This is a genomic window from Phocaeicola sp. HCN-40430 (assembly GCF_037890285.1).
GTDB classification, from domain to species: domain Bacteria; phylum Bacteroidota; class Bacteroidia; order Bacteroidales; family Bacteroidaceae; genus Phocaeicola; species Phocaeicola acetigenes.
Map to the genome: position 1 here is coordinate 1 of NZ_JBBKBS010000017.1, position 57,671 is coordinate 57,671.

Below are 57,671 nucleotides of genomic sequence, written 5' to 3' on the forward strand. Positions count from 1 at the left end.
GCAGCCACCGTGCATTCTCATGTTCTTTTATGATAGGATCTTGAAAGTCTATGGAGCAAAGAAAACAATGCATTGTCAGATGGAAGCTGGTGTAATCGTACTCAACTGTCGTCAAAAATGAATCTATGCAAATGCTCAAATCGAGTTTTTCTCTGATTTCCCGTTTTAAGGCTTCTTCCCGACTTTCGCCAGCCTCTATTTTCCCACCAGGAAACTCCCAAAAGTCTTTAAACTCCCCATAACCACGCTGGCAGGCAAAATACTTATTATTGCGGCAGATAATAGCTGCCACTACTTCTATTCTCTTCATCTATTTTATAAGATTTATAAAACTGTAAATACCCTTGTAGCTGTTTGATGCCGTTTCTTTTTCTTTATAAAGACAGAACGATATCAGCTAATAAGACGGCTGTTTCTGCTTCTTCCTTTGAGGCATCTTTGGGTTTCCAGGCCACAATAAAACGTGTAGAAGCCTCTTTCACCTTATATCCCTTTTCCAGCCACTCCTTTAAAATTGTTTGCATATTAGCTGATAATTTTGCAACAGGTTTATGCGTTTGGGGATTGTACAGCATGAAATTATTGTACAGCAGAGGATCTCCTCCTTTCAAGGCCAGAACTTCTCGCTTTAAGTCTTTGAAAAAGCCTAAGAATACATCTCTGTGCGAGAGCTGTAACACGATTTCTTCCGGCATCTCGTACAATCTCTGGTCTGTGGTATATCGGTCCGCTTCCAGTCTGTTAAAACAATTGTTGTTTGTGTGAATAAACAATCGGTTCTTGGCTCTGGTAATTCCTACATAATACCGGCGCATCAAACCGATGTCCTTCGGATAGTTACCGGCTATCAGCATATATACGTCGTCAAACTCCCTTCCTTTAGCTTTGTGAATAGTAGATACTACGACATCCGTACCAGACAAATCGCAGAAATCTTCTACCGATGATTCGAAAACAAACTCCTTAAAATCACTGATATACTTATGCTTATTGGTCTGCTCGAATAATTCTATACATCGTTTCACATAGGTCAGACTCTGACTTTTTTCATAAGTCGTAAATGTATTTCTCTTGGCATTTTCCCAAACCTCTTCAGGTATCAGAGGAGTTTGAATCTGCTTGTCTATATATTTCAGGAAATATCTCATTTCTGCCAAATTACAGAAGTGGAATCCATCCATAGACTGTATCAGTTTGCTGTTTATCCCTCTTTTTCTTAAGAGTGCCACCAGAATGACAGCTTCTTCATTTGTTTGAGTCAGCACACATGAAGTCCCTTCTCCTCTGTGTCGGATTAAATTTTCCACAAGAGGCTGATACATATATGGGGATTGGTGCCGTATTATTTCCACCCAACCGTCTTCTCTTTTCATAGAAACAATTGGGCTGCTTTTCATCCTGTCACTAATGTTTTTCAAGAATCCATTAGCAAAATTTACCGTATGCCGTGAACTGCGGTAGTTCTCTGTCATTTCAATAAACCTGCTTTCCGGTCCTTGCGATAATTGGAACATATATTGGGAATCCGATCCACGGAAAGAGTAGATATTCTGGTCATCGTCTCCTACAACAATTACTCTCATTTCTTCATTATTGTTTATAAGAGCTTTTACCAGCGCATACTCTTCTGCTCCCATATCTTGAGCTTCGTCTATTACCAATACTGTTTTACCTATTTTGTTAGGCTCTACTTCTCCCTGGCTAATCATTTCGGCAGCTTGCGCCACTACATTTCCGGCATCTTCCAGATTGCCTATTCTACCCAAGAGGTCGAAACAGTAAGAATGAAACGTTTTAATTTCTACAAAATGTGCCGCATTGCCAATCAGATCCATCAGTCGCTGTTTGAATTCAGTAGCGGCCGCCCTTGAGAAAGTCAGCATCAGCAATTGCTCATGTTTTACATCCTCAAGTAGAAGAAGAGAAGCCAGTTTATGGACCAGCACACGTGTTTTTCCACTACCTGGTCCTGCCGCTACAACGATACAGCGTGATTCCTTATCCGAAATTATTTCCATCTGGCGCTTGGACAATTGTCCAAACAGTTGTCTGTATTTCTCGGGAGTTAAGTTTCGCTGTATCTCATTCACCCGCTCTCCTTTAAAATATTTGGCAATAAACTTTTTATAATCCATCTGGAAATAGTCCTGTACATACTGCAAGGCAGAATTATAATCTTTTACCATCAGATTGGCATATTCTCCTACAATATGAACCTGCTGAATTTTCTGCTTATAGAATTCGTTAAGCATCCGGTAATCGTCTTGCTTGTACCTGGATTTATTGTCCTTTATTCTTTTAATTTGCATAGCATTATAAAGAACAAGGAAACCACCTTCCAGTTTAAGGGCCCCGATTTTCGACAGGTAGAGTAGAGCCTCTTCTACATCCTCCAGTTGCAGATTGTCAATCTCTCCGAACAGTGACTGAGAACTTGCTTTTATCTGATTCAGAAGTTCCACAACAGAGAATTGTACAGCATTATTGGCCACCACTCTCTTTTCCGCATCTGCGGCCAGTTTATATAACCATTCTATCGCAAACCGGCTTATTTCCACTCGTTTTATAAAGCGTTTAAGTGTACACTCCAAAGTTGCCTGTCTGCTGATTTCCAGATTGTGAGCAGCATCCTCTTTCTTGCGGGTATATCCCTTTACAGTGAGAAAATAAAGCAATGTACGGATATCCTTCTCCTTGGATGTAGGAATACCGTTGTTCATTGCATTCTCGTTTAACTGCTTACACGATACCCGGAGCGACTCATCGGGAATCAGGTTAAGAATATACTGTTCAAGTTTTGCAAAACGTTCGAGAAGGTTTTTCGACTTCCGTTCCGATTCACCGCTATCCAGCAGGTAGGCCGAAATATCCTTACTATCAGCCAGTATACCCTCCTGGCGCATACGTTCCACCACAGATACCACTTCGCTTTTTGTCAATCCCAGAATGTCGGCCAGATAGTCCACACGCGATTCAGCCTCAGTATCCTGTGCCTTGGTAATATGTTTCTGCGAGATAAGCGATTTGATGATTCTTACCGCATTCTCCGTTTCATCACTACCAAAAAGAAGAGAAGCCGACAAGCGTTTTCGGGCTTCATCTACATTTTTCACCGTAATTCCTGTGGCATATACATGAGGCACATTGGTTCCTCTTTCCAGATACCCACCCTGCTCCAGAGTAGCCAAAGCCGTTCTCACCCGTGTTTCAATATCAGATACAGAATCATCCCATCCGGCTTTTCTGGCAATTTCCAATGCAGAGCAACATACGCTCATACGCTGTCGGGTAAGATCCTTAACCGCTTTCCATATCTGTTGTATCTCGCTGATACTTAGTTTTGTCTGATTCAGAAGAATGAAATGCTTATCCAGGTCATTGTCACTATACAGCACATAGCATCGTGCACTGAGGTTCGGGTCACGACCCGCTCTTCCGGCCTCCTGTACATAGTTCTCCAGAGAATCCGAAATGTCGTAATGCACTACAAGTCCCACATCCTTTTTGTCCACTCCCATGCCAAAGGCAGAAGTTGCCACAATAATACGTACCTGATCCGTCATGAAAGCTTCCTGATTGGTCACCTTTTCGTCAGAGTCCATTTTCCCGTTGAACGGCAATGCCTTGTATCCGTCGCGGGTCAATTTCTCAGACAGCTCCTTAGTACGTCTTGTCCGTGACACATATACAATCGTCGGGCAATCGAATTCCGCTACCAGTGCCCTAAGTTTCATATATTTATCATCATCCGTCTCCGTATGTATGACAGAATAGCGCAAATTCGTTCTTGAAGCCTTCGATGCAAACAGCTCCAGATCCAAGTCCAATGTTCTTTTAAAATAATCACATATATCCTGAATCACCTTCTGTTTTGCCGTAGCTGTAAAGCAGGAAACAGGTATTGGGTTTTTGCATTGCTTTTTTTCCTGATATTGCCGGATAAACTTACCTATATAAAGATAATCCACCCTAAAGTCCTGCCCCCACGAAGAAAAGCAGTGAGCTTCATCGATGACAAACCTCACCACGTGACGAGCCATCAGGATTTTCTCAATAGTTTTGGAACGGAGCATTTCGGGAGCAATGTACAAAAGAGACGCTTCTCCGTCCTGTATCCTCTGTATGGAAAGTGCCCTGGTAAGAGGATCCAGCAAACCATTGATTGTGACTGCATCAGTAATTCCTCTTTCAGCCAAATTGTCTACCTGGTCTTTCATGAGCGATTGCAATGGCGAGATAACCACCGTCAGTCCGTGTACCGAACGTCCCTCCATGAGAGCCGGTAACTGGAACGTCAGCGATTTTCCTCCTCCGGTAGGGAATATGGCCAACAATGATTTTCCTTCAATGGCAGCCCGGGCTGCTTTCTCCTGTAGTGGTTCTCCCTCATAAGAACGGAATTGGTCATATCCGAAAAATGCTTTCAGGTTATAAACCACATTCAGCTGAGTATTACAGTAGTCACAACCTTTCTTACATGCAGTCTCTCTCAGAAGCTTTATCACATATTCTACATTCGGATAGTTACGGAGAACCCATCCCGGAGTAATGGAACGATAGTCTGTCGTTTCAATCAGCGCCAATGCATAAGCCAGTTCGCAAGGATATTGTTTTATCAGCAAGTCAAGGTTTGCATGTTGGCAGATTTTTCCGGCATAAAGTTTTTTAATCTGTTCCGATAAGTCCCTTTCTATGTATTCCGCATCCACCATGCACAGGAACCCCTTAAATTCCTCTTTGTCTTTCAGCAATGAAGTGAATACGTATTGCTTTTCCTTTGGCCACGAATTCCACCGTTCAATCTCATCCAGCAGTAAGTCCTTTGCCTTTTCGCAATCATTTACCGGATTATTCATCTGCTCACTTATCAGCTTGTCATCTTTTACAAGTCTGTGATAAGGCCGTTCCGGAAACAAAAGAGGAGAAACATACAATGTATCTACAAGAACCCACCGACATTCTTTATCGGAAAACAAATATTTGGCATCGTGGTGAATAATGTTATGTCCGCACAAATAGTCTATACCATGTAGAAAATCAAACAATTCATATTTCGATGCTTTATGAAATGCGGCATCATCATAACGCAAAGCTCCGATGTCGTGAATCTTATGGTCCTGTAGACCTACCTCTATGTCTACAAGAGCATAATGGGATGCATCATATACAGCAGATGCAATTTTTTTACGGTCGACATTGTTTTTGTCTTCCACATATTTACTCCCTATGATTCTGCTCCATATAGACATAAGTTCAAATTAAAAAAGTTTGTTTGCTCCGATTTAAGGGTTTTTCATATACATTAAACAGTCTACAAATGTATAGAAAAAATACAAGTAAAACGTTTTTTTATAAATTTAGTTTACTATTCCTCTCTTGAAGATATTTGAGGTGTCATATTTCTCGGGTAGCAACTATTAACTTATAAATCAGAATATTAGTGTCCACTAAAAAATTATAGAAGTTCTTTGAAATAATTGAAATTCAATTTGTTATAGGAGATTTGGGGAGAACGGATTTGAATTTACTTTTGTGGTAATTTTCAGACCGTTATGCATAAAGACCCATATATTTTGCCCAATTAGTTAAGTTTCTTGACCGAAGTAAATTCAATCGTATCGTTACAAAGTATGAAGGCGACAAATATATCAAGAGCTATACCTGTTGGAATCAACTACTTACGATGATGTTCGGTCAGCTATCCAATCGGGAGAGTCTCAGAGATTTGATTGTGGCTATGGAAGCTCATGCTGGAAAACTTTACCATCTCGGAATCGGGAAGTCTGTAACTCGGAGCAATCTTAGTAAGGCTAATGCGCAACGTAACTACCGCATCTTCGAAGAGTATGCAACATTCATGATTGCCGAGGCCCGCAAGCGTAGAATCAATAAAAAATTCGAACTTGACGCTCATGTTTATGTATTTGACTCTACAACGATTGACCTGTGTCTGACGGTTTTTTGAATAGGCTAAATTTCGCAAACATAAAGGCGGAATAAAGTTGCATACGCTCTACGATATTGAAGCGTAAGTAACTGCATTTATGCATATTACACCTGCCAATATTCACGATTCAAAGACTATGCCTGAGATTCCATACGAATCTGGAGCACATTACATATTCGACCGAGGGTATAACGATTTCAGCAACCTTAATACAATAAATCGTATAGGCGCTTTCTTCGTTGTACGAGCCAAAACTTTATATCATCGCTTTATCGAAGCAGATGGAGTGTTGAACTCTTCTTCTAAAGGATAAAACAATGCTTCAGGGTTAAGACATTTTGGGGAATATCAGAGAATGTAGTACGCATACAAATCTATTGTGTGATAATTACTTATCGTTTGGTCGCAATATCCAACACGGTATGGAATTAGGACGTTGCGTTTATGAAGTTCTCCAAATTCTCGGAATCTCTCTGAACGACGAAACACATTTCAGTGCTTTGTTTGACAAATCGAAATTCGAAAATGTCAAAGATCAATATGATTCAAGTGAACCGAATTTATTTAGTTTTTATCCTTATCATTTGTAGTGGGCAGTAGTGAGTTATATATAGTTAAATTTTATAATAAGGGAAAGACTGACGCTGGAGGTAAAGGATAAGACACTGATGCTGATTACACATCGTGAAACCATCGGACAACTCTGCACGTCAGTCATCCGGATGCAGAAAAAGGATTGTTGATTGTTGAGTTATTCAAGTAAGGCTTTCATTTGCTGGAATGAAAAACCGGTAAAGTCGGGAATTACCAGACGGCATTTGTTGCGGATGGCTTCTTCCGGATTGGTAGTACTGAGACCTACCACAGCCATACCTGCTGCATTGCCTGCCTCGAGTCCGTGGAAAGAGTCTTCGAATACCACACAGTTTTCTTTTACGGTATCAAAGACTTCTGCACCGAGAAGGAAGCAGTCGGGAGCGGGTTTGGAACGGGTAAACATTTCTGCCGTGAGGATACGGTCGGTGATTTCTTTCAGTTCCGGATGGGCTGCATAGACATGAGCCATCTTTTGTTCGTTGGAACTGGTAACGATGGCTATCTTGGCTCCGTGGGCGCGAAGGTCTTGCATGAAGCGGACAACTCCCGGTACATATTCGAAAGCCATTTCACGCTCGAAACGGTTGAGGGCTTCGGTAATTTCCTGCTGTAGCTTTTCCATGCCGGCAAAGTGTTTGGCATAGATTTGTGTCAGTGTCTGTCCTTTGATGCGGAGTCCGAAGTCTTTTTCATCGGGGAAATACTGGGCACTGATACGGTCCCAGAACAGAGTGTATTGTGTTTCGGTGTCCATCACTACCCCGTCGAAATCGAATAGTGCTGCAATGCATTTTGTCTGATTCATTTTGTTTTTGAGATTTAGTTGATTTAACATTGCAAAGTTCAGAAATATTGCGTCATATTCCTATTGTTTGCAGAAGTATTTTTCTTAAATTTGAGGAAATCGAAATTGTGACTATAAAACGAAAACAGATGATGGAAATAATGCATGATAAAGACCGGAATCAGTTCCGGCTGGAGGCTGAGGGCCTGGTGGCTCATGTAGCTTATGAGATAACAGACGGAGGGTTGGACATCCGTCATACGATTGTGCCGAAACCGCTGGAAGGAAGAGGGATTGCTTCTGCGCTGGTGAAAGCTGCTTACGGTTATGCGAAAGAGCATGGATTGAAACCGGTTGCTACTTGTGCGTATGCCGTAGCATGGTTGCAAAGACATCCTGAGTATAATGGGGAGATAGGAAAGGACTATTGCGAAGGAGGTTCGTGTGCGCTGTAGTTGATTTGTGATTTTTGTATAGAATAGAAAAAGCGTTTTAGCCTTACAGAAGTGGACTAAAACGCTTTTATTATTATAAGGATTCGGAAGAAGATTCCCGGTTGTCATTATTGCTTTTCCTGGATACAGGCCGGTCGAAATGCTTTCCGCACTTTTTGCAGATATATTCCCAATGTTCGGTTCCGGGAGGTGCTCCGGAGAGCAGGCCTAAAATAACTGCAAAGATGGCACGGGTGCGGTGGGCCTGATTCAGTACAAACTTGATTTGGTCGGAATGACAGTATGGACAGTACTTTAATTGCTCTCCTATCATCTGGTTTCTCTCGAGAAGGGCAAAGGCTTCTTCATACTGCTCTTCGGCTACAAAAATGTCTACTCCGGATATGGGGCTGATGTATCCTCTCAATACTCCGGAAGTATTGTCGTTTTGCAGGATGCTGTCAATTCCTTCGTTTTTCAAGGCACCTTGTATAAGATGGGCCTGAAAAGAATCGTTGCAGGTGATTAGACGGACTGTTTTCATTGCTTCTCTTTTGATGTTTTTAATAAATGCCGTAAGACTGTACCAGTCGTGGTATTCTGGAATCGGTTCAGTTTGTCAGCACGTTCATCGATGCTTTCGAACAGAGGTTCTGCATCTTTTTCAGACAAAATACCATTGGATATCAGTTGGCGTATCTGGCGGCGTTCGTTGCTCAGGAGCATACGGATGGATTTCTGGGTGAGGGCATGGCGATAGGCTCTCGGGAAACTTTCTGCCAGTTCATTGATCAGGCTTTCCATCTCTTGTATGTTGTGGCTGACTTCCTGTCGCAATGTATCCAGTACGTGTTTCTGCTCTTTGGACAAGAGATCGGAGGTCTGCAGTTCTTCGAGCAGTTTTAAATCTTCTTTTTGTATGATGATAAATCCTCGGCCTAGGTCGTAGATGGAAGCAATCCGTTCGCGGAAATAGAAACTCATGGTGTCTTGCAGGAACGAACGCTTGCGCAACTTGTTCAATATAGCTGTGCGATGACAGTATCTGAAGATAGAGTTCCGGTAGTTGAGCGGATAGGTTCCGTCGTGGTCGTACAATTCGTCCAATGAGTTCATCAGACGGCGGAAACTCATGGGCTTGATGATACCTTCGTCGTAGATGGTACGGCAGGTTGCTTTCTCTCTGTCGAGCACGCGCAGACGTATTTCGGTCAGTACGGCATGAGTTCCGGGAGTGTGGGGAGGGTCTTGGGGCACTTCAGTCAGGTATTTGCTGACTTTCTTCCAGTTGGAACCGGCCAATGCTTCCCGTTTTTCCAGTCGTTCCAGATATTTTTCCGAGTTTTCACGGATGGAGCTTTTTATTCCGTAATCCATCATCAGTCTTGCCGAAGGTACTTGAATGAGGCCCAGCTTGTTGAGCAGCCAGCGGGTAGTAGTAGCGTTGACGCAGAGGGTCAGGGTCACAATTCCGGCAGTAAAGAACAAAATCTGGCTGCGTATGTCTTCGGGAATAGCCGGTGTATACGATACCATCAGCGCCAGTGTCATACCCAATGCACCGCGTAGTCCGCCCCAGGTAAGAATGACTGATTCACGCTTGCTGAGTCCGTAACCCATCCGTTTCATGAGCGGATAGAGCAGCATAATCATAGCGAACCGGAAGAGGTTGAGGCAGACATAGATAAGCAGCAGGATGGCAAACGAGCTCCAGGAGAAGTCTACTTTTTCTGCGATGACAATACCTACGAGGATAAATATCAGTGTATTGGCAATGTAGGTAAGCAGTTCCCAGAAGCTTTCCATGAATGTGTTGACCTGTGGCTTGAGTCGTGGTTTTCCTACATAGGTAATGGTAAGGCCGAATACCAGCAGGGCAATGACTCCCGACACGCCTAAATAGTACTGGGAAAGGATAAAGGTAAGGTAGGCCGAAAGGATGATGACGCTGTTTTGTATCATCTCTTCGGAATTGATACGGGTAATGAACCAGAGTACAATGCGTGCCAAGAGGAAGCCTAACACGGTACTGATGCTGACTACTTGGATAAATTCGAGGACGGGAGAAGTGGAAGCGCTGTCACCTGTTCCGGCATATGCACCAAAGAACAACATGAAGCATACGATACCGGTACCGTCGTTGAGAAGAGATTCGGCATCAACCAGGGTAGAGAAACGCTTGCTGGTTTTCAGTTCATGTAGCAGGGCAACTACGGCTACAGGGTCGGTGGCACTGATCAGGGCACCGAACATCAGGGCAAAGGGCCAGGTCCAGGAACCGAATCCGGGAACAACATGGCCGACTGTCACCAGCAGTGCTCCGGTGAGCAGCATACAGATGATGAGTCCGGGTACGGCCAGTAAGGTGGCATTGGCCAGTGTCTTTTTGAAGATATGCAGATTGAGCTCGTAGGCTGCATCGAAAATCAGGATGGGTAGAAACAAGTATAAAATAAGGTCCGGATGGATGTTGGCTACAGAATCGACGGCTTCCGTCAGATTGGGCCAGAAATCGAACACACCTGTACGGTTGAGAAGACCTAAAGCCAGACCAATGGCAAACAGGCCTACTGTATAAGGGATACGACTGTGTTTAAGCAGAGACTTGAGTAAGGCTCCGATTACTAACCCGCCAATGGTGAGCAGGAGTGGGATAAGGAAAGAAATGTCTTCCATAGTTGTTCTGTTTGGAATTTATACTAACTAATTTAATTTCACTTTCGTAAGCACCCTTTACAGATAACATGTGAACAGTGTGTGAAACCTTGTCAAGCAGAGCACTGGGTTGGTGAAAACTTCAATAGTTTAAAATTAACAAAAAAAATTGAATTATGTTTGAATTTGTGCCTAAAATTAATGGAAGAGCTTTGTCTTATACGAATCATTGCCAGTCCTTTTAAGTAAGGATTACAGTTTTTCCTTGAAAGTACTCTACTTTTTTCGGGGAAAAACTGTACTCCTTATCAGAAAGGACTGGTAGAGGAGCAGATTGTATTTAACCCGGAATTTGGATTGATGAGGCTATTTTGCGGGCTGTAGCCCGGTCTGGTTTTCCGCTTCCTGTCAAAGGGAGTTGGGGCAGGCAGATAATCTGCTTGGGTCTCCAGTAGGGAGGTAATTGCCGGAAGGCTTCGTGCAGGTTTTCTTCTGTCACCGGATTTTCCAATTGTATCAGAAGAACGATGCGCTCGCCAAACTTGCTGTCGGGGGCAGCCGTGATTTGAAATGCGAAAGGCAGCAGAGGCTTCAGCCGGGCTTCTACCTGCTCAATCTGGACTTTTACTCCACCTGTATTGATGGTATTGTCTTTTCGGCCTAAAATACGGAACTGTCCCTGCGGGTTGAACTCCACAATGTCGTTGGTCACGAGCCGGATGGGGCTGACCAGAGGAGCATCGATAATCAGTGTCTGGTCTGCAGACAGTGTGAGAGATACATTCGAAAAGGGAGTGTACCATTCGGATGCTTCCGGACCATTGAGACGACGCAGGGCTATGTGCGACAAGGTTTCGGTCATGCCGTATGTGCTCCATACTGCGTGCGGAAAGGAGTGCAGTTGTTTTCCTAATTCCTCGTCGACAGCTCCACCACCGATGATAAGATGCCGGATACGAGACAGTTTCTCTGCTTCTTTGGGCACTTGTAGCGAGTTGAATACCTGCATGGGAATCATGGCCGAGAAGACCGGAGTCTGCGAGAGCGACTGCATAGGATGTCCGCAGGGAGCAACGGGGATAAGATTCAGTCCTCCTACCAAAGCACGGACGACAACCATCTTTCCTGCAATGTACTGCAGAGGCATGCAGAGCATGGCAGTATCTTCTTCCCTGAGGTGAAGAAACGAAAGCGTAAGCATGGCACTGTTCATCATGCGCTGCTTTTCTACCCGGAGTTGTTTGGGAGTTCCGGTAGAGCCGGAAGTATGTACCTGAAGGGTGTCGGAACCGTCGAACCATTCGGCAAGGAAGTCGGCTATCTGGACATGAAAGCTGTCTGCTCCGTATTCCTGGCGAAAATGGTTTTGCAAGCGGCTTGGCATCCCGTCGGACGGAGTGGCATCGGTACAAGTGTATCGCACTCCGTCGATGGTTATGCTTTGCCGGGAAATATCTGTGTGGAAATTCATTGTTGTAACCATTGTTTTAAGTCGGGTTCTGCTTCTTCCGGATGATACCACAGGCAGTCTCCCTGGATGTGCAGCGGATAGTCTACATTATCTGTAAAGAGAAGTCCGGTACCCAATCCTTGCGGCAGTGAGGGTTGTAAGGTAGCACACCATTGGGCAATGGCATTGAGTCCGATGTTCGACTCCAGTGCCGAAGTCACCCACGAACCGATGCCGCGTTCGGCAGCCAGTGTAATCCATTCCTGAGAACCTTGAATACCTCCGTGAAGCGAGGGTTTCAGAATGATGTATTGCGGGCGGATGGTATCCAGCAATTCTATCTTGCGTTCTCTTTCGTTTATACCAATCAGTTCCTCGTCGAGCGCAATGGAGAATGGAGTGGTGGCACAAAGCTGTTTCATGGCTTGCCATTGTCCGGCACGGATAGGCTGTTCGATAGAATGCAACTGGAATTCATTCAGCTGCTCCAGCTTTCGGGGAGCATCTTCCGGAGAAAAAGCTCCGTTGGCATCTACGCGCAGCTCAATCTGTTCGGGAGAAAAATGCTTGCGGATGTGTGAAAGAAGTTCCAGCTCCCGTTCAAAGTCGATGGCTCCGATTTTAAGTTTGATGCATCGGAATCCGGCTTTCATCTTTTCTTCAATCCGCTGGTACATCTCGTCGAAGTTGCCCATCCAAATCAGTCCGTTGATGGGGATTCCCTGTCGGCCTTCGGAGAAAGGAGTGGCCCATAACTGCAGACTTCCTGCATGAAGATGTTGCAAGGCTGTTTCCAAACCAAAAAGCATGGACGGATAAGGGCGCAGCGCTTCGTAGTCGATGCATCCGTTACGCTCTACCTCACGGCAGTGGGCCTGCAGGATTTCTTCGTATTCCGGAAGGTCATCGCAACTGAGAGCAGGGAGAGGAGCACATTCGCCTACTCCATATCGTCCGCTGACAGTGTCTGTCAGCAACAGATACCATACACGGCGGGTTGTATAGATACCGCGCGAAGTGCCTGCCGGCTGTTTGAAATGCAGGGTGCGCGGAATGATTTGCAATTGATACATGGGCGTAATTATATTTTCGGCACTTGAACGGACTGATAAAAATCGGTCTGCTCAAGTGCCGGATCAGTAAATTAGGGGAATTTAGGATATTTGCTCCAGTCGGGCTTGCGTTTTTCGAGGAACGCTTTTCCACCTTCCTGAGCTTCTTCTGTCATGTAATACAGCATGGTGGCATCGCCGGCCAGTTCCTGTATTCCGGCCTGTCCGTCCAGTTCGGCATTCAGACCGGCTTTAATCATACGCAGTGCGAGCGGACTGTGCTGCATCATGGTTTCTGCCCATTCTACCACTTCGTCTTCCAGCTGGTCGAAAGGAACTACCTTGTTTACCAGTCCCATGTCGAGTGCTTCCTGTGCAGAATACTGACGGCAGAGGAACCAAATTTCGCGTGCTTTTTTCTGTCCTACGATACGAGCCAGATAAGAAGAACCGAAACCTGCATCGAAACTACCTACACGCGGTCCGGTCTGACCGAAGATGGCATTTTCGGAAGCAATAGTCAGGTCGCACACTACATGCAATACGTGTCCGCCACCAATGGCGTATCCGTTTACCATGGCAATAACCGGCTTCGGGATAGAGCGGATTTGTTTCTGTACATCCAGCACATTCAGGCGAGGTACACCGTCGGTTCCTACATAACCTCCGTGTCCTTTTACGTGCATGTCGCCACCGGAACAGAAGGCTTTGTCGCCGGCTCCGGTCAGTACCACTACGTTGATGTCCTGACACTCGCGGCAGTAGTACAGCGCATCGCTGATTTCAGTCGTAGTGGTTGGAGTGAACGCGTTGCGGTAGCGGGGACGATTGATGGTAATCTTGGCTATGCCATTATAAAACTCGAAAAGAATATCCTGGTATTCTTTGATGGTTTTCCATTCTCTTTGTTGTGACATATGTATCGGGTTTTTATGATTCTTTTTTCAGATTATGATAATATTCCTTCAGCATCTCAATGTCCAGATTCTTGTCTGTAAATACTTCCAGAAGCATCGGACGGTTGGTGACAGAGGCTTGGGTAAAGACGGTTACAGCTGTATTCAGTTCTTCGCTGTTGCGAGCGGAAAGGTATTCGAATCCCCGGTCTTCTGCCCAGGCTTTTGCTGTGGCACAGTGAGTGGCTGTTACGAAGCGGCGGGCATTCTCGTGCAGTTCCAGTCCCGGAAGTGCATGGAAGATTTCCCCTCCCTCGTTGTTGAGCAAGAGGATGCGTATGTTGGCTCCGTAGTTGGAATTCCACAGCGCATTCATGTCGTAGAAGAAACTCAGGTCGCCGATGAACAGATAGTTCAGTTTGTCGGAAGCCGTGGCATATCCCAATGCAGTAGAAAGCGAACCTTCTATACCGTTGGTACCTCGGTTGGACAGAATTTCCACGTTGGCTGGAATATCGAACAGTTGTGCATAGCGCACTACAGAGCTGTTGGCAAGGTGCAGGCTACAGGGAGCCGGCAGGTTTTTGATGACTGCACCGATGGCGCTCATTTCCGAATAATCGAACTGTGCCTGTGGAATGGCCTTGGAAAGTGCTTCCCACTGGCGCGGATATTCCGGTGTGCGGTTTTCCATCATGGGAGCAATCTTTTCGAGGAACTCGAACGGATCCATTTCGATGACGGTTGTCAGTGAACCATAGAGGTCGACCACTTCGCCGTCGGGAGCAATGTGCCAATGTTCTACCGGCGGATGACGGCGCAGGAACTTCTTCAACCGTTTGGAGATGATGTGTCCTCCGTAGGTGATAAGCAATTCCGGACGCATTTTCTGCTGTGTCTCAAAGTTCATGGAGCAAAGCAGCGGTTCGATGTTGCGGATAGGTACTCCCGGCACAGTCTGGTTGCTGATGTTTTCCGTAAACCAGGCAAAATGCTTGTACAACATCTTGGTATATCGTTTGTCGAACAGATAAATCAGATTCATTTGTCCTACTACTGCCATGCGTCGCTGATAGCGGTTCAGACGGTCTATCAGTGGCTGGTAGTCTTTATCGTATACACTCAGTCCCTGATAGCGGGTAATGACTCTTACCTCCGGCAGTTCCGTAACCGGAAGCTTGAAGAACGGTTCGCTGATGGGCACATTGATGTGTACCGGTCCTTTCCCGTGATGATTCAGTTCCAGCAGTGCTTCATTAATCAGACGGTTGCAGTACCATTCGCTCTCTTCGCTATCCACTTCAGGCAGGTCGACCGACTTTTTGACCAACGAACCGAATATTCCGGGTTGAGGCAAGGTCTGTCCGTCCATTTGTCCGATCCATGCCGCAGGACGGTCGGCTGAGATAACGACCAAAGGTACTTGCTGATAAAAAGCTTCTGCTACCGCAGGGTGAAGATTGAGCAATGCAGTTCCCGAAGTACAGCATACGGCAGCCGGAGTTCCCCCGTGCAAAGCCAGTCCCAGTGCAAAGAATCCGGCACTTCTCTCGTCGGTCATCGGATAGCAGGTAAAGTCCGGTATATTGGCCAGTGTCTGTACGATAGGAATATTTCGGCTACCCGGGCAAAGCACAACTTTGCGAATACCGTGTGCTTTCAGCAAGGCAACCAGTTGAAGGATACTTTTCTTGTCTGTATACATAAGTACAGTAATTACAGGGTTATAAAATATGACGCATGGTATTCATCTTCTGTTGTGTTTCCTCCCATTCGGAGTCGGCAACAGATGAGGGGAGGATACCTCCTCCGGCATAGAATGTAATCTGTTTGTCTTCTATCTTCATGCAACGCAGATTGACATACAGGGTTGTATGGCCTTCAGGCTCGAGCCATCCGATGATGCCGGAATAATAGCTGCGGTCGTAATGTTCGTTTTCCAAAATAAAGTCGTAGGCGGGTTGTTTGGGAAGTCCGCATACAGCCGGAGTGGGATGTAAGGTCTTAAGCAAATCACCCAGATGACCGGTTTCTTTCAGGCTGAAATGGAAATCGGTCTTCAGGTGTACTACATGTCCTGCACGTGCTGTATAAGGCCCTTTTTCGGTAACCTGGGAGCCGAACTGCTTGACGCACTTCCGGATATATTCACTTACAAAAGCCTGTTCTTCCTGATTTTTCGTACTCCATTCAGTCGGAATACTTTCTCCCTGCATAGGCATAGTACCGGCTAATGATACCGTATGCCACAGTTTCTCCTGTCCGCTAAGGATGATTTCGGGAGTACTTCCAATCCATGTACCTGTCTGTGGGGTATGGCAGAGTGAAATCATCATACGCGGATAACTGTTGCAGGCACGTACAAAAGCAGCAAGAGGAGAGAATCCCTCGGGGACAGGCTGTGTACAATGGCGTGACAGCACCAGTTTTTTGAAAGTCTTTTGCTGCAACGGAGCAATGAACCGTGCAAAGGCTTCTTCGTAATGCTGTTTGTTTTCTTCCGGTGTATCCATGCAAATGTCGGAATCCGTTCCGTTTTGTATCGCTACATCAGAAGCTTGTGGAAATATATGGCACACCTCCTGGATAATCTGTTCCCATTCGTGTGCCACGATATCCGGTCGGATCAGGACAATCGGATGGCTCTCTGTCCGATGAAAAGGAGCCAGCACGAATCCTTTCTTTCCGTTGAGTTCGCTTAAGTCATCAAACGCTTCTGCTTCTCCCTCTTTCTGGAGTATAAGAATCGGTTCATCTGTCCAGGGAAGACGGTATAGTGCAAAACTTGTCGCACTTTGTGCAAGCCGGTCGAACAGTTTCTGAATATGAGATTCGGGTAAAATCATAATCGCTTCTTTACAATTTGATTGACAATACGGGCAGTGGATACCAATCTTCCTTCAGGGTCGGTTATATCCACATTCCAGATATGCGAGGTACGTCCCCGGTAAATCAGGCGTCCTGTGGCCTCAACATAACTGCCTGTACGGACCATTCTTACATGATTGGCACTGACCTGTATACCGCATGGCATCTGGTCGGGACTACAGAGAGGTACCGAACCATGTCCGGCTACAATCTCGGCAAGTGCCAGTGAGGCGCCGCCATTCAGAATACCGAAAGGCTGGCAGGTACGTGCATCAACCGGCATGGTTGCTTTTACATATCCTTCTTGTACAGTCTGAAATTTAATTCCCAGATGAGCACCCATTGAGTCCGACAGATCAGGAAGTTTGTAAGTGGTTTCTAAGTCTGTTGGCATAGTTGTCTATTCTTTAGTTTATTTATGCAAAGGTACACAATTCGCGGAAGAAAGAAAATATATAAATTACCAAATGTTAATCTTTAAGTCTTCCCTTTGCCGTATCTTCGCAGCCGCAAAACAGAAAATAAAGAGCTATGAAAATGAAAGATGAAATTGATTTTGGAACAATGGAAGTATCGACACTTTTCCGGAAACTGCTGATACCTACAGTACTGGGGATGATATTTTCGGCTATCTTCATTATCACAGATGGAATTTTTGTGGGAAAAGGAATTGGCAGTGATGCACTGGCAGCAGTCAACATAACGGCTCCTTTGTTTCTTGTCAATACCGGTATTGGTCTGATGTTTGGTATCGGTGCATCGGTAGTGGCCTCCATTCATTTGTCGCACGGTAAAGTAAAGGTTGCACGCATCAATGTGACGCAGGCTGTAGTTGTTTCTTCTTTGCTGGTGATAGCCTATACTCTTTTTATATTGCTCAACGCAGAGAAAGTAGCTCTTTGGTTAGGAAGTTCGCCGCGTCTTCTCCCTCTGGCCATAGAATATATGCATTGGTTTGTACCCTTTCTGGCATTCAGTACCTTGCTGAGTTCCGGAATGTTCTTTCTGCGTCTGGACGGTTCACCCAACTATGCCATGGTGTGTAATGTGATTCCTGCGCTGATTAATATCGGGCTGGACTATTATTTTATCTTTGAATTGGGATGGGGGATGTTTGGAGCAGCTCTGGCAACCAGCTTGGGATACATTGTTGGTGCGTTGATGATTCTGGTTTATTTGTTTCAGCCCCGTCATGAACTTCATTTCTGCAAGATAAAATGGAGTATGAAAAGCCTCAGACTCACCATTCGAAACGTAGGGTATATGTGTCGTCTGGGCGCTTCCAGTTTTTTATGCGAAGCAGCCATTGCTACGATGATGTTTGCCGGAAACTATGTATTCATCCGTTATTTGGGCGAAGATGGAGTCGCTGCATACAGCATAGCATGTTACTTTTTCCCTATCGTATTTATGGTATACAATGCTGTCGCACAATCGGCACAGCCCATTCTCAGTTATAATTACGGAGTAGGCCATCGTGACAGAGTACGGGCTGCTTTCCGTCTGGCACTGATTACGGTCGTCTCCTGCGGACTGCTGGTCTTTATACTGACTCTTTTGTTCGCACACCCTATTACGGAAATGTTTATTTCCTCCGAATATCCCGCTCATCATATAGCAGCCGAAGGTCTCCCTCTGTTTGCTTCCGGTTTTGTATTCTTTGGAATCAACATTGTGTCCATCGGTTATTTTCAGAGTGTGGAGCGCGACCGTCCGGCAATGGCTGTTACCTTGCTGAGAGGGTTTGTGCTGGTGCTGATTTGCTTTGCAGTTCTTCCTTTATGTTGGGGAGTACCCGGTATCTGGCTGGCTGTTCCGGTATCGGAGTTGCTGACTTTTCTGTTTGTCCTGACAATTTATTGCCGGGGTATACAGAAAACTCACTGAATAAGGCTATTTTTGTTCCGAATAAAGTAGGAAAGCAATGGAAGATTTCGTAGTACTGTTTTGTCGCAAATATCAGTGGCCTGTACAGACGGTAATGATGCTGATGGAAAAAATGGAAAGAGTGGTATACACCCGTGGTGAGTGCCTGGTAAGAGAAGGGGAGTTGAATACCGATTTCCATTTGATAGCCGAAGGTATCTGGCGGGGGCATTATCTGCGCGATGGAGTCGACCTTTCCGTATGGTTTGCTTCTCGGGGGGAAGCGTTGTTTTCTACATGGGGATACGTAGCAGGGCGTCCTGCCAGAGTGACGATTGAAGCCATGAGCACAAGTACCATTTACCGGATTCCAAAGGCTAAGTTGGAAACTTTCTTCTCTTCGTCTGTAGAGTGTGCCAATTTGGGCAGACGACTCTTTGAACACGATTTTATGACTTTTGAGGAGGAATTGATAAATGGTGGTGCTACACAGGCCAAGGAACGCTATCTGGCTCTGCTTGAGAGAAATCCCCAGCTTCTTCAGCATGTACCGTTGAAGCACATTGCTTCCTATCTGTATATCACACCTCAGTCGTTAAGCCGCATCCGGTCGGAGTTGGTGAAAAACAAAAAGTAAAACTTGTGGCTTTGATTGTTGGAAGATTTTGTATGAATCTTTACATTTGTGTCCGATATTCTAAAATATACAATTTTTTATTCTATGGAAACTATGAAAACACGTACATCTCGTTGTTTGTGGGGAATGTGTCTTGGTACTTTCTTGGGCGTTTCTTCCCTGTTTGCACAAAACGAAAGCGCTGTATATCAGCCTGCACCGGAGAATCTGCAGGCGCGCGAAGTCTTTAAGGACAATAAATTCGGTATTTTCCTGCATTGGGGTATCTACAGCATGTTCGGTCAGGGCGAATGGTATATGCAGAACGAAAATATCGACTGCCATGAATATGCCAAGGCTGCTTCCGGATTTTATCCTGCAAAGTTTAATGCACACGACTGGGTAGCTGCAATTAAGGATGCCGGTGCCAAATATATCTGTATTACTACCCGTCATCATGATGGATTTTCGATGTTCGATACCCGTTATTCCGATTATGATATTGTAGATGCTACTCCTTTCAAACGCGATATTCTGAAAGAGTTGGCAGACGAGTGCCACAAGCAGGGTATCAAACTGCATCTGTATTATTCGCATCTGGACTGGACCAGAGAAGATTATTATCCGCTGGGAAGAACCGGACATGGTACCGGACGTACCGGACATGGAGAGTGGAAAACATATTATCAGTTCATGAATAATCAGCTCACCGAATTGCTGACAAATTACGGTGAGATTGGGGCTATCTGGTTCGATGGTTGGTGGGATCACGATATACACCCGGATTTTGATTGGGGACTGGACGAGCAGTATGCATTGATTCACCGTCTGCAACCGGCTTGTCTGATAGGTAACAATCATCATCAGACTCCGTTTGAAGGCGAAGATTTTCAGATGTTCGAGCGCGATTTGCCAGGTGAAAACAAGGCGGGGCTTTCCGGTCAGGCAATTGGCTCTTTACCATTGGAAACATGCGAAACCATGAATGGTATGTGGGGATACCGTGTAAAAGACCAGAATTATAAGTCTGTTCCTACGTTGATTCGTTTGCTGGTACGTGCGGCTGGTAAGGGAGCTAACCTTTTGATGAATATCGGCCCGCAGCCGAACGGGGAATTACCGGCAGTAGCTGTAGAGCGTCTGAAAGGAATGGGAGAATGGATGAAGAAATATGGAGAGACTGTGTATGGAACAGAAGCAGGTGATGTGATGACTGCCGATTGGGGTACGACTACCCGAAAGGGAAATACTCTTTATGTACATATTCTTTCTGACAAGATGCCCAAGTTGATTACGCTCCCCTTAAATGACAAGGTAACTGATGCCTATCTGTTCGATTCCGGTGAAAAAGTAAGCCGTGAAACCGTCAAGGGAGGTATCGTATTGCATACAGCTTCGCTTACTCCGGATACAGACCGTATCGTGGTGCTGAAATTGAAGTAAAACGGAGGCGCTGCTTCCTTGTAATAAGATGAAGTAAAAATGCTTGAAAGCCATTTCCAGAGGAAGTCTTCTTTTGGAGATGGCTTTTTCTGAAATTATGAGATAAAACTGAAGAATATAAGCCGCCTATTGTTTTAATGCCATAAAAAATACAATTATGAATAAATTTTTTTCGCTTTGGTCAATCGTATTATTTTATTGCAGTACAATTGCTGCACAATCAATAAGCATTGATTATAATAACCCTTTATGGTCGTTTGATTATATGCGCGAAGCATGGAAAAACAATATGGATTTTTGGGAAACGGAACATAAAATACAATTGGATAGTACTCATGTAAAAACAGAGTTTCGTGACTATTACGGACAGGCATTAATGACGGTTCAAACTTTCAATGGCAGAATATTAGAAAAAGACAGAACAAATTTTCTTTTTCGTAGTCCTACACAAAAACTCAAGCAAAGTGAAATGTTGAGTGATGCAATTCATCCGGAAAATGCTAACGGCTTTATTTTAAAGAATGTTTTGGACGAGAAGATAATCATGTTCAATGAAGCGCATCTATATCCGCAACATCGCACTTTTATCAACTCTTTGTTGAAGGATTTATATGACAATGGTTACAGACATCTTTTTATGGAAGCTTTATCTCCTGAATATACAGATATCACTTATCCGGAAAGAGAAATGGGTATCTATACCAATGAACCATGTATGGCAAATCTTGTAAGAAATGCTGTTCAGACAGGTTTCAAATTACATGCTTATGACGGTTATGCATATAAAAACAGAGATTCTGTATCGGCAGAAAATATATACAAAGTTATCCAAGATAATCCTCAGGATAAATTCTTGATCATATGCGGATTTGATCACAATAATGAAAACCGCTCTCAATCACTTGCTTCCTATCTCGACAAAATAGCTCAGATAAATCCTTTTACCATTGATCTGACCGTTTATTCAGAACCTGAATCAAGTAACTATTATAATGAACTTATAGATTATTATCACATCAAAGTTCCTACTGTACTGACAGATACAAACAACAAGCCATTGAACATGAAAAATTCATCCGGAAGAGACCTTTATGTGGTTTTTCCGCATACTGGGTATGTCCACGGCTATCCACAATGGATGATAAATCAAAGAGAGAATAAATTTGACTCATTGAAATTCTCTGATTATGATGTTGCAAAAGTATATATAAAAGAAGAACTTGTGCATGTCAAATCTCCAATTCCATATTCTTTTAAATATGGAAATAGTGATAACACTATACTTGTTCCTTTAAAGGATTATATCATCAGGTTTTATAAACTAAAAGATGGAAGGTTGGATTTTGTTGGAAGTTATGATAGGAATACTATTATCTCACACTAGAAATGTTCAAATGAATATAGTACTTTGAAAAAAAACTGCTTTAAGAATGATTAGTTTATTGATTGTCATTGTTACGAATTACTGAAATTATTCACTATATAGGAGACATTAAAATATGAAAAGTTTTATTTTACTTCTATTTATAACTATATTCAGCAAGTTAAGAAATAGTATTAACCTGATAAATGACAGAATGAATAGAAGATATATAATATATTGTTTACTTTTTTTGCTTTTATGTAATGCCTCTTTTGGGCAAAAATTAAGTTCTGCCCAGCAAATAGCTGATTTTGATACTTTATGTGCAAACCTGGAATGTGTACACCCGGATCTTTATCTCTATCAGTCAAGAAAAGAATATGAAAACAATAAAGCACAGATTAAGGCTTCACTGACTGATTCTATCAGCATATCCGACTTTTATCTGAAAATAGCTCCTTTTATGGCAAAGATAAAGGATGGACATAGCATGATGCTGCCACCTATTACCAAGACCCTTATTGCTTACGCAAAGAAAGATGGTAATACCATGCCATTGAGAATAAAAGTATCTGGAGATTTCTTTATTGTAGAATATCCAGTGATTGATAATTCCGGAGTTTGTGAAGGTGATACGATTCTCGGTATAAACGGTATCCGTTCAAAAGATATACTTGAACGGATGTATAGCCTTTGGGGCTCGGAGAAAGGTAATGGCATAAAAGAAGGCAGTGTAAATGCCTATTGGTCTCCGTTGTTATGGTACATGTACAGATGGGGCGAGTCGTATGATTTTACGGTAAAACGTGGAGATAAAATGGAAGAGATACGTATGGAAGGAGTTCCGCAAAGTGTGGCCTTAAAGGTCATTAAGGAAAGACAATCTAAGAAAAAACTTGAAAGTTTCAGTTGCAGTTTCTCCTCCGATTTTACAAAGGCAACTCTCACTATTCGCAATGTATTTCAAGATGCTGAATTAAAGGCATTTTGTGATTCAGTTTTTAAGGAAATACATCGTAGAAAAATAAAGGATATAACCATTGATTTACGAAATAATACAGGCGGTTCAAGTAAGTGTGTGGAAAGGCTTATTTCCTATTTCCCACATCCAGACTATTCGTTATATTCGGAAAGCCAGTTAAAGGTTAGTTCATATTCTAAAATCTATAATAGAGGCAGACATCCGGAGATTTACAGTCAAATCTGCAATTTGCCGGACAGAGAACTTTTTGTGATAAAAGATATTCCCGTCAAGAGTAATTTGAAAGAAGTTAATCTGTATCATGGTAAAACAACTATTCTGGTAAATAACAAAACTTATTCCGGGGCTTCTACTTTGGCTCATACGATGAAGAAGTTAGGCATTGCAAGTGTGGAAGGAGAAACAGGATGCCCTGATGTATATTTCGGTAACTCTCTACATTTTACATTGCCAAATTCCAAGATAGATTATTATATTAGTCTTTCTAAATTTTACGAATCAACACAGTTGACAAAATGAAAAAAAGTCTTTTAATTTTTGCCTTGTTTATTGCATGTTTTTGTGTAAAGGCACAGTCTGTAATTCCACAGGTAAATGAAAATGTGGAACTGATGAGTATCTTGTCCCGTATAGCCGGATTTCCTGAATATAAGATGGATATGGCAGGTCAATATATAAAAGACATAGATTGTTATTTTAAGGATAATACAGAACATCCAGCTGTGCAGTATATGCAAGAGCTTCGGAATAAGTATAGAATTTCTTTTGATGCAGTCATGTCGATGGCTATACATTTAGATAACCGTAATGGCATACTTTCATTAATAGAGGAAGATATCCCTACATTAGAGAAAAGATGGAAAGATGTGGATAAGAGTGAATTTCTGTCTTATCTCAATAATTTTTATAAAGACTCTAAATTCAATGAGTTTTTCAATGCCCATAAAGACTTTTATACAAAAGGTATTGAGTCTTATCAGGATAATGTTATTAATCATTTTGATATAAACTGGTATGCCGATTTTTATGGCAATGAACCTCAAGAAAGTTTTTCTGTGATAATCGGATTCTGTAATGGTGGCGGAAACTATGGTGTAAATAGACAACTGACAGGCAAAATGAAGGAAGTTTTTGCCATTGTTGGTTATTATGTAGATAAAAAAGATATGCCAATGTATAGCAAGGAATATCTGCCTACACTAATTCATGAATTTAACCATTCTTTTATCAATCATTATTTGGATGAAAACAAATATCCAGAATATGTAAGGCAAATGGAAGTTGCAGCAACAGATTTGTTTAGGTCGTCACAATGGAGTATGTCAAGACAGGCTTACAATAACTGGAAAACAATGGTAAATGAATCACTTGTCCGTGCTGCAGTTATCTGTTATATGTTGGATAAGAAATACAAACCGGAAGAAATAAAAAACGAATTGCTAGAACAAGTGCAACGAAATTTCAGATGGATGCCGGAATTGGTCAGCCTGCTAAGAAAATACGAAAAGGAGCAATCAAAATATGGTAACTTTGAAAATTTCTATCCGAATGTGATAGACTTCTTCAAAGTATATGCTAAGAAGGAAAATGAAAGATGTGATGTGATTGGATGAAAGAATGAGTCCTCTATAAAATGAGTTCTTATCAGAGAAATATAAAAGATAAGACGCATCGGAAAGTTGAATTTATCTTTTTGTCTTGAACGAGAGCAGATAGCAGGTGACACCGATGGCGATGAGCCCCAACAGGAGTTTCATCCAGCAGGCGGGAAGCAGGAAGAAGATGCAATGCAGACAAGTAATCCACAATAATGAAATAGACAGGATTTTAGCTCGCAAAGGAATGGAACGCTCTTCTCTGAAATTGCGGATATAGGGTCCCAATTGTTTATGGTTGAGCAGCCATCGGTACAAACGTGGAGAACCTTGGAAAAATAAGGCGGCTGAAAGAAGCAGGAAAGGGGTAGTAGGCAGCAGAGGGATAAATATTCCGATAATCCCTAAAGCTAGAAAAACGATGCCTGATGTAATGCAGAGGTATCTTTTAATCATGATTTCCTGTGTTGCTTCTTTCCTGTTTTGTTCTGAATAATTGTAAGAGTGCAAAAATAGAGATTTATTCGGGATAATGGATGCAGTTGCGGGTTAAATAAGAATTCCGATACAAATAAAAGTAAGAACCTGCTGTATATAGAAGGGCTGAACTATACAGGTGAATAGCTTTATCCGGCGACGTCGTTTCTATAATCGACGTCGTTGATTGTAAAAACGGCGGTGCCGGTTGTGTAGCCGACGTCGCCGATTGCAGTTCAGTTCTAATTTTTTCGGACTTTCCGACTATATGGGTAAAGAATATACTTTATTGCAAGTCCAATCCCATGATGTAGTCGTTCATGTAGTATCCGTTTCCTATCGGGAAGTCTCCTTCGCTGACTTTTTTCATCCCCATGTGCTCATAAAATCCAAGAGCCGGATTGTGCCGGTTTACATTCAGTTCCATGCGACAAGGGGCGGGGTGTAGTGCTTTGATGCCGGCAATGGCTTGTTCGAACAGCTTTTTCCCTATCCGGTCTTTCTGGAAGCGGGGGAGGACATAGATTTTCTGAAGATGGAAAAGGGATTCTCCTTCCTGCTGGATGGAAACATATCCGGCCGCTTCGCCGTCTTTGAAAGCAAGATAATAGATGTGTCCTTCTTCTTCCATCTGCTTTCGGAGGTTTTCAAGGGAGTACATCCATTCCATCATATACTCGATTTGTTCCGGAGTAAGAATGTTTTTGTAGGTTTCCGGAAATACATTTGCAGCCATCTCGTGTATCAGAGGTATATCGGCATAAGTAGCTTGACGTATACTGTACATAGTTTTTGTTTTAAAGGTTTCTGTTGGCTGCAAATGTACGGTTTATCTGTATTGCTTCTTTGGTTTGCGACTTGTTTAACATGTTAATTTATATAAAATAAAAGTACCTTGCAATACAAGGTATTGATATAATACATATATTTGTGCCATACAAATAAGCAAACTCAGAAACTATGAATGTAGATAATGTAAAATCGCAAATGCGCAAAGGGATGCTGGAATATTGTATCCTCTTGCTGCTTCATCGGGAGCCGTCGTATGCTTCGGATATCATACAGAATCTGAAAGAAGCCCGGCTTATTGTGGTGGAAGGAACACTTTACCCGTTGCTTACCCGACTGAAGAATGACGAACTGTTGTCGTACGAGTGGGTAGAATCGACTCAGGGACCTCCCCGCAAGTATTACAAACTGACTCCCAAAGGGGAGGAGTTTCTGGCAGGGCTACAGACTGCATGGGATGAACTTTCGGATACTGTAAATCATTTAAGAACAAAACTTTTAACTGTAAAATACAATGAAAAAAACACTGACTGTTAATTTGGGTGGCACGGTATATCATATTGATGAAGATGCCTATAAACTGTTGGATAACTACCTGAACAACCTCCGTTATCATTTCCGTAAGGAAGAGGGGGCGGAAGAAATGGTACGCGATATAGAGATACGTATTGCAGAAATTTTTAATGAATATATCCGCTCCGGACAACAGGTAATTACATTGGAGAACGTAGAAGAAGTAATAGCCCGTATGGGTAAACCGGAAGATTGGGAAACCGGCGAAAGTGAAACTTCTTCAACTGCTTCTGCTCCTCATACACCGAAGGAAGAAATCAAACGCAAATTGTTCCGTAACCCGGACGACCGTATTCTGGGTGGTGTGCTTTCCGGATTGTCCGATTATTTCGGGATGGATGTAACCTGGGTACGTCTGGGAGTTTTGTTCCTTGGATTCTTTTTTAATTTCCTTATCGTGGCCTATCTGATAGCATGGATTGTGATTCCGGCAGCTCATACGGCTACAGAGAAACTGCAGATGAAGGGACAGCCTATCAATGTGGAGAATATAGGGAAAACGGTGACCGATGGATTTGAAAAGGTGAACCATTATGTACAGTCGGAAAAGCCTCGTTCTGTATTGGCGCAGCTGGGTAATGCCATTGTGCAGATAGCTGGATTTGTCATTAAGTTCCTGCTTGTGGTTCTGGCCATTTGTTGTGCCCCTGTGTTGCTGGCCGGATTTGTGGTGTTGTTTGCCATGCTGATGGTCGCTACTGGGTTGATAGCCAGTATTCCGGCAGCCTTTTATTATATAAGTCCGGAGATTAACTGGGAACTGATAAACAGTGTACCTGCTGCCTCTGTCGGTTTTGCCTTGTGCGGGCTTTTTGCAGTAGGTATTCCGATGGTAGGCTTGCTTCAGGTTATTATGCAGAGTTTCCATGTATGGCGCCCTATGTCGACAGTGACCAAGGTTGTACTTATCGTGTTATGGATTCTTGCTGTACTGTTGGGAGGTGTATTTTTCCTTAATCTGCCTTATATTCCGATGATGGAACTGTAATAATCGTAAGATGTATTGTCTTTAATAAGGAAATATTTTCTTACCTTTGTGCAAAGAAGGATCAAAAAACTTGAAACGAATATGACTAAGAAAATACTTTTGCTGGGTTCCGGAGAATTGGGAAAAGAGTTTGTAATAGCAGCTCAACGTTTGGGACAGTACGTAATAGCGTGTGATTCGTATGCAGGTGCACCGGCTATGCAGGTAGCAGATGCTTGCGAAGTCTTCAGTATGCTGGATGGAGATGCACTTGATAAAGTGGTAGAAAAATATCATCCGGATATTATTGTTCCCGAAATTGAAGCAATCCGTACGGAACGATTGTATCATTTGGAAAAAGAAGGTGTTCAGGTGGTTCCAAGTGCGCGTGCCGTAAATTATACCATGAACCGTAAGGCGATTCGCGATCTGGCGGCTAAGGAACTGGGCTTGAAGACTGCAAAGTATTTTTATGCAACTTCTTTAGAAGAACTGAAGGAAGCAGCAGAAGAAATCGGTTATCCGTGTGTCATCAAACCGCTGATGTCATCATCGGGAAAAGGACAGTCGGTAGCCAAGGGTCCGGAAGATCTGGAATACTCTTGGGCATATGGCTGTAGCGGAAGCCGTGGTGATATCAAGGAACTGATTGTAGAAGAGTTTGTCAAGTTCGACAGCGAGATTACTCTGCTGACTGTTACCCAGAAGAATGGTCCGACCTTGTTCTGCCCGCCAATTGGTCATGTGCAGAAAGGTGGAGACTATCGTGAAAGTTTCCAGCCGGCACACATCGCTCCGGAACATTTGGCAGAAGCACAGCGAATGGCTGCCAAGGTAACAGAAGCTTTGACCGGAGCTGGTCTTTGGGGAGTAGAGTTTTTCTTGAGTCATGAAAATGGAGTTTATTTCTCCGAACTTTCTCCTCGTCCGCACGATACTGGTATGGTTACGTTGGCCAATACTCAGAACTTGAATGAATTTGAACTTCATCTGTATGCGGTATTGGGATTGCCTATTCCGGGTATTACTCAGGAACACATTGGAGCAAGTGCAGTCATCTTGTCGCCTATTGCCAGCCAGGAAAAACCGCGCTATCGTGGAGAAGAGTTGGTTTGTTCGCAGCCTAATACGTATCTTCGTATCTTCGGAAAACCTTATACTAAGTTGAACCGCCGTATGGGAGTAGTGGTATGCTACGATAAAAACGATGGAGACCTTGATGCATTGCGCGATAAGTGTAAAGCACTGGCCAACAAAGTAGAAGTGTATTAAAATATAGATAATATAAGGAAAACAGCCGAGGTGGTAGTCGTAGGTAATAACGGCAGACCTTGGCTGTTTTTTTTATTTCTGAAAAATAAACCGTTATGGAAGAGTATCGTTTGGACGGGAAGACCGTAAAGGAACATTTGCTGCACCTCTCGGAATATGGTAATAAGCCTTTTACAAAAGGGTTGCATCCGGGAGTAGAGCATATATTGGGCATCCGGATTCCCGATTTGCGCAAACTGGCTGCTTGCATCGCAAAAAGGGAAGATTGGACGGATTATCTTGAGACTGCCGGTACTTTCTATATGGAAGAACGTATGTTGCAGGGAATGGTATTGGGGTATATTCGCCCTGATGAGAAACTGGAATGTTATCTGAACCGTGTATCCCGTTTTGTCCGTCTCATTAACAGCTGGTCGGTATGTGATACATTTAAGTTTGCAGGTGGGAAGAGATTCGTAGAAAAACATCGCCAATCACTATGGGAGTATCTGCTAGGCTGGATGCATGCCAAAGAAGAGTATGAAATCCGTTTCGGTGTAGTGATGTCGATGACTTATTTTATAGAACCGGAATATATTGATGAATTGTTACTGGAGTACGACCGTATCAGTCACGAAGGATATTATGTAAAGATGGCAGTAGCCTGGGCACTTTCGGTCTGCATGGTTAAGTTTCCCGAAAAAACGCTGCATTATCTGCAATACAGCCATTTGGATGACTTTACCTATAATAAGTCTATTCAGAAAATGATAGAATCTTACCGCATCACAGATGCACAGAAGCAGGTGCTTAGGCAGATGCGCAGAAGCACCCGGTGAGGTTTTATTCGTGATGATACGGGCCGTTGTTCAGAATTGTCATAGCCCGATAAAGTTGTTCCACAAAAATCAGTCGGATCATCTGATGGGAGAAAGTCATCTTCGACAGGGAAATCTTTTCCTGTGCAGCCCCATAAACGGCTTGGGAAAAGCCATAAGGTCCGCCGATAATGAATACCAGCCGCTTGTTTACGGTATGCATTTTCCGTTCTATCCAGTTGGCAAACTCAATAGAGCGGAATTCCTTGCCATGCTCGTCCAGCAGTACTACCACATCTCCCGGCTGCAAAGCTTTCAGAATAAGCTCTCCTTCTTTCTCTTTCTGTTGCTCCATGCTGAGGCTTTTGGTATTCTTCAGTTCCGGAATTACTTCAATATCGAACGAAGTGTAATGTTTGGTACGTTCGGTGTAGTCGTTGATGGCAGCGATATAATGTTTTTCTACAGTCTTTCCTACGACGAGCAATGTAAATTTCATATAGTGAGTATCAGTTATAATATTTTATGCAAAGATAGTGAAAGGTGAGAGTAGTGCCAAGCCAAAAGCAAGCTTTTGAGTGAAGGCAATACCGAACCGCCTCCTGTCTTCTGAAAAGATAGTGAAAGGTGAGAGTAGTGCCAAGCCAAAAGCAAGCTTTTGAGTGAAGGCAATACCGGGGTATCTTTGTTTTATCTGTAAGTGAATAAAATTCCCTTACTGTTTGTGGAGATTGATATTATCTGTATTTTTACTATAAAGATTTATTAAAAGACTGATGGATAATATAAGTGCTTTTTCGTTTTCAGCTTTGCTGGGACATGATATTCGGGGACTTAAAGGAAAACGATTGGCGGATGTATTTCGCTTGATTTCCTTTATACCAGGAGAAACCTATGGTCCACATTGCCATTTGCGTATTGAGATTAACTATGTAAAAAAAGGGAGTTGTATTCTGCATTTGGAACAGGAAAGTATTACTTTTCGTGAAGGAGAGCTGATGTTTATTACTCCTAATGTAAAACATAAGTTCGAAGCTGGGCATAAAGGAACACAATTGATGCAATTGGAGTTTCTTCCAGAGTTGTTTTCACGTTTTGTATTGGATATGGAAGCGGAAGATCATAATAATATGTCTTTTACTTCTTTTTTATTTTCAGGAAAGCATAAAGTGATGAAGATTGTGAATGATATTCGTATGGTAAGGGTTATTCAGGAAATTATTAATGAACTGCAAACCAAACCTTTTTATTATGACTATCAGGTGATATTGCTTTACATTGAGCTACAGATTCTAATTTACCGTTATGTAAAAGAACAACTTTTTTCGGGTTGTGGAAATGCAGTATTGAAAAAAGCGATTGATTATATGTATCAGCATTACTCTCTGAATGTGACCATGGATGAAGTTGCCTTATATGCCGGAGTAAGTGGGCGATATTTACGTTATCTTTTTTCGCAGAATCTTAATATTACACCTGTAGATTATCTGAATCAGATTCGGGTGAATAAAGCATTTTATTTATTAAAAACTTCCAATCTTTCGGTGAAAGAGGTCAGTTTTCAGTGTGGGTTTCGCTCTCCTCAATATTTTTCCAGAATTTTTAAACAGTTTATGGGTTTTTCTCCTCGTAAGATAGAATACGAACATACTTCCGTATAGTATATCTTTATATTCATACTCTTCCGTTTTGTGTAAAATAGAATTTTTTTTGAATATATTTGGGCAGAGAAAATACTATAATTTTGCTCTTATAAAACAAATAAAAAACAGATAGTATACGATGAAAAACAACTTGAAATGGGGGATGGTCATTGCCTGTATGTGTATAGCCCCGAATATAATAAGTGGTGCAAACAGTTCTGCCGAACATCATACATATTGGTTACCTGATAAAGTGATAACAGTAGAGAGTCCGATACTGTCTCTGAATGGGGAATGGGAATTGAAGTATTCGGCAAAAAGTAAATGGACGAAAGTTGAAGTTCCCGGAGAAGTAGCTATGCAGGGCTATGCTATTGAACATGATAAGCCTTTTTTGTACAGAAAAAGAATAGTGGTTCCCAAAGAGTATGCGGGAAAGCGGGTGATATTACGTTTTGATGGGGTGTATAGTTATGCGCGTCTTAAGATAAACGGGAAGTTTGTAAGAGAACATTGGGGTGGATTTACCCGATGGGAAACAGATGTGACTTCATTCTTAAAAATAGGAGGGAAGAATGAAATCGTTTTGGAGGTAACCGACAGACTGGATGAAATATCGTATGCTTCCGGATATGCACATCATCCGATAGGGGGAATTCTTCGGGACGTAACGTTATTTGCGATGCCGGAAAACCATTTGCATGATATTTATGTAGAAACAGACTTGGATTCTTTATATAAAGATGCAGAGTTGCGGGTAAAATGTGTGTATGAAGGCTCTTTGGGTGCTGATGTTGTTTTCAGTCTGATTGCTCCCGATGGAAAAGAGGTCCGACTTCCTGAAAATAAACGCTTGCTGAAGGTTGGGGAAAATGAGTATTCATTTAATATATCTAATCCCCTGAAATGGGATGCCGAACACCCTCATTTATATACATTGAAAGTTTCACTTCAAAAAGATGGAAAAGTACAAACTGTTTTTTCCCGTTCGGTAGGATTCCGTGAGGTAGAAGTATCGGGCGACAGGATGCTGGTTAATGGTAGACAGGTAAAATTGCGTGGAGCTTGCAGGCACGATATCCATCCAAAACTGGGGCGTACCACTTCTGCCGAGTTGGACAGTTTGGATGTGGTACTCTTTAAAGAAGCAAATATGAACTTTGTAAGAACTTCACATTATCCTCCAACTGAACGCTTCCTTCAGTATTGTGACCGTTATGGTATTTATGTGGAAAGCGAGTCGGCTGTTTGTTTTGTGGATACACATCGTCAGAAAAATTATGCTCCGGGACGTACTCAAAATGATACGGCTTATACCCATCGTTATTTGGGACAATGTCAGGAAATGGTAAAAGCTTTTCGTTCACATCCGTCTATCTTGTTTTGGAGTATTGGCAATGAAAGTATGTATGGTACTAATTTCCAACTTTGCTATGATTGGGTAAAAAAGACTGATCGTACACGTCCGGTTATATTTAGTTATCCGGGTACAGTTCCGGCAGACAAGAAGATTTTTGATATCTTGAGTATGCATTACCAAGATGTATATGGCAATTTGGAACAATGGGGTAAGGTGACTCGTGGATTCCAGGGCGAAGGTATTCCGGTTGTCTTCGATGAATGGGCACATCCGGCATGTTATACGTATGCTACTTTACGGACAGATCCTAATATACGTGAATTTTGGGGAAAATCTCTTGACATGATGTGGAGCGGATTATTTGATGCCCGTGGTGGCTTGGGAGGAGCCATTTGGGGGTATATTGATGAAACTTTTGCTTTGCCGGAACCTAAAGTGGGAGAAGCATACTGGAAAGAGTTTGCACATACCGCCAAGCCGGAAGGTTTCCGTGGAAATTGTGTCGGGTATGGAGAATGGGGAATTGTGGATGTCTGGAGAAGAAAGAAACCGGAATTTTGGTCGACTAAAAAAGCATATTCTCCGGTGCGTTTAATGACAGAAAGAGAGGTAGCATATACTGCTGGACAACCTGTTGTATTGACTGTATATAACCGTTTTGACCATACCAATCTGAATGAAATAAAGGCCGTTTATACGTATAAAGGGCAACAGGGGGAAGCTATACTGTCGGCAGTAGATCCTCATCAGAAAGGAACACTGATTATTCCGGAAAAAGTATGGGAAGAAGGAGAACTAGTACAGATAGAATTTTATTCAAAAGACAACTCTTTGATAGATAAATATCAGTTGGTATTGGGCCGTGAGGAGGTTCAGTTGCCTGCTGCACAGATTTCAGGAGCATTGTCTATAAGTGAAGATGCAGAAAAGGTTTTTGTGAAAGGTAATAATTTTGAAATACCTTTTGATAAAGAAACCGGACTCATTGTAAATGCGAAGGTGGGTGATGAGGTATTGATACAGAAAGGTCCGTTTTTGAATGCATATATCAATTTGAATCATCTTTCTGGAGCAGAGGTCCGGAAAATTGCAGATCATTATGCTGTATTGGAAACTGAATGGAAGAAAACATCTTTCTCATATCATGAAGATGGAAACTGTGTGTATGTAACTTTAAAAGGTACATATAAAGATATAAAAGTAAGTTTCAGAATCAAGGTGACAGCTTCTGGAGAACTTTCTGTAAATTATACGACAGACAGATTGCCTAATGGCTTTTTGCGTGAAACAGGTCTTTTATTCTGGGTAAACGATGATATAAAGACATTGGATTGGAAACGGAAAGGATATTGGGATTACTATCCGGAAGGTGAATTGTCTGGAAATGAGGGTACAGTTTCACTCTATAATGTCTATAAGCCTTTGTATGGTGAGCGTCCGGAACAACCTTGGGTGATGGATACGCATAATTATTATTATTGGTCGGATAAAGGTGCTGCTTGCAATACACCGCTGACTCAAATAGCAAAAGGTATGAAGGAGAATATTTATTATTATACCCTTTGTACTTTGAACCATGAACTTTCTGTTATCTCGCCCGATGCATCTGTAGCATGCAGAATGGATAAAGCAGAGGAAGGAACACTTAAACTTTATATAAATAATCGTTGGGATTATCCTGAAATAGCATGGGGAAACTTCTGTAAAACACTGGAAGCCCTGCCATGTTATGGTGAAATTAATATCCGATTGAATTAAAAGATAGAAAGCAAAAAAGGTCTCTTCGATAAAGGCGTATATCTATATATTACTATGTAGATGTACGCCTTCATAGTTTATATTTTTAATTCGGAGAAAGAGATAAGAAAATAATATGTACCTTTGCTTTATAAATAATCATTTAAAAACAGAATAGAAAATGGACGAGAAAGTTGTAAAAGACCTGATTGATCGTTTGATTGATTTATCGTTTGCCGAAGATATAGGTGACGGTGACCATACTACGTTGTCGTGTATCCCTGCCGATGCAATGGGAAAGTCGAAACTTCTGATTAAGGAAGAAGGTATTCTGGCTGGTATTGAAATTGCCAAGGAAGTATTTGCGCGTTTCGACCCAAGCATGAAGGTAGAAGTCTTTATCCAGGATGGTACTCATGTAAAACCAGGTGATGTGGCTATGGTAGTGGAAGGAAAGATTCAGTCTTTGCTTCAGACAGAGCGTCTGATGCTGAACATCATGCAGCGAATGAGTGGTATTGCTACTATGACTCACAGATATGTAGAGCGTCTGGAAGGAACTAAAACCCGTGTATTGGATACCAGAAAGACAACTCCGGGTATGCGTATTTTGGAAAAGATGGCTGTGAAAATCGGTGGAGGGGTAAACCACCGTATCGGTCTGTTCGATATGATTCTGTTGAAAGATAATCATGTGGATTTTGCCGGAGGTATTGATAAAGCCATTACTCGTGCGAAGGAATATTGCAAGGAAAAAGGTAAGAATCTGAAGATTGAAATCGAAGTACGTAATTTCGATGAATTGCAGCAAGTGCTCGATTTAGGTGGTGTAGACCGCATTATGCTGGACAACTTTACACCAGCTGATACAAAGAAGGCTGTAGAAATGGTAGGTGGTCGCTATGAGTTGGAATCATCAGGCGGTATTACATTCGATACTTTACGCGACTATGCAGAGTGTGGTGTTGACTTTATTTCTGTAGGAGCGTTGACTCACTCTGTAAAAGGATTGGATATGAGCTTTAAGGCTTGCTGATAACAAGTTTTTAAAATGCCATAAATAAGAAAAGGTTTCGGTGATCTGGAGAAATCATCGGAACCTTTTTCTGTGAAGTGATGGTTAAAAATGAATCTTCTTTTGAAGTTGAATCTTTTTATAGGGTCAATTCTTCTTGTTGAGATTTTAAATTGAGATTTTCTCTATATTCTTTTGGAGATACTCCGAATAAGCGTTTTACATATTTCCCAAAGAATGAAAGCTTTTGAATTCCAGTGGCCTGTCTGGTAGCATTTGGGGTATATAGTCTGCCTCAGATGTAGAAAAATGAATTCCCGGATTTTACGATTCGCCAGGGTATCGTAATAGCTGCAGCTCCGGGGAATACGGTGGACGAAATGTTAGAGCAAGTCACAAAGCCGCTGGAAGATTATATATTCACCTATAAAGAGGTAAAAAAAGAAAAAACATTTTCTACTACCCGTGACGGACTTGTGTTTATTCAGGTAGAACTTGTAGATGAGCTGAATAATAAGGATGAATTTTGGAGTAAGTTCAAACATGGTATAGCAGCATTTAAATCACAACTTCCTCAAAATGTCCTTGCGGTACAAGTGATGGACGATTTCGGAGATACATCGGCTATGCTGCTTATAATGGAAAGTAAGGATAAAACCTATCGGGAGCTTTCGGACTATATGGATAATCTGAAAGATCGTTTGAGAAATGTAAATAGTGTAGGACGTCTTACTGTAAGTGGAGAACGGAAGGAACAGATTTCTATTTATCTCGATCCTGCTAAGCTGACACAATATGGCTTGAATGAGCAAATTGTTGCCTCACAACTGTTTGCCAAAGGATTTGTGACTACAGGAGGACGGATTCAGACCCCCGACTATATTCTTCCTGTACATGTAGACAAATCTTATAATACGATTTATGATGTACAGCAGCAGATTGTTTATTCCGATTTAGACGGTAATAATATTCGCCTTAAAGATATTGCAAGGGTGGTGAAGGAGTATCCTCATGCCGACAGTTACATAAAAAACAATGGCACCAAATGTATCTTGTTGAGTATTGAAACGAAGAAAGGCAAGAACATTGTAAAAATGGGTGAAGATGTAAATAAGGTACTTGAAGAATTCAAGAAAGAAATACCTTCTGAAGTGGAAATGTATCTTGTCACCAATCAGGCGCAGGTAGTAGGCGATAGTGTGGAAAATTTCTTGCATGAACTTGTAATAGCTATTGTGGCTGTAGTGGTGGTTGTGATGCTTTTATTACCGATGCGTGTTGCTTTGGTTGCTGCATCTACCATTCCGATTGCAATCTTTATCTCATTGGGATTGTTTTATGCTTTGGGTATAGAATTGAATACCGTTACGCTTGCAGCACTGATTGTGACATTGGGTATGATAGTCGACAATTCCATTGTGATTATAGACAGTTATCTGGAGAAAATTGGTGAAGGGATGTCCCGCTGGCATACATCAATTTATAGTGCCTATTGAGTGGTAAAATTCAACTTGAAAATTCGTTGAATGTTTCATTAAGTCTTTTAGGACAGTACATTGGTGCAAAATCGGATAGTATTGATGTGGCATTTGTGGTAGAAGAACATCTGTCAGAATCACCCCAGACTTTATTTTGTAATCATACTGATGCTGTTGAAAGGACAAATGAGTATGGCCTTTTGAAGCAGAACTTACAGGCAAGCAAGCTTCAATATAAAATGGCTGTAGGCAAGAATCTTCCAACGGTAGCAATTGGTGGCGGACTGGTGTATGATAACTTTGTAATGGGACAGGATCAATCGTTCTATATGGGATTTGTAACTGTATCTGTTCCTATATCAGGATGGTGGGGTGGTACGCATTCTATCAAAAAACATAAATAGCAGGTAAAAAACGCAGAAAACCTGTTGAACGATAACAGCGAAATGTTGGTTATCCGTATGCAGAATGTATGGAATACCTTGAATGATTCTTATAGGAAGGCAGAAATTGCGCTTCTTTCAGTAGAGCAGTCTTCGGAAAATTTAAGATTGAATATGGATTATTATTCGGCAGGAACTGCTACAATGAGCGAATTGCTTGATGCACAAACATTGTATCAACAGAGTCGGGATAAATATGTTGAGGCCTATACAAATTATGAATTAAGTAAAAGAGAGTACTTGCAGGCTACAGGAAGATAGTTTATTGGAGGTAGCTGTAGATAGTAGAATTACGATACTTGTATCATTGGCCTTTGATACAAGTATCGTGTGCTTATGTGACTTGTATCATTCGCTTGCGATACAAGTCGCATTTTTTATGAAACAATGATTCAAAAGGGGGGCTTTTAGCCTTGGTTTCAGATGAGTTATTTTTATGTGTGTTGTTTGCAAGTAGAATAAAAAAAGGATTACAAGAAACTTGTAATCCTTTGAAGAGCGGAAGACGGGGCTCAAACCCGCGACCCTCAGCTTGGAAGGCTAATGCTCTATCAACTGAGCTACTTCCGCAATTTTAAGTGGGCAAGGATGGATTCGAACCACCGAAGGCGTAAGCCAGCAGATTTACAGTCTGCCCCATTTGGCCACTCTGGTACTTGCCCAACACAATTTTTCAAAGAAGAGAGCGGAAGACGGGGCTCAAACCCGCGACCCTCAGCTTGGAAGGCTAATGCTCTATCAACTGAGCTACTTCCGCAATCTCAGTGGGCAAAGATGGATTCGAACCACCGAAGGCGTAAGCCAGCAGATTTACAGTCTGCCCCATTTGGCCACTCTGGTATTTGCCCATTCGCAATCTTAAGTGTTAGTGTTTCTCTCAATTGCGATGCAAAGGTACAACTATTTTTTTAATTTGCAAACAAAATCGATCATTTTTATTGCAGTAATTGCACATTCATCTCCCTTGTTGCCTAATTTTCCACCTGCACGGTCTTCTGCTTGCTCCATATTATTGGTTGTAATCAGTCCGTAAATCACTGGTACATCGGTTGTTGCATTCAGATGTGCAATGCCTTGGGTAGTTCCTGCACATACATAATCAAAATGTGGAGTATCTCCGCGAACTACGCAGCCGATAGCGATTACTGCATCCACTTTTCCACTTTTTATCATTTGTGCCGAACCATATGTCAGTTCGAAACTTCCCGGAACTGTTTGAACAAGGATATTTTCTTCTTTTGCTCCATGCTTTTTCAAGGTGTTTACTGCTCCATTGAGCAAAGCTCCGGTGATGTTACTGTTCCATTCGGAAACAACAATGCCAAAACGCATGTTTGAAGCATCAGGTACAGAGTTGAAATCGTAATCTGATAGATTGTGATAAGCTGTTGCCATATATAAATAGGTATTTGAAAAATAAAATGAGAAATTGAGAATGGAAAAGCAGAAGGAAAACCTTCTCTTTTTCCGATTCTCAATTTCTCATTCTCAGTTTATAATATTTTATTTAATAGAAGCTCGTTCGATATATTTATCAATATCCATTGCCTGATAAGAGTTGGCATATTTAGTTTTGATTTGCTTGTAAGCTTCTACTGCTTCTGCGTTCTTACCCTGTTTTTCCAGGATCTGTCCAGCCTGCAGCAAATATATAGGACTCAGTGATACGCTGTTTGCCTTGTCGGCTGCTTTTAATAAAGTAGCAGCAGCTTTGTCTAACTGACCAACCTGAGCATAGCAGTTACCCAAAGTTCCGATGATAGCCGGAGCTACAAAATAGTCGTCTGCACTGAATTTATCCAGGAATTTGATGGCATCTTCGTATTTGCCCAACTGAGCATAGCAGATTCCGGCATATGCATTAGCCAAGTTTCCTGCGTCAGTTCCGCTGAATTCGTCTGCTAATTTCACGAAACCTGCATAACCAGTGCTGTCGCCATTCAAGGCAATTTCATAGTTATCAGCTCCAAAATATTGTTCACCCTTGAAAATAGCTTCTGCAGCTTTCAGTTCTTTCGGTGCAGAAATAAAGTGTTTGTAACCCAATACACCGGCAACTATTACTACAATTGCTGCAACGATGCCCAACAATAGATTTTTGTTCTTAAGAAGGAATGCTTCAGAAGTGCTCAATGCTTCATCTACATTCAAAGGATCTTGAGTGTGTTTTTTTTCAGTCATTTTTATATTCGTTTTATTATTTTTCTGTTATAGACCTATTTTGGTCAGCAAAAGTAATTTATTTCTATATATAAATGAAATTTGAAGACATGTTTTTTTTCAATCTTCCTTTTATTCGTATTTTTGTCTTTCGAAATAGATTGAATTTATGTGGTTGAAACGCATCTCGATATTAAGTTATAAAAATTTAGAAGAAGTTGAACTGTCTTTTTCCCGCAAACTGAACTGTATCATTGGTAAGAATGGCATGGGAAAGACAAATCTGATGGATGCTGTATATTATCTGTCGTTCTGTAAGAGTGCAACGAATCCTATCGATTCTCAAAACATACAACACGGACATGAGTTTTTTGTGATACAGGGTTTTTATGAGACAGATCATGGAGAGCCCGAAGAGGTGTATTGTGGATTGAAGCGTAAACAGAAAAAACAGTTCAAGAGAAATAAGAAAGAATACTCCCGTCTGTCCGATCATATCGGTTTGATTCCTCTGGTAATGGTTTCTCCTGCCGACTCGATATTAATAGGTGGAGGAAGTGAAGAACGTCGCCGGTTTATGGATGTGGTGATTTCTCAGTTCGACCGTGAGTATCTGGATGCACTGATTCGTTACAACAAGGCTTTGCAGCAGCGGAATACACTGCTGAAGGCGGATATGGAGCCGGATGATGAGCTGATGCTGGTCTGGGAAGAAATGATGGCTGCTGCAGGTGCTGTGGTGTATCGCAAGCGGAAAGAATTCATAGATGAATTTATTCCGGTCTTTCAATCGTACTATTCTTATATTTCTCAAGACCGTGAGCAGGTCAGTCTTTCTTATGAATCGCATTTGGAGCAGGCCGATCTTCTGACTTTGTTGAAGGAGAACCGTCAGCGCGACCGTATCATGGGGTATTCTTTAAAGGGAGTACATAAAGATGATCTGATTATGAAATTGGGTGAATTCCCGATTAAAAGAGAAGGTTCGCAAGGTCAGAACAAAACATACCTGATTGCGTTAAAACTGGCTCAGTTCGATTTCCTGAAGCGTACGGGAAGCCAGACCACTCCTTTAGTATTGCTGGATGATATATTTGACAAACTGGATGCTTTGAGAGTAGAGCAGATTGTGAAACTTGTTTCAGGAGATAATTTCGGTCAGATTTTCATTACCGATACGAATAGGGAACATTTGGATAAAATATTGCACAAGTTAGACGGTGATTATGCCGTGTTTGAGGTAGAAAGCGGAACGGTAGTGGAACGTAGCAAAGAAGAAAACTAATGAAGCGGAATAATACAGAGCAGATAGGTGATGTGATACGGAGGCTCTTGCGTCAGCAGGGATTGGAAACACCTTTGAACGAGTATCGGTTGGTCGATGCATGGAAAGATGTAGTGGGGGAAACAATTACCCGCTACACCATGAATCTGTATATAAAGAATCAGACGCTTTATGTGCAACTTTCTTCTTCTGTGCTTCGCCAGGAACTGATGATGGGAAGAGAACTTCTGGTACGTAGTTTAAACGAGAAGGTCGGCTCCCAGGTTATTGTGAATATTGTGTTTTGCTGATACATCCGTTCTCGGTCCACACTTCATCCATTAAAATGTCAAAAGGTTCTGTAGGGAGTAGGGGAGTTACCTGAAACTGAAAGCAGATACCGATTTTGTAAGCCGACAGTTGGGGTAAAAGCCGGTCGTAATATCCTTTCCCACGTCCCAGCCGGTTTCCTTCCCTGTCGAAAGACACTCCGGGGATGATTGCCAGTTCTATGTCATTATAATTGGTCAGTCTTCTGCCGTTGGGTTCTTCTATTCCATAAGCCCCCTTTTTCAGACTGTCCTTTCCTTCATAAAAGCGCAACTCCAGATCATTCCCTTTTACTACTGGGAGGATAATATTCTTCGATTTACTCCATCGTTCTACAAATGCCTGGGTCTGTACTTCATCGGGAAGAGCATAGTACATGAGTACGGTTTTCGCCTGGCAAAAAACCGGATGGTCTTCCAGTTTCGAAAGCAAACTGGAAGACCATTGGGTTAATTGTGCAGAAGTATATGTCTTTTTCTTTTGCGCAATCAGTGTGCGCCATTCACGCTTTGTTGCTGTCATTTTTTTTCTGAGCTACGTTTTCTGTATTTTCTTCCGGAGCTTTAGGGAAAGATTCTCCTTTTTCAAGCACTTCTATTGCTTTAAGCACTGTATTGTCACTTAAGTTCATATATTCAGTATAGGCTTCTATACCCAACATGTTGTATATGATGTTTCCGTAAAGACTCAGCTCAAAAAGATTTTTGGCCTTATACAGAAGGATATTGCGTCGTTTTAATCCTTTCTTTTCTGCAAAAGAGGCGAACTTATTCAACAGCCCTTGAGTTTTCAAGAATTTTTCCATCTCTGCGGCTGTGGTATATTGCTGCAGTTTAGTGCGGTTCTGGTCTGTATATTCGAATGAGTAACGGATAATAAGTCCGCGGGTTGCAGCAGTTCTGAAGTAAGAATTCATACCAATGGTATCTTGCGGAACAAAGATATCCGGCATGATACCTCCTCCTCCGTATACAGATCTTCCCAGGCTGGTATGATAAATTTCGTTCTCATTCTGTTTGATGCTGTCGGCAGAGAAAAACTCACCGTGTTCGTATCGGGTAAGAATATCCAGTTCGTATTCTGCTTCTTTTCCTTTTTCATAAGGTTTCTGTATGCAGCGTCCCGAAGGAGTATAATAGCGTGCAATAGTCAGGCGGATGGCCGATTTATCGCTGAACTCAATAGGCTGCTGTACCAGTCCCTTTCCAAACGAACGGCGGCCGATGATGGTTCCTCTGTCGTTGTCCTGAATGGCTCCGGCAAAGATTTCGCTTGCAGAAGCAGAACCTTCGTCCATCAGTACAATAAGCGGCATATCCTGACTGCTTCCGGTTCCGTTGGAACTGTAGTTTTCACGTGGCGATTTTCTTCCTTCTGTATACACTATCAGTCGGTTGTTTGGAAGGAATTCGTTGACCATCTGTATGGCTGCAGCCATATATCCTCCTGTATTTCCGCGTAAGTCGATAATTAATCCTTTGCAGTTTTCCTGATTCAGTTTGGCCAGTGCAATCAATAATTCCGGATAGGTTGTTTCTCCGAACTTATTCACTTTTACATAACCGAATTTATCGTTTACCATATAGGCTGCATCGATACTTTTTACGGGGATATCTCCACGTACTACAGTGAAATGTAACAGTTCTTTTTCTCCCGGACGGTATATTCCCAGTTTTACTTTACTGCCTTTTTCACCTTTCAAGCGTCTCATCGACTCACTGTTGGTTACAATTTTACCCACAAAAGCCGAGTCATCTATCTCTACGATACGGTCGCCTGCCATCAGTCCTATTTTTTCAGATGGGCCTCCTTTTATCACACTGTTGATGTGAATAGTATCGTCCTGAATGGTAAACTGCACTCCAATTCCACTGAAGTGACCTTTCAAGTCGGCATTGACAGCCTCCAGATCTTTTGCCGGAATATAAGATGAGTGTGGGTCCAGTTCAGATAAAATCTGTGGCATGGCTTCTTCTACCAGATTGGCCATGTCTACAGTGTCTACATACTGGTCTTCGATGATACGCAATAATGCATTCAGTTTGTTAGACGAAGTATTGATGATACCTAATTTATTACCGGAAAAATGGTCGGCATAAAAGGTACCGATACCTATACCGGCAATAAGACATACTGCCAATAGCAGGGGTACAAAACGGTTTTTACTATTGTTTGTCATAACTTCAATTTATTCATTTTCATTCAGATTGAGATAAACCAACTCTATGTTTGCGCGTCGGAGTAAATCCAAGCCTTCTTCCAGACGGTATTTTTCTGCATATACTACTCGTTTGATGCCTGCTTGTATAATCAGTTTGGCGCATTCTATGCAAGGCGAAGCCGTTACATAGAGTGTTGCTCCCTCACTGCTGTTTCCAGAACGTGCGATTTTGGTAATAGCATTGGCTTCTGCGTGAAGTACATAAGGCTTTGTCACTCCATTGTCGTCTTCGCATATGTTTTCGAATCCGGCTGGGGTACCGTTATACCCATCAGAGATAATCATCTTGTTTTTGACTATCAATGCTCCGACTTTCCGGCGGGCACAATACGAGTTCTCCGACCAGATGGTGGCCATACGCATGTAGCGTTTGTCAAGTATTTCCTGTTTGTTTTCAGTTGTTCCCATTTTGCTTTATGTGTGTAAATTGAATGCAAGTTCTGCGTTCCTGCGGAGCCAGTCTCAGCATTCCGCTGTCTCCCTGGTAGAAACGGGCTCTTTCCAAAGTTTCTATAAATTCCTTATTTCGTCCTTCTACTTTGTTGGTAGAAGCTTTAAGACGTGTAATGGAAACAGAACGGTCTTCTCCGTTGGCCTGCCAGTATCCGGTGAAAGTTGCGTTCTGCATATTACCTTCCAGTGTTCCGTCGTCCTTGAATGTGATATTGAACTGCTGAATAACTTGAAGTTCCTGCACGTTGGTTATAACCGGACGTGCATCTCTGTCGTTGTTAGAGTCCCAGTTTACACCGGTATAATAGTTTACTACATACCATGTTCCCCGGCTGACAAAAATCTCATTGACATCGTCTTCGTTGTTGCAACTGCTTAACAGGATAGGCAATGTCAGCAAAAGATAAATACTATATTTTAGGAATGTCTTTCTCATATATTTATTGTATACCGTTTCGTTTTAATAAAGCCTGTATGGTAGGTTCTTGTCCCCGGAAACGTTTGTATAGTGTCATCGGATGTTCTGTTCCTCCTTTCGACAAAATATTGTCACGGAACGATTGTGCTACTTCTGTATTGAAGATTCCTTTTTCCTTGAATACCGAAAAAGCATCAGCATCCAATACTTCTGCCCATTTGTAGCTGTAATATCCGGCAGAATATCCGCCAGACATGATGTGTCCGAACTGTACACTCATACAAGTTTCTTCGCACTGAGGCAATACCTGAGCACGTTTCCATGCTTCTTTTTCATACTGCCTTACATCTCCGTCGAAGGCTGTGCGGCGTGTATACCAGGCCATATCCAGCAGACCGAAGCTGACTTGACGCAGGCAGGCATATGCCACATTGAAATTGGATGCATCAATGATACGCTGCAGCAGTGCTTCCGGCATAGGCTCCTGTGTCTGATAATGGCAGGCAAAGGTGTTCAGGAAGTCTTTCTCGATAGCAAAGTTCTCCATAATCTGCGAAGGCAACTCTACGAAATCCCAATACACATTGGTTCCACTCATACTCTGGAAACGGGTATTGGCAAACATACCGTGCAGGGCATGTCCGAATTCATGCAAGAAAGTATTCACTTCCGAGAATGTCAGCAGTGCCGGCTTGTCGGGTGTCGGTTTGGTAAAGTTCATGGTTACCGCTACATGAGGGCGACTGTTGGTCCCGTCTTCCTCTATCCACTGCTCTTTATAGTTGGTCATCCATGCTCCGGAGCGTTTGCCTGCACGCGGGTGGAAGTCGGTATAAAGAACAGCCAGAAAACTGCCGTCTTTATCGAATACCTCGTATGCCTGTACATCCGGATGATAGACCGGTATATCCTTGTTTTCTTTGAAAGAGATACCATATAGGCGGGTAGCCAGTCCGAATACCCCTGCTTTTACACGGCTCAGTTCGAAGTAAGGACGAAGCTCTTCTTCGTCTAAGTTGTATTTTTTATTTTTCAGCTTTTCGGCATAGTAAGAAAAATCCCATGGCATGAGAGTGAAATCGTTTCCTTCCATATCCCGGGCCAATTCTTCGATTTCTTTTACTTCTTTCTTCGCCTGTGGTGTATAGGCCTCAAGTAATTGGTCCAGCAGGCGATACACATGTTCACTGTCTTGTGCCATTCGTTTGCGCAATACATAGTCGGCATAATCTGTATATCCCAACAGCTGTGCCAGTTCCATGCGGAGGTTGACCAATTGTTTTACAATCTCCAGATTGTTCTGCTCGTTGTGATGAGTACACTGCGTATTGTATGCCATATACAGCTCTTTACGCAAATCTCTGCACTCGCTGTACTTCATAAACGGCACATAGCTGGGAGCCTGTAGCGTAATCACCCATCCTTCCTTACCCTTTTCCTGGGCGGTAAGTGCTGCCGATTCAATCAGACTCTCTGGCAGTCCTTTCAGCTGCTCTTGAGTCGTCAGATGAAGTTCGTAGTTGTTGGTCTCTTTTAAATGATTTTGCGAGAACCGTAGAGTCAGTGTACTGAGCTCTGTGCTGGTTTTACGGTATTTAATCTTTTCTTCATCATTCAGGTTGGCGCCGTTCCGGATGAAACCGTCGTATGTTTTCTCCAGCAGACGGGCTTCTTCTGCAGTCAGAGAAAGTGTATCTTTCTGTTCGTAGACCTGTTTGATACGTGAGAATAAATCTTCGTTCAGACTGATATTGTTGCTATGCTCCGACAGTTCCGGCATGATTCTTTCGCCGATGGCATCCAGTTCGTCGCATGTTTCCGCACTCATCAGATTAAACAGTACGGTCGTCACACGGTCAAGCAGTTGTCCGCTGTTGGCCAATGCCAATATCGTGTTTTCGAATGTCGGTTTTTCCGGATTCTCAACAATCTCTTTAATCTGTCTGTCTTCCTCCTCAATTCCCTGTTTGATAGCAGGTTCATAGTCTTCCAGTCTGATTTCATTGAAAGGAATCGTTTGATGAGGAGTTGTATAATGATGTAGAAAAGGATTCTGCATATTGTATTAAGTATATTGTTCAATTAATTTTTCCAATGCCGGAATGTGTATTTCCTTACGTTTCAGTTGTATAAGTCCTTCTTCCTGAAATTTGTTCAGTACTTTTGATACGTTGATTCGTGTATCGTCAATCAACGTAGCAAGGTCTTCCATTTTGATTTGCAATGTCTTTTCTCCTGCAGGCTTGGTACAGCGTAATTGCAGGAAGTTGGTTATTTTTTCAGCCGTATTTCCAATGTGAGTATCCCACAGTTTACGATATACGTTCTGAGCCCGGTTGCTTATTACGTTGAGGTAGTTCAACTGGAAGATCTCATATTTGTTCAGTTCCGACAAAACATACGATTTGTTGAACGAAACGGTACTGATATCTGTCTGGGCATGATAAGAAGCCGTATATTGAGGAAACATACCGAACAGGGAATAAGGCTCTATAACCTGCGGACTGTCGAAGGTTTCATATAAAACATACCCGTGTTCGTTGTCTATGGACTTTGCATAAACGGTTCCCTGAAGTATAAAAATGAGCTGTTTGCAGGCTTTTCCCTGTTGAGCTATGCAACTTCCGGCCGGATATTTGTTAAACTCGAATCTGACTTTTTCCAATATAGAGGTAAAGTCTTCTTGACATAACCCTTGGAACAGAGGGAGCTGCAAGAGTTTGTCATACATGGTTATTTCCATAAAACGTTAACTTTATTAAGTTATCTTTTAACACACAAAATTAGATATTCTTTTTATTATAGGTGACGTTTTTTATTTTTTTATTGTTTCTTACCGTCTGATAATATTGTTTCTTTGTTTTGGAAGATTAAAATTTTGAATAACTTTGTGTGATTCATTTTTAAGGATAAAAAATTATGGCTGGATTTGATTTTCAGGAATTGATAAGTGCATTTATTGTGCTGTTTGCCGTATTGGATATTATAGGTGCAATTCCTATTATCTTGGACTTAAAGCAAAAGGGGCGTTCGGTCAATGCGTTGAAGGCTACATTAATAGCCTTGGCTTTATTGCTTGGATTCTTTTTTGCAGGTGATATGATGCTGAAACTGTTTCAGGTAGATATTGCTTCGTTTGCCATAGCCGGTTCTGTAGTGTTGTTTCTGATGGCACTTGAAATGATTCTGGATATTGAGATTTTCAAGAATACGGGACCTATCCAGGAAGCCACATTGGTGCCTCTGGTCTTCCCGTTGCTGGCGGGTGCCGGTTCGTTTACTACTTTGTTGTCGTTGCGTGCAGAGTATGCATCCATTAATATCATTTTAGCCTTGCTTCTGAATATGGGTTGGGTATATATAGTATTGAAAATGACAGACCGTATTGAGCGTATTCTGGGAAAAGGAGGAATTTATGTGGTACGTAAGTTTTTCGGTATCATCCTGTTGGCAATTGCAGCCCGCTTGTTTACGGCAAATGCCACTTCGCTGATAGAACAGTTTCAGATGATAAAATAAAGGATTGGTCTTTCGTCTGATCCGGAAAGAATAAATACAGGCTATGGTTGTATATGATTCCGATACGGGAAATAGCCTTCATTCAACGCCGTCGGCTTTATAGCCGGCACCGTCGTCTTCACAATCAGCGGTGTCGGTTATAAAGCCGGCGGCGTTGATTGTCTGTGGATATTTATGACATAATCCATGCTTATTGATGGATGAAATTCGTCGGTCATGAATTATTTTATGTATACGGATGCGTAGTAGGGGAGTTATAGTTGTTAAATAGATAGTGCTGCCAATACAGGCAGTATATGTAAATAGAAATTTTTAATAGATATTATGAAAAAACGAGACATCTTTAGAGGGGTATTGTGTGCTGCGGGATGCCTGCTTACATTAAGTTGTGTTTCCGAAAAGGAAAAACCATCTTATATAGAAATTCCCAAGGCTTTGTCTATGAATGTAAAAGGGGGAAATCCGTTTGTGTTGACCGAAGAAACTGAAATTGTAATACCGTCTGAACTAAAAGACTGGCAGGCAGGAATTTCTGTATTCAACAGCAGTCTGAGGAAACTGACAGGAGATACTTTGGCTGTGGTCGGCAGTTCTTCATCGGCTTCTACAGTTCTTTTAAAGCATAATTCTGAATTGCCTTCCGAGGGATTCCGGTTGCATGTAAATGCCGATGAGGTGCGTATTGAAGCTGCCGATGCTGCAGGTGCTTTTTATGCGCTTCAGGTGTTAAATCAATCTTTGCTACTGCAAAAGCAAGCACCTTTTACACTGCCTGCGGTTGATATAGAGGATGGTCCGGAAATGAAGTACAGAGGAGCAATGCTGGATGTAAGCCGTCATTTCTTTACTGTAGAGCAAGTGAAACGTTTCATTGATTTGCTGGCTGTTCATCGCTTGAATTATTTCCATTGGCATCTTACCGACGATCAGGGATGGCGTATGGAAGTAAAGAAGTATCCCAAACTGACAGAAGTGAGTAAAGAATTCTATACACAGGAAGAGATAAAGGATGTGATTTCGTATGCCAAGCAGCGTTTTATTACAGTAGTTCCTGAGATCGATTTGCCGGGACATACTACAGCCGCACTGGTTGCATACCCTCAGTTAGGTTGTACTGGAGGTCCTTACACAATGACAACAGATAAAGGGGGAGTGCACAAGGATGTACTATGTATGGGAAAAGATTTTTCTTATCAGTTTGCCAAGGATGTACTGTCTGAGGTGGCAACGTTATTCCCTTCTCCCTATATACATATCGGAGGAGATGAAGTCCCTAGAGATCGCTGGAAACAATGCCCGGATTGCCAGGCTGCCATAAAAAAATATCATTTAAAAGCGACTCAAGAACAGTCGGCCGAAGATTTGCTGCAAGGGGAATTTAATGTGCAGATGGCTGCTTATCTTAAAACTTTGGGAAGACAAATGGTAGGTTGGGACGAAGTTCTGTCGGACAATATAGATCCTTCTACTATTATTATGTCGTGGAGAGGATTAAATCAGGGATTTAAAGCTTTGAAAAAAGGTCATCCGGTAATATTCTCGTCGACTGGTCATTTTTATTTCAACAATTGCCAGGCGGAAGATGCGGCTAACGAGCCTCTGTCTACCGGAGGATTATTGCCGATGCAGACCGTTTATGAAGCTCCACTTGTTTTGCCGGAAAGTGTTGCCGGTCGGGATACGCTGGTCTTGGGTGCCGAAGCTTGCCTATGGACTTCGCATGTGGACAATGATCAGCTGCTGGATTATATGATGTTGCCGCGTTTGGCAGCCTTTTCTGAGGTCACATGGACCGGAAGTCGCAGGGGAGGATATGCAGACTTTTTGAATCGTCTTCCACATATGCTTGAGATTTATGAAAAGATGGGATTTGGATATGCTCCTCATTTCTTTGGGATAAAGGCCTCTTATGCTCCCGATGCAGAAAAGAATCAGCTTTTTGTCACGCTGAACAGTGTGGAAGGAAGTACTATTTATTATACGCTCGATGGTACTGTGCCCGATAAAAATTCACAAGTGTATCAGTCGCCTATTGGTATAGAAGAAAGTTGTACGTTGAAGGCTGTAGCCTATACTCCTTCTGGATTGTGCAGTGATTTGCTTCAGAAAGAGGTGAAGGTAAACAAGGCTACTTTTAAGAAAATTACTTTGCAGACAACTCCTGAAACACGTTATGCCGGAGAAAACGGAAAGGTATTGGTGGATGGAGTACGGAGTCAGCCGTTTCATACTACCGGAATGTGGGTAGGTTATCTGGGCAAACCGATGGAAGCGGTGATCGATATGGAAGAGAAACAAAATGTGACACAGGTTGTTTTATCTTCCCTCACAGATATGGGGTCGTATATCATGGGTATCAGCAAGGTCGAGATTTATGCATCGGATAATGGGGAAGACTTCACCTTGCTGACAGAAAATACTTATAAAGCTCCGGAGGCTAAGATGCAGGGAAAGAAAATAGAAAATCTGACTTTGAATTTCTCTGAAACGCAAGCACGTTTTATCAAAGTCGTAGCTCGTGGTTTTGAGGCTTTGCCCGAAGGACATTCGGGAGCCGGACAACCGCCTTTCCTTTTTGTAGACGAAATAGAAATCAATTAATATATATACTTATGAAAATGAAATCTTTGCTGTCTGTGTCTTTGGCATTGACAGCCTTAACTTCCTGCCAGGAACAGAAATCGGATAAACCTAATATCTTGTTTATTCTGGTAGATGATATGCAGAGCGATGCCATTGCTGCATTGGGAAATAAAGATGTGTATACTCCTAATATTGATAAGTTGGTTCATGAGGGGGTGAATTTTACGCGTACTTATACGAATGGAGCTTTATGTGGAGCATTGTCTATGCCTAGTCGGGCTATGCTGATGACGGGGCGTGGAGTATTCGAGGTACAAAGTGACGGTATGAAAATACCGGAAAATCAGATTACTTTGCCCGAACAGTTGCAAAAGAATGGATACCGTACATTTGCTACGGGAAAATGGCATGCAGACAAGGCTTCTTTCGGACGGTCGTTTTCCGAAGGTGAAAATATATTCTTTGGTGGAATGCATCCTTATGAGATGAATGGGCATTGTGAGCCTCGTTTGCACCATTATGATCCGGAAGGGAAATTTGATGAAGAACCGTTTGTGGGAAAGGAGTTTTCTTCCAAAATGTTTGCAGATGCTGCAGTAGACTTCCTGAACAGTACTTCTGATAACAAGCAGCCTTTTATGGCTTATGTGGCATTTACTTCTCCCCACGATCCTCGTATCTCTTTGCCTGATTATGGAAAGAAGTATTTGGATGGTGACGTCTCTGTTCCGGATAATTTCTTGCCTGAGCATCCATTTGATAATGGGGAATTACAGATTCGTGATGAAATGGTGTTGCCTGCTCCTCGTACTCCTGAACAGTTGAAACACGAGTTGGCTTTGTATTACGGTATGGTGAGCGAAGTGGATGTACAGATTGGCAGGGTACTGGAGGCTTTGGATGAAAGCGGAAACCGTGAAAATACAATTATTGTATTTGCTTCGGACAATGGATTGGCTATGGGACAGAACGGGTTGATAGGTAAACAGAGTCTGTACGATCATAGTGTAGGGGTACCCATGCTGATTATTGATCCGCGTAAGCCACAGCAAGGAAGAAAAACAGATGCTTTATGTTATTTGTATGATTTATATCCTACTTTATGCGAACTGGTAGGGGTAGAAATTCCTTCATCTGTAACAGGGCGTTCTTTGAAACCTGTTTTGGATGATAGTACTGTACAGCATAGAGAGGATCTGTTTTTTATTTATTCAAATCAGCAGCGTGCGCTTCTTAAGGAGAATTACAAATACATTATTTATAATGTAGAAGGTAAGATTACAGAGCAACTTTTTGATTTGAAGAATGATCCGGGAGAATTGGTGAATCTGGCAGAGACGGAAAAAGAAAAAACTCAGACTTATAAAGCATTGCTTAATCAGAGAATGCAGGAGAACCATGATTTCTGTAATCTGGATAATCCATTATGGTGGAAAGATGCTCATAAGCTGACATGGGAAGAATGTCAGACTCTTTATTTGTTTGATAAATAACAATAAGGAAGTACCGACAGACTGATATGGATATAAACTAAATAAGTTAGGGAAGCATTTTGCTCACCCTAACTTATTTAGTTTTTTATTATTTCTGTATTGCGGCTAATGCTGCATCGTAATTAGGCTCTTGTGTGATTTCTGGAACCAGTTCGGTGTAGATTACCTTACCTTCCGGATTGATGATGACTACTGCACGAGCCAATAATCCGCAAAGCGGACCATCTGTCATTAAAACACCATATTCTTTGCCAAAGTCTGATGTATAACGGAAGTCGGACAGTGAAATTACATTTTCTATGCCTTCAGCCGTGCAAAAACGACTTTGTGCAAAAGGCAGGTCTTTCGAAATAGCTAATACTACTGTATTGGGCATTTGCGTAGCCAGTTCATTGAACTTGCGTACAGATGCAGCACATACTCCGGTATCCATACTTGGGAATATGTTAAGTACTATGTTCTTGCCTTTAACGTCGTGTAATGATAAACTGCTTAAATCCCCTTTTACTAATGAGAAATCTGGAGCAGTGGCTCCTACTTCAATAAATTTTCCTGCTAAATTTACGTGAGTTCCTTTGAATGTTGTTTCCATATTGGTATTATTTTCTATTTGTGATATTGTTTCTTTATAGTTATTGGGTTGTGCTTTTAAATAAAATGTAGCGCATAAAATGGCAACTATGCCTGTAATAAATCTTCTTTTCATACTTGTTGCTATTTAGAATATGTATAGATAACAACGGCAAATTCGAAAATGTTCATTTAAAAAGGTCAGATAAAGTGCTTTTTTTTCATTTTATATTTATTGGCCGAATTTTTTTATTTTACTTTGTAGCCACAGATTATTAATAGGTTAAGAAAATAAAAATGGAACGAGGTTTAAAAGACTATGCATTTCTTGTTCTGAAAGGAATGGGTATGGGGGCTGCCGATGTGGTTCCTGGAGTTTCTGGAGGAACTATTGCCTTTATTGTAGGTATTTATGATGAATTGATCAATTCGATTAAAAGTATCAATGGGAAGAGTCTGAAATTATTTTTTACAGGAAAGTTTGCTGCTTTCTGGAAGATGATAAACGGCAATTTTCTTTTCTCTATACTGCTGGGTATCGGTATCAGTGTCTTTTCGTTGGCAAAAATTATAACCTGGCTGCTTGTTGAACATCCTATTTTGGTGTGGTCATTCTTCTTTGGCCTGGTGCTGGCCTCTACATGGTTTGTAGCAAAAGATATTAAAGGATGGAACTGGAAGACTATCTTAGGTTTTGTTGTGGGAGTAGTAGTAGCTTTCTATATTACAGTAGCAACTCCGGCAGAAACTCCATCGTATTTATGGTTTATCTTTTTGTGTGGTGCTATTGCTATCTGTGCCATGATTTTACCAGGTATATCGGGAAGCTTTATCTTGGTGCTGCTGGGTAAATATTTCTTCATAATGGATGCTGTGAAGACATTGGATCTTGTGATTATTGCAGTATTTGGTGCTGGTGCTGTGGTAGGTATTACCTCTTTCTCACGTGTTTTGTCGTATGCATTGAAACATGTCCGTAATATTACTTTGGCTGTATTATCTGGTTTTATGTTGGGTTCACTCAATAAAGTATGGCCTTGGAAAGAACAAATTACTACAGTAGTAGATGGTCATGATTTGATGATTGAAAATAATATACTTCCTAATCAGTATATTGTAGAAGCAGTTGTATTAATGTTGGTAGGTTTCTTTATGGTGTATTTCCTTGAGAAATTATCAATGAAAGTGTCTAAGTAAGACGGATTTTAATATTCATAAAAAAAGAATCTGCTTTCGGTGTATACGAAGGCAGATTCTTTTTTATAGTGACTCTTTGCTCCGATTAACGGATAATTGTCATTTCATCAATCAGGTGTTTGGCTCCTGCAAATTTGTCGATGATAAACAATGTATAGCGAATATCTACACATGCGGCACGTTGTAACTGCGGGTTGTAGGCGATATCTCCTGTCAAACCTTCGTAATTGCGGTCGAAACCTGTACCGATAAGTTCTCCTTTTGAGTTGAATACCGGTGAACCCGAGTTGCCTCCTGTATTGTCTGTGCCTGTAACAAAACAGATAGGCATTCTTCCATCTGGCATGGCATATTCTCCAAAGTCTTTCTTTTCGTACAGTTCTTTCAGCTTGGCCGGTACTACGAATTCCGGATTGTTCGGATCTTCTTTTTCCATTACTCCTTTCAAGGTAGTATAGTAAAGGTATTCTTTACCATCAGCTGGTTCATAAGAACCAATTTTACCATAAGTCAGACGTAGCGTAGAGTTGGCATCAGGATATACCGGAGTTCCTTCGTGCTTTTTCAATTTCAACATACCGGCTACCCATGTTTTATGAGCCCGGTTGTAAGCGTTGGTTTCTGCCTTCATTTCTTCAGAAGTTGCTTTATAGCCTTCCGATACCGAACGGGCATATTGAATCATCAAATCGTTTTTCAGAGTTTCGATGTCTGGGTTTGCAAGATACTTTTCCCATGCTTCTGCACTTCTGAAAATAGACTGGTCGAAGCAGGCATCTACAAATGCATCTGTATTTCCTCCAAACTGTTTGTTGATTGTCTGGAAAATGCTGATATGCTGTTCTGCCGGAACCAGACGAGCGTAGAGAGCTATCAGTTGTTTGGATACTTTGCGGTCTACTGCAGCGCTATAATCTTTGTTGAAGAATTTCTTTCCTGCTTCCTGCAACCCTTTCACAGCTTTACGTATATCTTTCTTATTACCTTTTTCCAGAGCATCTTGCAATGCTTGCGTATCAGGAATCTTTGAGAATTCTGTACCTAACATCAGAGCTTCATAGATAGCCTGCTGGTGGTATACGGCATTGTAGCGTTTGGCAACAATGTCTTTGATGCTTTGATAAGCCTGTTCGTAGCTGTTGTCTCCTGTTTCTCGTCCGAAAGCCAACAGTTTTTCCTGCTGTTCCTTCTTTTTGTCGAGCACTTTCAGCTTAATCAAGCCTTCGTTCATACCGATTGCATTCTTCCAGTAGTTTGCCGATGAAGCATATTTGGCTGCATACTGAATACGTGTTTTTGCATCTTTCTGCATTTCTTCACCCAAAGCACGCAGGCGTACACCACGTACGGTATCGCGCATAAAGTTGGTAGTCTGCATGCGTTCTTCCACTTCGTCGCTAATCATATATCTCCAGTTGCGTCCGGGGAATCCCATTACAAAAGTAAAGTCACCTTCTTTCACCCCTTTCAGATTAATGGCAATGTGTTTCTTTACCTTTAAAGGTACGTTTTTCGCATTGTAAGTAGCCGGTTTACCGTCTTTTGATGCATAGATACGGAAGATAGAGAAGTCGCCGCAATGACGTGGCCACATCCAGTTGTCTGTATCTGCACCAAACTTTCCGATAGAAGAAGGAGGTGCACCTACCATACGGATGTCTTTGTATACTGTTTTTACAAACAGATAATATTTGTTTGCTCCGTAGAAAGGTTTCAGCTCCAATACTGTAAAATCGTCGGTTTTGATTTTTTCTTTCTTTGCAAAGCGTTTGGCCACGGTTTCCAGATACGAGGGAGAAAGATAGTTCAATCCTTCAGGATCTTTGTCTTTTTTCAGACAATCCTGTACGTATTCGGTTACATCCAAGATACGGTCGATGAAGGTAACGGTCAGTCCTTCGCAAGGAAGTTCCTGTTCGCGGGTCATTGCCCAAAAACCATCAGTCAGATAATCGTGCTCTACCGAACTGTGCTGTTGGATGTATCCATATCCGCAATGATGATTTGTCAGTACCAGACCTTCGGCAGAAATGATTTCTCCGGTACATCCTCCTCCGAAGTGTACCACAGCATCTTTCAGGCTGATACCATCCGGACTGTACACTTGGTCAATGCTTAAATCCAACCCCAAATCCTGCATCACAGCTGCATTCTGCTGTTTCAGGTCCGTAAGCATCCACATACCTTCGTCTGCATGTGCATGAAATCCTGCGAATGCGCTGATTAAAGATAAAATAAGTGCCTTTCTCATATAATGTTGTTATTAAATAAAAAGCGCAAAGATGCGTACTTTAGAGTAGTGCAACCTTGCGCTTTTGAATATAATTGATATTATTCTACAATTGTCATTTCATCGATAAGGTTCTTGCAACCTCCCAGCTTTTCTACAATAAACAATACATAACGGATGTCTACTGCAATACAACGCTGCAAGTTATTATCGAAGTTGATGTCGCCACTCAATGATTCCCAGTTTCCGTCGAATGCGCATCCGATGAGTTCACCGTTACCATTCATTACCGGAGAACCTGAGTTACCGCCTGTGATATCGTTAGTAGTCAAGAAACAAGCAGGCATTTCTCCGTTAGGCAATGCATAACGTCCGAAGTTCTTGGTTGCATACAACTCTTTCAACTTGGCTGGAACAACGAATTCCGGATTGTTCGGATCTTCTTTTTCCATTACACCTTTCAATGTAGTGTAATATTTGTAGTGGATACCGTCTTTCGGATCGTATGATTTTACATTACCATAAGTCAGACGGATGGTGAAGTTTGCATCCGGAGCTTTTGGAGTAGGAGCATACATTTCGCACAAACCGCGTACATAAGTCTTATGCAACAGATTGATGTTTTCACTGGCAGCCGAAATCTTGTCCATCAGTGATTGATACATCTTGCTCTTACTTGTAGAATAAGCCACAGCAAGGTCTTTATCAATTGCTTCTATTGTAGGATTTTCAAGGAATGCATTCAGATTCTTTTCACTGGCAAAGATACTGTTGTTATACAATGCATCGATATAAGCATTATAGTCGCCATTGAACTGAGTCTTGATTGTTTCGTAGAATGCAGGCAAGGCTTCAGCTGACACTTTTTCTGCATACAGCGGAATCAGTACTTTTGCAACTTTACGGTCTACTTCATGATCGTAGTCTTTATTGTGTACTTCTGCGAATTCCTCTTTCAGAGCAGCAACCGCTTTCTCTATATCTTTTTTCTTGTTTTTCTCCAATGCAGTCTTCAGATTTGCGAAGGTACGGTAAGTAGCTCCAAATTCAATACCGCTCATGAATGTTTCAGAGAAGTAAGTAGCTTCTTTGCGCAAAGGAGCAATATTGGCTACATATTCGTCAATCTGTCCAACTACTTTTGCATATTCTTCGTTGTTCTGAGCCTTGGCAAATTCAGCAAACTTAGCTTCCTGTGCTGCTTTTGTTTCCAAAACTTTATTTTCAACGATAGCCTTGTTCATACCGATAGAGTTCTTCCAATAGTTGCTTGAACCGGCAAACTTGCTGGCATACTGGATACGTACTTTATCGCTGGCAGCCATTTCTGCGCGTAATACATTCTGACGAGCTTCGCGTACAGTGATACGTGGTACGTTAGTACTTTCCATACGAAGTTTTACTTCGCTCTCTGTCAGATAGCGGCTGGTGCTTCCGGGGAATCCCATAATCATGGCATAATCGCCTTCCTGCAGCCCTTTCAATGAAATAGTCAGGTGCTTTTTCACTTTCAAAGGAACGTTGTCTTTGCTATATTCAGCCGGATTTCCGTTTTTGTCTGCATATACACGGAACATGGAGAAGTCGCAAGTATGGCGTGGCCACATCCAGTTGTCTGTTTCTCCACCAAACTTACCGATAGATGAAGGAGGAGCAGCTACCATACGTATATCGCTGTAAGTTTTGATGTAGAACAGATAAAACTTATTTCCTTCGTAGAAAGGAAGTGCCAGGGTAGAGATACCCGGTGCTTTCTTCAAGTCGCTTTTTTTCAGTTCGTCAGCGGCTAATTCGTTAAGGTATTTCTTTCCAAAAGATTCGGCTTCTGTAACTTTACCCTTTTTGATATCACTGTTTACTTTGTCAGTAATGTCAACAATACGTTCTACAAACTTGAAAGTCAATCCCGGAGTTGGAAGTTCTTCAGAACGGTTTTTAGCCCAAAAACCATCTGTCAGGTAGTCATGTTCTACCGAACTATGTTGCTGGATGGCGTCATATCCACAGTGGTGATTGGTAAGAATCAAACCGTCGGGTGAAATGATTTCTCCGGTACATCCTCTGCCGAAAATACCAACTGCATCCTTCAGTGTAATCTGACTGGGATTGTAAATATTGGCCACATCCATCTTTA

46 protein-coding genes, 4 tRNA genes and 3 pseudogenes (1 of these 53 running past the window's edge) are annotated in these 57,671 nt (G+C 42.0%); 24 read left to right on the forward strand and 29 right to left on the reverse strand.

Going from position 1 to position 57,671, the window contains the following annotated elements; translation table 11 throughout:
* Positions 1–310, reverse strand: a 310-nt coding sequence (locus tag WKU26_RS08555; protein WP_340321670.1) for a (deoxy)nucleoside triphosphate pyrophosphohydrolase, incomplete at its 3' end; no start/stop codon positions are given.
* A 64-nt stretch (positions 311–374) separates the two neighbouring features.
* The gene (locus WKU26_RS08560) at positions 375–5,249 is read right to left on the reverse strand and encodes a RecQ family ATP-dependent DNA helicase (RefSeq protein ID WP_340321671.1); all 4,875 of its coding nucleotides are present in this window, start codon (positions 5,247–5,249) and stop codon (positions 375–377) included.
* A 303-nt stretch (positions 5,250–5,552) separates the two neighbouring features.
* Here WKU26_RS08560 and WKU26_RS08565 point away from each other — a divergent pair.
* Positions 5,553–6,537 (forward strand): annotated as a pseudogene (locus WKU26_RS08565) (IS4 family transposase).
* Positions 6,538–6,698: 161 nt separating this feature from the next.
* On the opposite strand, the gene WKU26_RS08570 reads toward WKU26_RS08565, so the two are convergent.
* On the reverse strand, positions 6,699–7,349 hold the full coding sequence (locus WKU26_RS08570; RefSeq protein ID WP_340321672.1) for an HAD family hydrolase: 651 nt from the start codon (positions 7,347–7,349) through the stop codon (positions 6,699–6,701).
* 131 nt (positions 7,350–7,480) lie between these two features.
* Between WKU26_RS08570 and WKU26_RS08575 the strand changes: the two genes are divergently transcribed.
* Positions 7,481–7,783 (forward strand): GNAT family N-acetyltransferase, encoded by a 303-nt coding sequence (locus WKU26_RS08575; RefSeq protein ID WP_340321698.1) that lies wholly within the window; start codon positions 7,481–7,483, stop codon positions 7,781–7,783.
* 73 nt (positions 7,784–7,856) lie between these two features.
* Here WKU26_RS08575 and WKU26_RS08580 read toward each other — a convergent pair whose 3' ends face one another.
* The 8 genes from WKU26_RS08580 to WKU26_RS08615 form a co-directional block, all read right to left on the reverse strand.
* A complete protein-coding gene (locus WKU26_RS08580; RefSeq protein ID WP_178265609.1) occupies positions 7,857–8,306 on the reverse strand; it encodes a putative signal transducing protein in 450 nt (149 codons plus the stop codon).
* Entirely contained in the window at positions 8,303–10,438 is a 2,136-nt protein-coding gene (locus WKU26_RS08585; protein ID WP_340321673.1) for a cation:proton antiporter domain-containing protein, read from the reverse strand. Before WKU26_RS08585 ends, WKU26_RS08580 begins: the two co-directional genes overlap by 4 nt.
* Positions 10,439–10,757: 319 nt before the next feature.
* Positions 10,758–11,900, reverse strand: a complete 1,143-nt coding sequence (locus tag WKU26_RS08590; RefSeq protein ID WP_445323230.1) for an AMP-binding protein — start codon at positions 11,898–11,900, stop codon at positions 10,758–10,760.
* On the reverse strand, positions 11,885–12,940 hold the full coding sequence (gene menC, locus WKU26_RS08595) for an o-succinylbenzoate synthase (RefSeq protein WP_340321674.1): 1,056 nt from the start codon (positions 12,938–12,940) through the stop codon (positions 11,885–11,887). The genes WKU26_RS08590 and menC overlap by 16 nt, the downstream gene beginning before the upstream one ends.
* Before the next feature lie 71 nt (positions 12,941–13,011).
* Positions 13,012–13,836: a 1,4-dihydroxy-2-naphthoyl-CoA synthase gene (gene menB / locus WKU26_RS08600; RefSeq protein WP_178265606.1), complete on the reverse strand. Its 825-nt coding sequence runs from the start codon at positions 13,834–13,836 to the stop codon at positions 13,012–13,014.
* A 13-nt stretch (positions 13,837–13,849) separates the two neighbouring features.
* Positions 13,850–15,520: a 2-succinyl-5-enolpyruvyl-6-hydroxy-3-cyclohexene-1-carboxylic-acid synthase gene (gene menD, locus WKU26_RS08605; protein ID WP_340321675.1), complete on the reverse strand. Its 1,671-nt coding sequence runs from the start codon at positions 15,518–15,520 to the stop codon at positions 13,850–13,852.
* 19 nt (positions 15,521–15,539) lie between these two features.
* Positions 15,540–16,661, reverse strand: a complete 1,122-nt coding sequence (locus WKU26_RS08610) for an isochorismate synthase (RefSeq protein ID WP_340321676.1) — start codon at positions 16,659–16,661, stop codon at positions 15,540–15,542.
* Positions 16,658–17,077 (reverse strand): PaaI family thioesterase, encoded by a 420-nt coding sequence (locus WKU26_RS08615; protein WP_340321677.1) that lies wholly within the window; start codon positions 17,075–17,077, stop codon positions 16,658–16,660. The genes WKU26_RS08610 and WKU26_RS08615 overlap by 4 nt, the downstream gene beginning before the upstream one ends.
* Before the next feature lie 143 nt (positions 17,078–17,220).
* Here WKU26_RS08615 and WKU26_RS08620 point away from each other — a divergent pair, with 143 nt between their 5' ends.
* From WKU26_RS08620 to WKU26_RS08645, 6 genes are all read left to right on the forward strand, one after another.
* A complete protein-coding gene (locus WKU26_RS08620) occupies positions 17,221–18,570 on the forward strand; it encodes an MATE family efflux transporter (protein WP_340321700.1) in 1,350 nt (449 codons plus the stop codon).
* 37 nt (positions 18,571–18,607) lie between these two features.
* A complete protein-coding gene (locus WKU26_RS08625; protein WP_340321678.1) occupies positions 18,608–19,186 on the forward strand; it encodes a Crp/Fnr family transcriptional regulator in 579 nt (192 codons plus the stop codon).
* 93 nt (positions 19,187–19,279) lie between these two features.
* The gene (locus WKU26_RS08630) at positions 19,280–20,608 is read left to right on the forward strand and encodes an alpha-L-fucosidase (RefSeq protein ID WP_178265602.1); all 1,329 of its coding nucleotides are present in this window, start codon (positions 19,280–19,282) and stop codon (positions 20,606–20,608) included.
* A 157-nt stretch (positions 20,609–20,765) separates the two neighbouring features.
* The gene (locus WKU26_RS08635) at positions 20,766–21,992 is read left to right on the forward strand and encodes a hypothetical protein (protein WP_340321679.1); all 1,227 of its coding nucleotides are present in this window, start codon (positions 20,766–20,768) and stop codon (positions 21,990–21,992) included.
* Between the two features lie 229 nt (positions 21,993–22,221).
* Positions 22,222–23,472 (forward strand): S41 family peptidase, encoded by a 1,251-nt coding sequence (locus tag WKU26_RS08640; protein ID WP_340321680.1) that lies wholly within the window; start codon positions 22,222–22,224, stop codon positions 23,470–23,472.
* Complete coding sequence (locus WKU26_RS08645) at positions 23,469–24,566, forward strand: DUF4932 domain-containing protein (protein ID WP_269878480.1); 1,098 nt, start codon at positions 23,469–23,471, stop codon at positions 24,564–24,566. The genes WKU26_RS08640 and WKU26_RS08645 overlap by 4 nt, the downstream gene beginning before the upstream one ends.
* Before the next feature lie 72 nt (positions 24,567–24,638).
* On the opposite strand, the gene WKU26_RS08650 is transcribed toward WKU26_RS08645, so the two are convergent.
* The gene (locus tag WKU26_RS08650; RefSeq protein ID WP_178265598.1) at positions 24,639–25,004 is read right to left on the reverse strand and encodes a DUF454 family protein; all 366 of its coding nucleotides are present in this window, start codon (positions 25,002–25,004) and stop codon (positions 24,639–24,641) included.
* Positions 25,005–25,311: 307 nt separating this feature from the next.
* On the reverse strand, positions 25,312–25,812 hold the full coding sequence (locus WKU26_RS08655; RefSeq protein ID WP_178265597.1) for a GNAT family N-acetyltransferase: 501 nt from the start codon (positions 25,810–25,812) through the stop codon (positions 25,312–25,314).
* Positions 25,813–25,985: 173 nt separating this feature from the next.
* Between WKU26_RS08655 and WKU26_RS08660 the strand changes: the two genes are divergently transcribed.
* The 4 genes from WKU26_RS08660 to WKU26_RS08675 all read left to right on the forward strand — a co-directional run bounded on the left by WKU26_RS08660 (position 25,986) and on the right by WKU26_RS08675 (position 29,444).
* On the forward strand, positions 25,986–26,351 hold the full coding sequence (locus WKU26_RS08660; protein ID WP_178265596.1) for a PadR family transcriptional regulator: 366 nt from the start codon (positions 25,986–25,988) through the stop codon (positions 26,349–26,351).
* Complete coding sequence (locus WKU26_RS08665; RefSeq protein WP_178265595.1) at positions 26,329–27,375, forward strand: PspC domain-containing protein; 1,047 nt, start codon at positions 26,329–26,331, stop codon at positions 27,373–27,375. Before WKU26_RS08660 ends, WKU26_RS08665 begins: the two co-directional genes overlap by 23 nt.
* A gap of 60 nt (positions 27,376–27,435) precedes the next feature.
* Positions 27,436–28,626 carry a formate-dependent phosphoribosylglycinamide formyltransferase gene (gene purT / locus WKU26_RS08670; RefSeq protein WP_340321701.1) on the forward strand — a complete coding sequence of 397 codons (1,191 nt, stop codon included), beginning with the start codon at positions 27,436–27,438 and terminating at the stop codon, positions 28,624–28,626.
* Between the two features lie 95 nt (positions 28,627–28,721).
* Entirely contained in the window at positions 28,722–29,444 is a 723-nt protein-coding gene (locus WKU26_RS08675; RefSeq protein WP_340321681.1) for a DNA alkylation repair protein, read from the forward strand.
* Positions 29,445–29,448: 4 nt separating this feature from the next.
* On the opposite strand, the gene rlmH is transcribed toward WKU26_RS08675, so the two are convergent.
* Entirely contained in the window at positions 29,449–29,922 is a 474-nt protein-coding gene (rlmH, locus tag WKU26_RS08680) for a 23S rRNA (pseudouridine(1915)-N(3))-methyltransferase RlmH (RefSeq protein ID WP_269878475.1), read from the reverse strand.
* Between the two features lie 277 nt (positions 29,923–30,199).
* On the opposite strand from rlmH, the gene WKU26_RS08685 reads away from it, so the two are divergent.
* The 6 genes and pseudogenes from WKU26_RS08685 to WKU26_RS08710 form a co-directional block, all read left to right on the forward strand.
* Entirely contained in the window at positions 30,200–31,084 is an 885-nt protein-coding gene (locus WKU26_RS08685; RefSeq protein WP_340321682.1) for a helix-turn-helix domain-containing protein, read from the forward strand.
* Between the two features lie 160 nt (positions 31,085–31,244).
* A complete protein-coding gene (locus tag WKU26_RS08690; RefSeq protein ID WP_340321702.1) occupies positions 31,245–34,184 on the forward strand; it encodes a glycoside hydrolase family 2 protein in 2,940 nt (979 codons plus the stop codon).
* A gap of 160 nt (positions 34,185–34,344) precedes the next feature.
* Positions 34,345–35,199 carry a carboxylating nicotinate-nucleotide diphosphorylase gene (nadC, locus tag WKU26_RS08695; RefSeq protein WP_269878473.1) on the forward strand — a complete coding sequence of 285 codons (855 nt, stop codon included), beginning with the start codon at positions 34,345–34,347 and terminating at the stop codon, positions 35,197–35,199.
* 236 nt (positions 35,200–35,435) lie between these two features.
* A pseudogene (locus tag WKU26_RS08700) lies at positions 35,436–36,668 on the forward strand (efflux RND transporter permease subunit); the annotation flags it as partial.
* Positions 36,669–36,670: 2 nt separating this feature from the next.
* Positions 36,671–37,060, forward strand: a complete 390-nt coding sequence (locus WKU26_RS08705) for a hypothetical protein (protein WP_340321684.1) — start codon at positions 36,671–36,673, stop codon at positions 37,058–37,060.
* A gap of 12 nt (positions 37,061–37,072) precedes the next feature.
* Positions 37,073–37,360 (forward strand): annotated as a pseudogene (locus WKU26_RS08710) (TolC family protein); the annotation flags it as partial.
* Between the two features lie 236 nt (positions 37,361–37,596).
* On the opposite strand, the gene WKU26_RS08715 reads toward WKU26_RS08710, so the two are convergent.
* The 6 genes from WKU26_RS08715 to WKU26_RS08740 all read right to left on the reverse strand — a co-directional run bounded on the left by WKU26_RS08715 (position 37,597) and on the right by WKU26_RS08740 (position 39,280).
* Positions 37,597–37,669 (reverse strand) — tRNA-Gly (locus WKU26_RS08715).
* 9 nt (positions 37,670–37,678) lie between these two features.
* Positions 37,679–37,761, reverse strand: a tRNA-Tyr gene (locus tag WKU26_RS08720).
* Between the two features lie 22 nt (positions 37,762–37,783).
* Positions 37,784–37,856, reverse strand: a tRNA-Gly gene (locus WKU26_RS08725).
* 8 nt (positions 37,857–37,864) lie between these two features.
* A tRNA-Tyr gene (locus tag WKU26_RS08730) sits at positions 37,865–37,947 on the reverse strand.
* A 52-nt stretch (positions 37,948–37,999) separates the two neighbouring features.
* Positions 38,000–38,494: a 6,7-dimethyl-8-ribityllumazine synthase gene (ribH, locus tag WKU26_RS08735; RefSeq protein ID WP_269878467.1), complete on the reverse strand. Its 495-nt coding sequence runs from the start codon at positions 38,492–38,494 to the stop codon at positions 38,000–38,002.
* A gap of 108 nt (positions 38,495–38,602) precedes the next feature.
* Entirely contained in the window at positions 38,603–39,280 is a 678-nt protein-coding gene (locus WKU26_RS08740) for a tetratricopeptide repeat protein (protein WP_340321685.1), read from the reverse strand.
* Positions 39,281–39,428: 148 nt separating this feature from the next.
* Here WKU26_RS08740 and recF point away from each other — a divergent pair, with 148 nt between their 5' ends.
* Together recF and WKU26_RS08750 are read left to right on the forward strand one after the other, a co-directional pair.
* Positions 39,429–40,544, forward strand: coding sequence for a DNA replication/repair protein RecF (recF, locus tag WKU26_RS08745; RefSeq protein ID WP_269878465.1), 1,116 nt, complete (start codon positions 39,429–39,431; stop codon positions 40,542–40,544).
* Entirely contained in the window at positions 40,544–40,834 is a 291-nt protein-coding gene (locus WKU26_RS08750) for a DciA family protein (RefSeq protein WP_178266207.1), read from the forward strand. The genes recF and WKU26_RS08750 overlap by 1 nt, the downstream gene beginning before the upstream one ends.
* On the opposite strand, the gene WKU26_RS08755 is transcribed toward WKU26_RS08750, so the two are convergent.
* Genes WKU26_RS08755 through WKU26_RS08780 form a run of 6 tightly spaced genes read right to left on the reverse strand, consistent with a single transcriptional unit; the run spans position 40,809 to position 46,688 of the window.
* Positions 40,809–41,375, reverse strand: a complete 567-nt coding sequence (locus tag WKU26_RS08755; RefSeq protein ID WP_340321686.1) for a 5-formyltetrahydrofolate cyclo-ligase — start codon at positions 41,373–41,375, stop codon at positions 40,809–40,811. The genes WKU26_RS08750 and WKU26_RS08755 overlap by 26 nt on opposite strands.
* Positions 41,356–43,032, reverse strand: a complete 1,677-nt coding sequence (locus WKU26_RS08760) for a S41 family peptidase (RefSeq protein WP_340321687.1) — start codon at positions 43,030–43,032, stop codon at positions 41,356–41,358. Before WKU26_RS08760 ends, WKU26_RS08755 begins: the two co-directional genes overlap by 20 nt.
* A gap of 9 nt (positions 43,033–43,041) precedes the next feature.
* The gene (locus tag WKU26_RS08765) at positions 43,042–43,482 is read right to left on the reverse strand and encodes a deoxycytidylate deaminase (protein ID WP_178266196.1); all 441 of its coding nucleotides are present in this window, start codon (positions 43,480–43,482) and stop codon (positions 43,042–43,044) included.
* Positions 43,469–43,963 carry a DUF4847 family protein gene (locus WKU26_RS08770; RefSeq protein ID WP_340321688.1) on the reverse strand — a complete coding sequence of 165 codons (495 nt, stop codon included), beginning with the start codon at positions 43,961–43,963 and terminating at the stop codon, positions 43,469–43,471. Before WKU26_RS08770 ends, WKU26_RS08765 begins: the two co-directional genes overlap by 14 nt.
* A 4-nt stretch (positions 43,964–43,967) precedes the next feature.
* Positions 43,968–46,004 carry a M3 family metallopeptidase gene (locus WKU26_RS08775; protein ID WP_340321689.1) on the reverse strand — a complete coding sequence of 679 codons (2,037 nt, stop codon included), beginning with the start codon at positions 46,002–46,004 and terminating at the stop codon, positions 43,968–43,970.
* Positions 46,005–46,010: 6 nt separating this feature from the next.
* Positions 46,011–46,688, reverse strand: coding sequence for a Crp/Fnr family transcriptional regulator (locus tag WKU26_RS08780; protein WP_178266199.1), 678 nt, complete (start codon positions 46,686–46,688; stop codon positions 46,011–46,013).
* A 173-nt stretch (positions 46,689–46,861) separates the two neighbouring features.
* On the opposite strand from WKU26_RS08780, the gene WKU26_RS08785 reads away from it, so the two are divergent.
* The 3 genes from WKU26_RS08785 to WKU26_RS08795 all read left to right on the forward strand — a co-directional run bounded on the left by WKU26_RS08785 (position 46,862) and on the right by WKU26_RS08795 (position 51,540).
* Positions 46,862–47,464: a MarC family protein gene (locus tag WKU26_RS08785; protein ID WP_178266203.1), complete on the forward strand. Its 603-nt coding sequence runs from the start codon at positions 46,862–46,864 to the stop codon at positions 47,462–47,464.
* Between the two features lie 324 nt (positions 47,465–47,788).
* Entirely contained in the window at positions 47,789–50,065 is a 2,277-nt protein-coding gene (locus WKU26_RS08790) for a glycoside hydrolase family 20 protein (RefSeq protein WP_340321690.1), read from the forward strand.
* An 11-nt stretch (positions 50,066–50,076) separates the two neighbouring features.
* Positions 50,077–51,540, forward strand: coding sequence for a sulfatase-like hydrolase/transferase (locus WKU26_RS08795; RefSeq protein WP_340321691.1), 1,464 nt, complete (start codon positions 50,077–50,079; stop codon positions 51,538–51,540).
* Positions 51,541–51,628: 88 nt separating this feature from the next.
* Here the strand turns inward: WKU26_RS08795 and tpx are convergent, their stop codons facing one another.
* A complete protein-coding gene (gene tpx, locus WKU26_RS08800; RefSeq protein ID WP_178266205.1) occupies positions 51,629–52,132 on the reverse strand; it encodes a thiol peroxidase in 504 nt (167 codons plus the stop codon).
* 275 nt (positions 52,133–52,407) lie between these two features.
* Here tpx and WKU26_RS08805 point away from each other — a divergent pair, with 275 nt between their 5' ends.
* Positions 52,408–53,307, forward strand: a complete 900-nt coding sequence (locus WKU26_RS08805; RefSeq protein WP_340321692.1) for a DUF368 domain-containing protein — start codon at positions 52,408–52,410, stop codon at positions 53,305–53,307.
* 85 nt (positions 53,308–53,392) lie between these two features.
* Here the strand turns inward: WKU26_RS08805 and WKU26_RS08810 are convergent, their stop codons facing one another.
* Together WKU26_RS08810 and WKU26_RS08815 are read right to left on the reverse strand one after the other, a co-directional pair.
* Positions 53,393–55,558, reverse strand: coding sequence for a S46 family peptidase (locus WKU26_RS08810; RefSeq protein WP_340321693.1), 2,166 nt, complete (start codon positions 55,556–55,558; stop codon positions 53,393–53,395).
* A gap of 80 nt (positions 55,559–55,638) precedes the next feature.
* Positions 55,639–57,671 carry the 3' portion of a S46 family peptidase gene (locus WKU26_RS08815; protein WP_340321694.1) on the reverse strand. 133 nt of this gene lie beyond the right edge of the window, so the window shows 2,033 of its 2,166 coding nt (coding positions 134–2,166); its start codon lies off the right edge, out of view; its stop codon occupies positions 55,639–55,641.

Excerpts from the sequence above, each read along its gene's own strand:
- WKU26_RS08620 (WP_340321700.1), top strand. The coding sequence starts at position 17,221 with ATGAAAGATGAAATTGATTTTGGAACAATGGAAGTATCGACACTTTTC.
- WKU26_RS08625 (WP_340321678.1), top strand. The coding sequence starts at position 18,608 with ATGGAAGATTTCGTAGTACTGTTTTGTCGCAAATATCAGTGGCCTGTA.
- WKU26_RS08685 (WP_340321682.1), top strand. The coding sequence starts at position 30,200 with ATGGATAATATAAGTGCTTTTTCGTTTTCAGCTTTGCTGGGACATGAT.
- rlmH (WP_269878475.1), bottom strand. The coding sequence starts at position 29,922 with ATGAAATTTACATTGCTCGTCGTAGGAAAGACTGTAGAAAAACATTAT.
- WKU26_RS08810 (WP_340321693.1), bottom strand. The coding sequence starts at position 55,558 with ATGAGAAAGGCACTTATTTTATCTTTAATCAGCGCATTCGCAGGATTT.
- WKU26_RS08575 (WP_340321698.1), top strand. The coding sequence starts at position 7,481 with ATGGAAATAATGCATGATAAAGACCGGAATCAGTTCCGGCTGGAGGCT.
- WKU26_RS08740 (WP_340321685.1), bottom strand. The coding sequence starts at position 39,280 with ATGACTGAAAAAAAACACACTCAAGATCCTTTGAATGTAGATGAAGCA.
- WKU26_RS08790 (WP_340321690.1), top strand. The coding sequence starts at position 47,789 with ATGAAAAAACGAGACATCTTTAGAGGGGTATTGTGTGCTGCGGGATGC.
- WKU26_RS08630 (WP_178265602.1), top strand. The coding sequence starts at position 19,280 with ATGAAAACACGTACATCTCGTTGTTTGTGGGGAATGTGTCTTGGTACT.
- ribH (WP_269878467.1), bottom strand. The coding sequence starts at position 38,494 with ATGGCAACAGCTTATCACAATCTATCAGATTACGATTTCAACTCTGTA.
- WKU26_RS08755 (WP_340321686.1), bottom strand. The coding sequence starts at position 41,375 with ATGACAGCAACAAAGCGTGAATGGCGCACACTGATTGCGCAAAAGAAA.
- WKU26_RS08775 (WP_340321689.1), bottom strand. The coding sequence starts at position 46,004 with ATGCAGAATCCTTTTCTACATCATTATACAACTCCTCATCAAACGATT.
- WKU26_RS08610 (WP_340321676.1), bottom strand. The coding sequence starts at position 16,661 with ATGATTTTACCCGAATCTCATATTCAGAAACTGTTCGACCGGCTTGCA.
- WKU26_RS08580 (WP_178265609.1), bottom strand. The coding sequence starts at position 8,306 with ATGAAAACAGTCCGTCTAATCACCTGCAACGATTCTTTTCAGGCCCAT.
- WKU26_RS08805 (WP_340321692.1), top strand. The coding sequence starts at position 52,408 with ATGGAACGAGGTTTAAAAGACTATGCATTTCTTGTTCTGAAAGGAATG.
- WKU26_RS08615 (WP_340321677.1), bottom strand. The coding sequence starts at position 17,077 with ATGCCAACAGACTTAGAAACCACTTACAAACTTCCTGATCTGTCGGAC.
- WKU26_RS08770 (WP_340321688.1), bottom strand. The coding sequence starts at position 43,963 with ATGAGAAAGACATTCCTAAAATATAGTATTTATCTTTTGCTGACATTG.
- WKU26_RS08780 (WP_178266199.1), bottom strand. The coding sequence starts at position 46,688 with ATGGAAATAACCATGTATGACAAACTCTTGCAGCTCCCTCTGTTCCAA.
- WKU26_RS08585 (WP_340321673.1), bottom strand. The coding sequence starts at position 10,438 with ATGGAAGACATTTCTTTCCTTATCCCACTCCTGCTCACCATTGGCGGG.
- recF (WP_269878465.1), top strand. The coding sequence starts at position 39,429 with ATGTGGTTGAAACGCATCTCGATATTAAGTTATAAAAATTTAGAAGAA.
- WKU26_RS08690 (WP_340321702.1), top strand. The coding sequence starts at position 31,245 with ATGTGTATAGCCCCGAATATAATAAGTGGTGCAAACAGTTCTGCCGAA.
- menC (WP_340321674.1), bottom strand. The coding sequence starts at position 12,940 with ATGTATCAATTGCAAATCATTCCGCGCACCCTGCATTTCAAACAGCCG.
- tpx (WP_178266205.1), bottom strand. The coding sequence starts at position 52,132 with ATGGAAACAACATTCAAAGGAACTCACGTAAATTTAGCAGGAAAATTT.
- WKU26_RS08655 (WP_178265597.1), bottom strand. The coding sequence starts at position 25,812 with ATGTACAGTATACGTCAAGCTACTTATGCCGATATACCTCTGATACAC.
- WKU26_RS08560 (WP_340321671.1), bottom strand. The coding sequence starts at position 5,249 with ATGTCTATATGGAGCAGAATCATAGGGAGTAAATATGTGGAAGACAAA.
- menB (WP_178265606.1), bottom strand. The coding sequence starts at position 13,836 with ATGTCACAACAAAGAGAATGGAAAACCATCAAAGAATACCAGGATATT.
- WKU26_RS08570 (WP_340321672.1), bottom strand. The coding sequence starts at position 7,349 with ATGAATCAGACAAAATGCATTGCAGCACTATTCGATTTCGACGGGGTA.
- WKU26_RS08645 (WP_269878480.1), top strand. The coding sequence starts at position 23,469 with ATGAAAAAAAGTCTTTTAATTTTTGCCTTGTTTATTGCATGTTTTTGT.
- menD (WP_340321675.1), bottom strand. The coding sequence starts at position 15,520 with ATGTATACAGACAAGAAAAGTATCCTTCAACTGGTTGCCTTGCTGAAA.
- WKU26_RS08665 (WP_178265595.1), top strand. The coding sequence starts at position 26,329 with ATGAAAAAAACACTGACTGTTAATTTGGGTGGCACGGTATATCATATT.
- WKU26_RS08795 (WP_340321691.1), top strand. The coding sequence starts at position 50,077 with ATGAAAATGAAATCTTTGCTGTCTGTGTCTTTGGCATTGACAGCCTTA.
- WKU26_RS08590 (WP_445323230.1), bottom strand. The coding sequence starts at position 11,900 with ATGGTTACAACAATGAATTTCCACACAGATATTTCCCGGCAAAGCATA.
- WKU26_RS08675 (WP_340321681.1), top strand. The coding sequence starts at position 28,722 with ATGGAAGAGTATCGTTTGGACGGGAAGACCGTAAAGGAACATTTGCTG.
- WKU26_RS08635 (WP_340321679.1), top strand. The coding sequence starts at position 20,766 with ATGAATAAATTTTTTTCGCTTTGGTCAATCGTATTATTTTATTGCAGT.
- WKU26_RS08760 (WP_340321687.1), bottom strand. The coding sequence starts at position 43,032 with ATGACAAACAATAGTAAAAACCGTTTTGTACCCCTGCTATTGGCAGTA.
- WKU26_RS08650 (WP_178265598.1), bottom strand. The coding sequence starts at position 25,004 with ATGATTAAAAGATACCTCTGCATTACATCAGGCATCGTTTTTCTAGCT.
- nadC (WP_269878473.1), top strand. The coding sequence starts at position 34,345 with ATGGACGAGAAAGTTGTAAAAGACCTGATTGATCGTTTGATTGATTTA.
- WKU26_RS08660 (WP_178265596.1), top strand. The coding sequence starts at position 25,986 with ATGAATGTAGATAATGTAAAATCGCAAATGCGCAAAGGGATGCTGGAA.
- WKU26_RS08750 (WP_178266207.1), top strand. The coding sequence starts at position 40,544 with ATGAAGCGGAATAATACAGAGCAGATAGGTGATGTGATACGGAGGCTC.
- WKU26_RS08765 (WP_178266196.1), bottom strand. The coding sequence starts at position 43,482 with ATGGGAACAACTGAAAACAAACAGGAAATACTTGACAAACGCTACATG.